Source organism: Priestia endophytica DSM 13796, assembly GCF_900115845.1.
GTDB lineage: Bacteria > Bacillota > Bacilli > Bacillales > Bacillaceae_H > Bacillus_I > Bacillus_I endophytica.
Genome location: NZ_FOXX01000008.1, coordinates 173,014 through 230,684 on the forward strand (window position 1 = coordinate 173,014; position 57,671 = coordinate 230,684).

56 protein-coding genes and 1 pseudogene (2 of these 57 only partly in view) are annotated in these 57,671 nt (G+C 35.9%); 22 read left to right on the plus strand and 35 right to left on the minus strand.

What is annotated here, in order from left to right:
• On the minus strand, positions 1 to 795 hold the 5' portion of the coding sequence (locus BM012_RS15950) for a LysR family transcriptional regulator (protein WP_061805583.1). It extends 78 nt beyond the left edge of the window; 795 of the gene's 873 nt are visible here — the first part of the coding sequence; its start codon is at positions 793 to 795; its stop codon lies off the left edge, out of view.
• A 139-nt stretch (positions 796 to 934) separates the two neighbouring features.
• On the opposite strand from BM012_RS15950, the gene BM012_RS15955 reads away from it, so the two are divergent.
• Positions 935 to 1,510 (plus strand): LysE family transporter, encoded by a 576-nt coding sequence (locus tag BM012_RS15955; RefSeq protein ID WP_061805582.1) that lies wholly within the window; start codon positions 935 to 937, stop codon positions 1,508 to 1,510.
• A gap of 224 nt (positions 1,511 to 1,734) precedes the next feature.
• On the opposite strand, the gene BM012_RS15960 is transcribed toward BM012_RS15955, so the two are convergent.
• On the minus strand, positions 1,735 to 2,172 hold the full coding sequence (locus BM012_RS15960) for a MarR family winged helix-turn-helix transcriptional regulator (RefSeq protein WP_061805581.1): 438 nt from the start codon (positions 2,170 to 2,172) through the stop codon (positions 1,735 to 1,737).
• A 182-nt stretch (positions 2,173 to 2,354) separates the two neighbouring features.
• Between BM012_RS15960 and BM012_RS15965 the strand changes: the two genes are divergently transcribed.
• A complete protein-coding gene (locus BM012_RS15965) occupies positions 2,355 to 2,759 on the plus strand; it encodes a CidA/LrgA family holin-like protein (RefSeq protein ID WP_061805714.1) in 405 nt (134 codons plus the stop codon).
• On the plus strand, positions 2,729 to 3,421 hold the full coding sequence (locus BM012_RS15970; protein WP_061805580.1) for an LrgB family protein: 693 nt from the start codon (positions 2,729 to 2,731) through the stop codon (positions 3,419 to 3,421). Before BM012_RS15965 ends, BM012_RS15970 begins: the two co-directional genes overlap by 31 nt.
• Before the next feature lie 136 nt (positions 3,422 to 3,557).
• Here the strand turns inward: BM012_RS15970 and BM012_RS15975 are convergent, their stop codons facing one another.
• From BM012_RS15975 to BM012_RS16000, 6 genes are all read right to left on the minus strand, one after another.
• The gene (locus tag BM012_RS15975) at positions 3,558 to 4,250 is read right to left on the minus strand and encodes a metal-dependent hydrolase (RefSeq protein WP_061805579.1); all 693 of its coding nucleotides are present in this window, start codon (positions 4,248 to 4,250) and stop codon (positions 3,558 to 3,560) included.
• Between the two features lie 154 nt (positions 4,251 to 4,404).
• Positions 4,405 to 5,361, minus strand: coding sequence for a nucleoside hydrolase (locus tag BM012_RS15980; protein ID WP_061805578.1), 957 nt, complete (start codon positions 5,359 to 5,361; stop codon positions 4,405 to 4,407).
• The gene (locus tag BM012_RS15985; protein ID WP_061805577.1) at positions 5,355 to 6,308 is read right to left on the minus strand and encodes a nucleoside hydrolase; all 954 of its coding nucleotides are present in this window, start codon (positions 6,306 to 6,308) and stop codon (positions 5,355 to 5,357) included. The genes BM012_RS15980 and BM012_RS15985 overlap by 7 nt, the downstream gene beginning before the upstream one ends.
• Before the next feature lie 287 nt (positions 6,309 to 6,595).
• Positions 6,596 to 7,981, minus strand: a complete 1,386-nt coding sequence (locus BM012_RS15990; RefSeq protein WP_061805576.1) for an MFS transporter — start codon at positions 7,979 to 7,981, stop codon at positions 6,596 to 6,598.
• 80 nt (positions 7,982 to 8,061) lie between these two features.
• Positions 8,062 to 9,081 carry a quercetin 2,3-dioxygenase gene (locus BM012_RS15995; protein WP_061805575.1) on the minus strand — a complete coding sequence of 340 codons (1,020 nt, stop codon included), beginning with the start codon at positions 9,079 to 9,081 and terminating at the stop codon, positions 8,062 to 8,064.
• 121 nt (positions 9,082 to 9,202) lie between these two features.
• Positions 9,203 to 9,778: a TetR/AcrR family transcriptional regulator gene (locus BM012_RS16000; RefSeq protein WP_061805574.1), complete on the minus strand. Its 576-nt coding sequence runs from the start codon at positions 9,776 to 9,778 to the stop codon at positions 9,203 to 9,205.
• 729 nt (positions 9,779 to 10,507) lie between these two features.
• Here BM012_RS16000 and BM012_RS16005 point away from each other — a divergent pair.
• Positions 10,508 to 11,692 carry a NupC/NupG family nucleoside CNT transporter gene (locus BM012_RS16005; protein WP_061805713.1) on the plus strand — a complete coding sequence of 395 codons (1,185 nt, stop codon included), beginning with the start codon at positions 10,508 to 10,510 and terminating at the stop codon, positions 11,690 to 11,692.
• A gap of 125 nt (positions 11,693 to 11,817) precedes the next feature.
• On the opposite strand, the gene BM012_RS16010 is transcribed toward BM012_RS16005, so the two are convergent.
• From BM012_RS16010 to BM012_RS16035, 6 genes are all read right to left on the minus strand, one after another.
• On the minus strand, positions 11,818 to 12,837 hold the full coding sequence (locus BM012_RS16010; RefSeq protein ID WP_061805573.1) for a LacI family DNA-binding transcriptional regulator: 1,020 nt from the start codon (positions 12,835 to 12,837) through the stop codon (positions 11,818 to 11,820).
• Between the two features lie 873 nt (positions 12,838 to 13,710).
• Complete coding sequence (locus tag BM012_RS16015; protein WP_061805572.1) at positions 13,711 to 14,061, minus strand: hypothetical protein; 351 nt, start codon at positions 14,059 to 14,061, stop codon at positions 13,711 to 13,713.
• Between the two features lie 226 nt (positions 14,062 to 14,287).
• Positions 14,288 to 15,616 carry a family 14 glycosylhydrolase gene (locus tag BM012_RS16020; RefSeq protein ID WP_061805571.1) on the minus strand — a complete coding sequence of 443 codons (1,329 nt, stop codon included), beginning with the start codon at positions 15,614 to 15,616 and terminating at the stop codon, positions 14,288 to 14,290.
• 118 nt (positions 15,617 to 15,734) lie between these two features.
• Positions 15,735 to 16,520 carry an endonuclease/exonuclease/phosphatase family protein gene (locus BM012_RS16025; protein WP_061805570.1) on the minus strand — a complete coding sequence of 262 codons (786 nt, stop codon included), beginning with the start codon at positions 16,518 to 16,520 and terminating at the stop codon, positions 15,735 to 15,737.
• Positions 16,521 to 16,524: 4 nt separating this feature from the next.
• Positions 16,525 to 18,162, minus strand: a complete 1,638-nt coding sequence (locus BM012_RS16030; RefSeq protein WP_061805569.1) for a PTS transporter subunit IIBC — start codon at positions 18,160 to 18,162, stop codon at positions 16,525 to 16,527.
• An 84-nt stretch (positions 18,163 to 18,246) separates the two neighbouring features.
• Positions 18,247 to 19,914 (minus strand): glycoside hydrolase family 13 protein, encoded by a 1,668-nt coding sequence (locus BM012_RS16035; protein ID WP_061805568.1) that lies wholly within the window; start codon positions 19,912 to 19,914, stop codon positions 18,247 to 18,249.
• 175 nt (positions 19,915 to 20,089) lie between these two features.
• Between BM012_RS16035 and BM012_RS16040 the strand changes: the two genes are divergently transcribed.
• On the plus strand, positions 20,090 to 20,560 hold the full coding sequence (locus BM012_RS16040; protein WP_061805567.1) for a hypothetical protein: 471 nt from the start codon (positions 20,090 to 20,092) through the stop codon (positions 20,558 to 20,560).
• 35 nt (positions 20,561 to 20,595) lie between these two features.
• Here BM012_RS16040 and BM012_RS16045 read toward each other — a convergent pair whose 3' ends face one another.
• From BM012_RS16045 to BM012_RS16055, 3 genes are all read right to left on the minus strand, one after another.
• Entirely contained in the window at positions 20,596 to 22,113 is a 1,518-nt protein-coding gene (locus BM012_RS16045; RefSeq protein ID WP_061805566.1) for an ABC transporter permease/substrate-binding protein, read from the minus strand.
• Positions 22,097 to 23,071 (minus strand): ABC transporter ATP-binding protein, encoded by a 975-nt coding sequence (locus tag BM012_RS16050; RefSeq protein WP_061805565.1) that lies wholly within the window; start codon positions 23,069 to 23,071, stop codon positions 22,097 to 22,099. Before BM012_RS16050 ends, BM012_RS16045 begins: the two co-directional genes overlap by 17 nt.
• 208 nt (positions 23,072 to 23,279) lie before the next feature.
• Complete coding sequence (locus tag BM012_RS16055) at positions 23,280 to 23,870, minus strand: DJ-1/PfpI family protein (protein ID WP_061805564.1); 591 nt, start codon at positions 23,868 to 23,870, stop codon at positions 23,280 to 23,282.
• A 137-nt stretch (positions 23,871 to 24,007) separates the two neighbouring features.
• On the opposite strand from BM012_RS16055, the gene BM012_RS16060 reads away from it, so the two are divergent.
• On the plus strand, positions 24,008 to 24,466 hold the full coding sequence (locus BM012_RS16060) for an Lrp/AsnC family transcriptional regulator (protein ID WP_061805563.1): 459 nt from the start codon (positions 24,008 to 24,010) through the stop codon (positions 24,464 to 24,466).
• A gap of 115 nt (positions 24,467 to 24,581) precedes the next feature.
• On the opposite strand, the gene BM012_RS16065 is transcribed toward BM012_RS16060, so the two are convergent.
• Positions 24,582 to 26,048, minus strand: coding sequence for a protein adenylyltransferase SelO (locus BM012_RS16065; protein WP_061805562.1), 1,467 nt, complete (start codon positions 26,046 to 26,048; stop codon positions 24,582 to 24,584).
• A gap of 276 nt (positions 26,049 to 26,324) precedes the next feature.
• Between BM012_RS16065 and BM012_RS16070 the strand changes: the two genes are divergently transcribed.
• Together BM012_RS16070 and BM012_RS16075 are read left to right on the plus strand one after the other, a co-directional pair.
• A complete protein-coding gene (locus BM012_RS16070; protein WP_061805561.1) occupies positions 26,325 to 26,990 on the plus strand; it encodes a DUF2306 domain-containing protein in 666 nt (221 codons plus the stop codon).
• Positions 26,991 to 27,182: 192 nt separating this feature from the next.
• Positions 27,183 to 28,283, plus strand: a complete 1,101-nt coding sequence (locus tag BM012_RS16075) for an S-layer homology domain-containing protein (RefSeq protein ID WP_061805560.1) — start codon at positions 27,183 to 27,185, stop codon at positions 28,281 to 28,283.
• Positions 28,284 to 28,347: 64 nt separating this feature from the next.
• Here BM012_RS16075 and BM012_RS16080 read toward each other — a convergent pair whose 3' ends face one another.
• The 3 genes from BM012_RS16080 to BM012_RS16090 form a co-directional block, all read right to left on the minus strand.
• The gene (locus BM012_RS16080; protein ID WP_061805559.1) at positions 28,348 to 28,821 is read right to left on the minus strand and encodes a YbaK/EbsC family protein; all 474 of its coding nucleotides are present in this window, start codon (positions 28,819 to 28,821) and stop codon (positions 28,348 to 28,350) included.
• 98 nt (positions 28,822 to 28,919) lie between these two features.
• Entirely contained in the window at positions 28,920 to 29,696 is a 777-nt protein-coding gene (locus BM012_RS16085; RefSeq protein ID WP_061805558.1) for a PhzF family phenazine biosynthesis protein, read from the minus strand.
• 275 nt (positions 29,697 to 29,971) lie between these two features.
• Positions 29,972 to 30,883, minus strand: coding sequence for a DMT family transporter (locus tag BM012_RS16090; protein ID WP_061805557.1), 912 nt, complete (start codon positions 30,881 to 30,883; stop codon positions 29,972 to 29,974).
• A 122-nt stretch (positions 30,884 to 31,005) separates the two neighbouring features.
• Between BM012_RS16090 and BM012_RS16095 the strand changes: the two genes are divergently transcribed.
• Together BM012_RS16095 and BM012_RS26475 are read left to right on the plus strand one after the other, a co-directional pair.
• Positions 31,006 to 31,878, plus strand: coding sequence for a LysR family transcriptional regulator (locus BM012_RS16095; protein WP_061805556.1), 873 nt, complete (start codon positions 31,006 to 31,008; stop codon positions 31,876 to 31,878).
• 40 nt (positions 31,879 to 31,918) lie between these two features.
• Entirely contained in the window at positions 31,919 to 32,080 is a 162-nt protein-coding gene (locus BM012_RS26475) for a hypothetical protein (protein WP_161939326.1), read from the plus strand.
• Between the two features lie 252 nt (positions 32,081 to 32,332).
• Here BM012_RS26475 and BM012_RS16100 read toward each other — a convergent pair whose 3' ends face one another.
• From BM012_RS16100 to BM012_RS16110, 3 genes are all read right to left on the minus strand, one after another.
• The gene (locus BM012_RS16100) at positions 32,333 to 33,235 is read right to left on the minus strand and encodes an AEC family transporter (RefSeq protein WP_061805555.1); all 903 of its coding nucleotides are present in this window, start codon (positions 33,233 to 33,235) and stop codon (positions 32,333 to 32,335) included.
• Positions 33,236 to 33,631: 396 nt separating this feature from the next.
• Positions 33,632 to 34,234 carry an alpha/beta hydrolase gene (locus BM012_RS16105; protein ID WP_061805554.1) on the minus strand — a complete coding sequence of 201 codons (603 nt, stop codon included), beginning with the start codon at positions 34,232 to 34,234 and terminating at the stop codon, positions 33,632 to 33,634.
• Between the two features lie 20 nt (positions 34,235 to 34,254).
• Positions 34,255 to 35,193: a ring-cleaving dioxygenase gene (locus BM012_RS16110; protein WP_061805553.1), complete on the minus strand. Its 939-nt coding sequence runs from the start codon at positions 35,191 to 35,193 to the stop codon at positions 34,255 to 34,257.
• Between the two features lie 613 nt (positions 35,194 to 35,806).
• On the opposite strand from BM012_RS16110, the gene BM012_RS16115 reads away from it, so the two are divergent.
• Complete coding sequence (locus tag BM012_RS16115) at positions 35,807 to 36,652, plus strand: STAS domain-containing protein (protein WP_061805552.1); 846 nt, start codon at positions 35,807 to 35,809, stop codon at positions 36,650 to 36,652.
• A gap of 493 nt (positions 36,653 to 37,145) precedes the next feature.
• Here BM012_RS16115 and BM012_RS16120 read toward each other — a convergent pair whose 3' ends face one another.
• Positions 37,146 to 37,535: a hypothetical protein gene (locus BM012_RS16120; protein WP_061805551.1), complete on the minus strand. Its 390-nt coding sequence runs from the start codon at positions 37,533 to 37,535 to the stop codon at positions 37,146 to 37,148.
• Positions 37,536 to 37,646: 111 nt separating this feature from the next.
• Between BM012_RS16120 and BM012_RS16125 the strand changes: the two genes are divergently transcribed.
• Together BM012_RS16125 and BM012_RS16130 are read left to right on the plus strand one after the other, a co-directional pair.
• The gene (locus tag BM012_RS16125; protein WP_061805550.1) at positions 37,647 to 38,060 is read left to right on the plus strand and encodes a thiol-disulfide oxidoreductase DCC family protein; all 414 of its coding nucleotides are present in this window, start codon (positions 37,647 to 37,649) and stop codon (positions 38,058 to 38,060) included.
• A gap of 24 nt (positions 38,061 to 38,084) precedes the next feature.
• Positions 38,085 to 38,564 (plus strand): hypothetical protein, encoded by a 480-nt coding sequence (locus BM012_RS16130; RefSeq protein WP_061805549.1) that lies wholly within the window; start codon positions 38,085 to 38,087, stop codon positions 38,562 to 38,564.
• Positions 38,565 to 38,740: 176 nt separating this feature from the next.
• Here BM012_RS16130 and BM012_RS27340 read toward each other — a convergent pair.
• The 4 genes and pseudogenes from BM012_RS27340 to norA form a co-directional block, all read right to left on the minus strand.
• Positions 38,741 to 39,280: pseudogene (locus tag BM012_RS27340) on the minus strand (SF0329 family protein).
• Positions 39,281 to 39,551: 271 nt separating this feature from the next.
• Positions 39,552 to 39,818 (minus strand): hypothetical protein, encoded by a 267-nt coding sequence (locus tag BM012_RS16140; RefSeq protein ID WP_372439964.1) that lies wholly within the window; start codon positions 39,816 to 39,818, stop codon positions 39,552 to 39,554.
• A gap of 180 nt (positions 39,819 to 39,998) precedes the next feature.
• Positions 39,999 to 41,177 carry a M20 metallopeptidase family protein gene (locus tag BM012_RS16145; RefSeq protein ID WP_235606188.1) on the minus strand — a complete coding sequence of 393 codons (1,179 nt, stop codon included), beginning with the start codon at positions 41,175 to 41,177 and terminating at the stop codon, positions 39,999 to 40,001.
• A gap of 111 nt (positions 41,178 to 41,288) precedes the next feature.
• Positions 41,289 to 42,479, minus strand: coding sequence for a multidrug efflux MFS transporter NorA (gene norA, locus BM012_RS16150; protein ID WP_061805547.1), 1,191 nt, complete (start codon positions 42,477 to 42,479; stop codon positions 41,289 to 41,291).
• A gap of 586 nt (positions 42,480 to 43,065) precedes the next feature.
• On the opposite strand from norA, the gene BM012_RS16155 reads away from it, so the two are divergent.
• The 4 genes from BM012_RS16155 (at position 43,066) to BM012_RS16170 (ending at position 46,272) form a co-directional block, all read left to right on the plus strand.
• Positions 43,066 to 43,653, plus strand: a complete 588-nt coding sequence (locus BM012_RS16155; RefSeq protein ID WP_061805546.1) for a TetR/AcrR family transcriptional regulator — start codon at positions 43,066 to 43,068, stop codon at positions 43,651 to 43,653.
• Between the two features lie 31 nt (positions 43,654 to 43,684).
• Positions 43,685 to 44,029, plus strand: coding sequence for a DMT family transporter (locus BM012_RS16160; RefSeq protein ID WP_061805545.1), 345 nt, complete (start codon positions 43,685 to 43,687; stop codon positions 44,027 to 44,029).
• A complete protein-coding gene (locus BM012_RS16165) occupies positions 44,029 to 44,343 on the plus strand; it encodes a DMT family transporter (RefSeq protein WP_061805544.1) in 315 nt (104 codons plus the stop codon). Before BM012_RS16160 ends, BM012_RS16165 begins: the two co-directional genes overlap by 1 nt.
• A 720-nt stretch (positions 44,344 to 45,063) precedes the next feature.
• Positions 45,064 to 46,272, plus strand: a complete 1,209-nt coding sequence (locus BM012_RS16170; protein ID WP_061805543.1) for an MFS transporter — start codon at positions 45,064 to 45,066, stop codon at positions 46,270 to 46,272.
• Positions 46,273 to 46,541: 269 nt separating this feature from the next.
• Here BM012_RS16170 and gucD read toward each other — a convergent pair whose 3' ends face one another.
• Complete coding sequence (gucD, locus tag BM012_RS16175; RefSeq protein ID WP_061805542.1) at positions 46,542 to 48,008, minus strand: alpha-ketoglutaric semialdehyde dehydrogenase GucD; 1,467 nt, start codon at positions 48,006 to 48,008, stop codon at positions 46,542 to 46,544.
• 89 nt (positions 48,009 to 48,097) lie between these two features.
• Positions 48,098 to 48,976, minus strand: a complete 879-nt coding sequence (locus tag BM012_RS16180) for a dihydrodipicolinate synthase family protein (protein ID WP_061805541.1) — start codon at positions 48,974 to 48,976, stop codon at positions 48,098 to 48,100.
• A 481-nt stretch (positions 48,977 to 49,457) separates the two neighbouring features.
• Here BM012_RS16180 and BM012_RS16185 point away from each other — a divergent pair, with 481 nt between their 5' ends.
• A complete protein-coding gene (locus tag BM012_RS16185; protein WP_061805540.1) occupies positions 49,458 to 50,003 on the plus strand; it encodes a helix-turn-helix domain-containing protein in 546 nt (181 codons plus the stop codon).
• A 133-nt stretch (positions 50,004 to 50,136) separates the two neighbouring features.
• On the opposite strand, the gene BM012_RS16190 is transcribed toward BM012_RS16185, so the two are convergent.
• From BM012_RS16190 to BM012_RS16205, 4 genes are all read right to left on the minus strand, one after another.
• Entirely contained in the window at positions 50,137 to 51,357 is a 1,221-nt protein-coding gene (locus BM012_RS16190; protein ID WP_061805539.1) for an NAD(P)/FAD-dependent oxidoreductase, read from the minus strand.
• A complete protein-coding gene (locus BM012_RS16195; protein WP_061805538.1) occupies positions 51,345 to 51,686 on the minus strand; it encodes a (2Fe-2S)-binding protein in 342 nt (113 codons plus the stop codon). Before BM012_RS16195 ends, BM012_RS16190 begins: the two co-directional genes overlap by 13 nt.
• Positions 51,683 to 51,955, minus strand: a complete 273-nt coding sequence (locus tag BM012_RS16200; protein ID WP_061805537.1) for a (2Fe-2S)-binding protein — start codon at positions 51,953 to 51,955, stop codon at positions 51,683 to 51,685. The genes BM012_RS16195 and BM012_RS16200 overlap by 4 nt, the downstream gene beginning before the upstream one ends.
• Positions 51,956 to 52,028: 73 nt before the next feature.
• A complete protein-coding gene (locus BM012_RS16205) occupies positions 52,029 to 53,690 on the minus strand; it encodes a sigma-54 interaction domain-containing protein (RefSeq protein ID WP_061805536.1) in 1,662 nt (553 codons plus the stop codon).
• Positions 53,691 to 54,076: 386 nt separating this feature from the next.
• On the opposite strand from BM012_RS16205, the gene BM012_RS16210 reads away from it, so the two are divergent.
• The 4 genes from BM012_RS16210 to BM012_RS16225 all read left to right on the plus strand — a co-directional run.
• A complete protein-coding gene (locus BM012_RS16210) occupies positions 54,077 to 55,252 on the plus strand; it encodes an NAD(P)/FAD-dependent oxidoreductase (protein WP_061805535.1) in 1,176 nt (391 codons plus the stop codon).
• Positions 55,249 to 56,286 (plus strand): proline racemase family protein, encoded by a 1,038-nt coding sequence (locus BM012_RS16215; RefSeq protein ID WP_061805534.1) that lies wholly within the window; start codon positions 55,249 to 55,251, stop codon positions 56,284 to 56,286. Before BM012_RS16210 ends, BM012_RS16215 begins: the two co-directional genes overlap by 4 nt.
• Complete coding sequence (locus BM012_RS16220) at positions 56,283 to 57,236, plus strand: proline racemase family protein (RefSeq protein WP_061805533.1); 954 nt, start codon at positions 56,283 to 56,285, stop codon at positions 57,234 to 57,236. The genes BM012_RS16215 and BM012_RS16220 overlap by 4 nt, the downstream gene beginning before the upstream one ends.
• Before the next feature lie 275 nt (positions 57,237 to 57,511).
• Positions 57,512 to 57,671, plus strand: the 5' end (the start) of a protein-coding gene (locus BM012_RS16225) for an alanine/glycine:cation symporter family protein (protein WP_061805532.1). 1,340 nt of this gene lie beyond the right edge of the window; 160 of the gene's 1,500 nt are visible here — the first part of the coding sequence; it begins with the start codon at positions 57,512 to 57,514; its stop codon lies off the right edge, out of view.

The following is a 57,671-nucleotide window of genomic DNA, read 5'->3' on the forward strand; positions in this document are numbered from 1 at the left end:
TGAGTAAATGGGCTCGAACTTTTCATTGTGCTTCATAACATTTAATAACCCCTGTTCAACCTCATTTTTCACTGTAACATAAGGTAATACAGCAAAACCTAAACCACTTATTACAGATTGCTTAATTGCTTCTAAACTCCACAGTTCCATTGTTTGAAATTTAGGAAGCTTATGATGAGTAAGGTACGTCTCAAACATAGAACGATAGCTGCATCCTTTTTCATTTGTAACAAAGAAATCCGTGGTTTCTTTGTTTTTATAATAATCAAAGTGTTGGTTTTTATCTGGACTGGTTATTAAAACAATTTCTTCTTTGTGTAGTCGATGATGAATACAATCATTTAGTTCTAGCTCTGGCCAAATCATGAAAGCAACGTCAACATAGCCACTCATAAGGTCCTTTTGGTTTTTCCCACAAGTTCCGTTACTCAATATGATCTTAACGTCTGGATATTTACTAGAATATTCTCTAAGAATAGGTCCTAGACGAGAAATGGTTAATGATTCAGGGGCAGCAATCTTTAACTCTCCGCTTATTGTGTTATGATTTTTCATTTGAGCTATCCGGTTATACGTTTGTAACAATTCATCAGCTAAAGGAATTAATTCTTTTCCTAAAGAGGTTAAGTTTAATTCTCGCTTAACATAAGTGAATAATTCCCCACCAATTTCCCTTTCCAGCGCTTGAATATGAGAAGTAATAGTTGACTGAGTGTACCCTAATTTTGCAGCAGCATTTGTATAACTTCCAACATCAACAATCGTTCGAAAAGTGAGAAGTTGTCTTATTTCCATCCTTCATAATCTCCTCTCATATATTCAAAAAAATGATATTAGTTATTTGTAATTTCAATTTCACTAATAGATAAATGCATATTACAATAAATCACATAACTTATTCAACTATTTTTTATTGAGAGGACAGATTAACGAAATGAATTTTACAGCATTCCTTTCCTATATCATTATTACATCAATTACACCTGGCCCAAGTAATCTTTTAATGATGAATGAAGCGAGAAGATTTGGATTTAAAAAATCTCTCCCCTTCAACATTGGCATACTTTCAGGATTTATTATTCTAGGAATTGTAACCTCATTATTAACTACAAGTCTGTACAAATGGATACCAATGATAGAACCTTATTTTAAAGTCGTTGGAGCAGTATACTTACTCTATTTAGCATGGAAGATTGCTTTTTCTAAGGGAGGAAAGGAAGAAGATATTGATAATCAGTCGTCTTTCTTTTCAGGTCTATTCTTTCAAATTCTTAATGTGAAGAGTATATTGTATTTTTTAACAGCCCTGTCAACGTTCGTACTTCCTTATAGTGGTTCAAATATCACGATCTTCTTTTTTATGTGTTTAACGATCGTAATAGGTTGTGTAGCCCTACTATTATGGGCCGTGTTCGGGGCGGCTTTTAAAAAGCTTTTTTCCAAATACAATAAAACCATAAATATAGTAATGTGTTTATTGCTCGTTTATTCCGCTATTACGATTTTCTAAAAAGCAAGCTCGTCCCTTTATAAAGGAACGAGCTTACTTTAACATTTATAATGGAATGTATTGCTAGAATAAGGCCACATAAAAAGATGAATTTCTTCATTTTGATCTTAAAGGGGCATTAAATAACAAAAATCGCTCCCTCCCATGCTTAAGATAGGATAAATTATCTTTATGTTAGGGAGTATTGATATATACGATTAAAGTTCGCTTATTCAAAACGATGTTTAATCAATAAATGCCTCGTTTAGACGTACTAAAAGCTCACCAAACAATTTTTGTTCTTCGCTAGACCAGGTTTTTAACATATCTTGATAGCGCTGTATTCTCATTCTTTTATCCGCTAAAAGCTTTTCTCTCCCCAACTCTGTAATTTGAAATAAACTTCCACGCCTATCTGAAGGATCTGAAAAACGGGAGATTAACCCTTTGGCTTCTACGGCAGAAGCTTGTCTAGATAGTGTTGAAATATCTAATTTAAAAGAATCTGCCAACGTTGTTAACCGGGCTGGTCCAAACTCTTCTAACTGCCTTAGTAATAAATAAACAGCTCGCTCTAAGTCCCCTATTTTATTTTCTGAGTTATCTTTGTAAACCGCTCGTCTTATAAAAGTTGTAAGCTCATATTCAATCTGCTCAATTGCTTTTTTGTTTTCTCTTTCCACAGAATTCCCTCCAAAAGAATAGCTCTGTTGCGGTTCTTTATTGACAAATAAAGATCTACTTGTATAATACAACTATATACTTGTATCATACAAGAAAAAAGTTGGAAAATAAAGCGAAGTTTGATTTTTATCATGTTTTGAAAGGAGGCAAGTTGTTCTTAAGGGAAGAACAACTTTTTCTTATGAAAGGAATACGCATTATCTTACAAATTACCATTTTATATGTTTTTTCAATCGTTGGAGAAGCTCTTCATCACTTTCTTCATATCCCTATTCCTGGTAGTATTATTGGTCTTATTTTGTTAATTATTTGTTTATCATACAAAATCGTTCCTGTTAAAATTGTTGAAGATGGAGCAAGTTTTTTATTGTCCTTTTTACCGTTATTATTTATCCCATCTATGGTCGGTATAATCAACTATCCATCCCTATTTTCTATTAGCGGCGGTATCTTATTTCTAATTGTTGTAATGAGTACGATTATAACGATGATTGCTGCTGGAGTTGCTAGTCAATTTATCGAAACTAAAACAAAAAAACGAAAGAAGAGAAAAGAATGCAACAAACACTTATCGCGATCAGTATAATTCTAGTAACCATTGGCGCTTACTTCGTCATGACAAAACTATACACGCGTTTTTCATACCCTATTTTTCTTCCTGTTATTACAACAACAATAACGATTGTTTTACTTCTCTTAGTTTTTCACATTTCATATGAAAATTATATGGTTGGTGGCAAATGGATTAATTCTTTGCTTGGGCCTGGCGTTGTAGCATTAGCTTATCCACTCTATAATAGCCGCAAAATTTTAATGAATAATATTTTCCCTATTTTTACTGGTGTGTTTATTGGCATGCTGTTTGGAATGGTAAGCGGACTGTTGTTTGCAGAAGCATTTGGAATTAATCGCGACTTAGTTTTATCAATTCTTCCAAAGTCCATTACAACTCCTGTAGCCATCCAAATTACGACAAGTTTAGGTGGGGTTCCTTCTATGACAGCGGTCTTTGTCATGATTGCCGGTATTTCTGGCGTTGTTATTGGGCCAGCCATTTTAAAATGGGTTCGCATCCATAGCTTTCTTGGAAAAGGGATTGCGTTCGGAAGTGCTTCACATGCGCTCGGTACTGCTAAAACATTTGAATATGGTGAATTAGCTGTTTCTATGAGTTCTGTATCTATGACACTAAGCGCTTTGCTTGGATCTATACTTGGCCCAATTGTAGTATGGATTTTCCATATTTGATGAAAAACAAGTAAATAAAAGAACGCAATGAAAACTATTTCCACTCCTTTTCCCCAAATAAAAAACACCTTTTCGTTATCTTCTATTAACGAAAAGGTGTTTTTTATTATATTCTCTAGAGATAGCCTCTATTTGATTAGAGTTCTACACTTTCTCCAATTTCAAGCACTTTCCCTTTCAGGCCACGCTCTTCCAAAGCTTTCACAAAAGCATTTCCATCTTGTACAATGACAGGAAAAGTATTGTAGTGAATAGGAATAATTAATTTAGCTTGATACCATTCAGCAGCTTGTACAGCATCTTCTGGTCCCATTGTATAATGGTCACCAATTGGTACAAACGCAATATCAATATCATGTCTGTCTCCAATCATTTTCATGTCCCCAAAGAGCCCAGTGTCTCCAGCATGAAGAATTGTTTTTCCTTCTGCTTCAACAATAAACCCACTCGGCATGCCGCCATAAAGAATATTTTTATTTTCTTCATCAATAATACCTGAGCTATGGAAAGCATGAGTCATCTTTGCTTTTGCAAACTCAAGATCTAAAGTTCCTCCAATGTTCATTCCAATTGTATTCTCTACGCCTTTCCAAGACATATAGGCAGCCAATTCTGGATTAGAAACAACTGGAGCATTATTGGCTTTAGAAATAGGTGCTGCATCTAAGATATGATCTGCATGAGCATGTGTCAAAAGAACAGCATCTGCTTTAATATCTTCAACACTCACTTTTGCTGCTTCATTTCCGCTAATAAATGGATCAATAATAAGAGCTTTCCCATTCGTTTCGATTATAATAGTTGATTGGCCATGATATGTAATTTTCATTATCCTGCCTCCTTAATTTATCTTTCTACTATATGCTGATCCTTACTTATATTTATAGTAAAATAGTTTGGCCATATTTGCCAAATAATATGTTTGGGATTCTATTCACCACTTACTAGAATTTGAAATGCTGCCCTTATTTACAACAAGAAGGTTAGTCTATTGAACGCAATACTTCAAGTAACATTTCTTTAAATGCACTTCGATCAATAGCTTCACAAACTCTTACATTTTTGGAGCGTTCTAAACGATTATTAATATCTACAAGACTGTACCCTCTTGTGAGTTCACCAACTGTTTCAACATCTACGTGATATAGATTCGACTCTGTCATAATTTCTTCGTTTGCTGCAACAGCAGCTAGTAATGTATCTGGATGAGTTGTTCCATTTAACTTATGCACGCTTTTGTTAAATTTCATAACCACTTTATTCACATCTTTGAAAAATTGCGCACCTTTTGTTGAAAGAGCTTCAATTTCACTATGGTCGTTATCATCCATAATGGAATACTTTGTACACATTTCCCAACCAACCATTGTGATAGGAATACCTGAATGAAGCACAATTTTTGCTGCTTCAGGATCCACAAAAAAATTATATTCTGCGCTTGGTGTAATATTTCCTAATGCATTGTTTGTACCACCCATAATGTACAAATGAGGAATTTTAGGAACGATAGCTGGATCTTTTTTTATTGCCATTGCAATATTTGTTAACGGCGCAATCGCTAATAAATGAATTTCACCTGGATTTTCGTGAATGGTTTCAATAAGAAAATCTACCGCATGTCCTTCCTCAGGAGACTGGATTGCTTTTTCAAAAAATGAATCTCCCATGCCATCTTTTCCATGCACATCTTCAACTGTTCGATGCTGGCTTTCACCAAATCCCATTATTGGGCCTTCATGTCCTTTATAAACAGGGACCTTTCCGCTTTTTCCCCCAACTTGAATGGTGTAAAGTGCGTTTTCAACTTGTTGATGAAATTGAACGTTACCACCCGTTATCATAATTCCTTCAACTTTAAAATAATGAAGAGCCATTAAAATTGAAATTGTATCATCACCGGCTGTATCTGTATCAATAATAACTCGTTTCTTCTCTAGCATGGAACCTCCTCCATCACTTTCTTTGCTAATTCTGTTATGTATTCGAAGAAAGCATCGCGATCAACGTCATATACTACATTTACAGGTCGTCCATCAGAAGTTTCAACTGTCCGCCCTTGGCTTGGTCCATCTCTATGTACAATGCTGTTAATTCGCTCCACTTTCACAAGCTCAGGATTACCAACAAACGCAGTTGTTAACACATCCCACAGATAATAAGTCGAGTTTGTTGAAAAATGAACAAGTGGTGGCACCATTGCGTAGCACTGACCAAGGAAATCAACACCAAGATGTTTACGCTCCGCTGCCCAGCGCTCACGTACATCTAAAGTCAGTGGTACTTGATTTGTACTTTCAAGTGCTACTAAATCAATCTCTATACCGCTGTCCCAAACGCGTCCAGCTGCTTCAGGGTCCCAAAATACGTTCCATTCTGCTGTTCCATCATGTTCAGGCTCATGAACATTGCCCTCTTCACGAAACGTTCCGCCCATCCAAACAAGGCGTTCAATTTTCTCCTCAATTTCAGGTGCTTCGTCTAATGCACGAGCAAGGTCTGTTAGTGGCCCTGTAAATAGCAACGTTGTCTTTTCTTCAGTTGCATAAAGTGTTTCTATTAGATGAAGGTGTGCCGGTTTATCAGCTACTTTTGTTATCACTTTCCCAGATTCGTTTAAGATAGGTAGAGCGTCAACATAAAATGCGTGCATACGCCAGTCTTTTGGAAAAGGATTTTTCCCGCGCGAATTTGACTCAGCTACACTTAGATTACCGTCACCAAAACGGTCAACTATTTTACGACTTGCAAACATCGCAGGTTCTAAATAACAATCTGCTGGAATAACAGAAACACCTGTAAGTTTAACATTCTCCATCTGTAGTAATAAAAATAATGATACTAAATCATCGACACCGCCATCATGATTAAAGTATATTTTCTTTTTCATCTCATCTTCATCCCCTTTTATAAACTCTTTAAATAATCCTAACTTTATAAACGTATAATGTATCATTAAATTATGTCAATATATTTTCAGAAAATATTATAAATAAAAAGCCATGAATTTATTATCCATAGCAAAAAGCTTTTAAGGGATATGCCCTTTAAAAGCTTTTTGTTTTACAATACTCCGACCAAAACGATATTTCTATAATTAATTACTATGATCTCTTCTTTTTCTCGATCGTTAACACTATTGTTGTATAAAAATTTGTTTACTCTTTTGATTCCTGATTACTTTTCATAGCCTTCTGATCTTTGTTTCTTAAAGTTACTATTATAAATAAGCGTAACCATAACAATTAAGACTGTCAGAACAGCATAAATATTACTGTAGTTCAAGCTATTATGTTCTAGTAAAAATGGATTGAGTTGAAGACTTGTATCTTTAATTTCTAGTGCTTTACTAATTAATGTTGTTGCCGTTGCTCCAGCAATAAAGTTCATCATCATGAAAATCCCCATGCCTACTCCTGCTTGTTCTTTTGGAAGGGAACGCGACACAGTGTTCCCTAGTGCAATTTGAATGAATGTTTGGCCAACATAAGCAAGAAGAAGCACCATCATAATTAAATATGGAGATGAGCCTGCAATAATGGATAAAATTCCATAGCCTAAAAAAAAGCATAATAGAGCTGTATATGCAACAAATCCATTTCCTTTCTGATCGGCTAACTTACCTCCTTTTCTCCCTAGTAGAGCAGCCAAAACAGCTCCAGGAAACATAACAAGCCCACTTAATAATGGAGATAAGCCATTGATTCCTTGAAGTAATAAAGGAGTGAGGTATGGAATACCAAAGCCAATTCCTGAACTTAAAGCTGAAACTAGAAGTCCTGCTGAAAAGCTTCTATTCTTAAATAATGAACCTTGGATAAATGGATTTTCCGTTGTACGAATTCGCCAAAGAAATAAAGCAAAAAAAACAATTCCAATAAACGCAAGCAATAAAGATCCTTGTGTAATGGCCAGAAGAAGAAAAGCAAGCGTTCCTGCCAGTAAAAAGGCTCCGATTAGATCTGTCTTACTTTTTATTTTTTCTTCCTCACTGTCTAAGAAGCTTCGAAAGAATGGTAGTGCAATAAGAATAAGAAGCGAAATTATAAAAAGATAATGCCAGCTTATAAAGTTTGTAACAAGCCCTGCGACAATAGGTCCGACAGCTGTTCCAAACGCTGTTGCGGATGATGTAATTCCTAATGCTCTTCCCCTTGTTTCAGGTGTAAAATAGCGAGTTGGGATAATCATTGATGTAGCTGGCATAACAGAAGCACCTATAGCTTGCAAGATACGGCCCGCTAAAACAAACCAAAAACTTGGAGCTAAAAATCCAATTAATGACCCAACGGCAAAAATAAGTAATCCAACGGTTAATAAATTTTTCAGTTCATACTTGTCAGCAAGCTTTCCAAACATAACAGATCCAATCGCATATACAACAATATAACCTGTTACAATCCAGCCTGCTTGTGATGGCTGAAGGTGAAATTCCGCTGTAATCGTTGGAAGGGCAATATTAAACATCGTTGAGTTCATGACTGAAATAACCATTGCAAAGGCTAAAATTAAAATAAGTTTTCTTTTCCGACTTTCATTTTTTTCCAGAATAGTTTCATTCATTAATTTTCCCTCTTTCTAATTTAGAACAAAGTTTAATTAAATAAGGTTAGAGAGAACTTTCTCTCTAACCTTTATCAGTTTTATTTGTTCTCTTGATTCGCCATCTTCAAATCAAGATTATGGATATTTGCAACTACCCGATCAAAACGAAGTGGTTGAGGTTCAGCCGGGAAAATATGAGCTTCGTACTTATCACCTAAAGTACGGAAGAATGGTTCAAACAGGCCTGATACAAGCACTCCTACCATTTTTGTATATGGAGAATCTAAACGATATGAATGAACAGTATGAGCTGGAACGTGTAAGAAGTCTCCAGGATTCAACTGAATTTCCTCTCCATTTGCCCACATTGTCATTTGACCTTCTAAACAATAAAATGTTTCTGTATGATGTTCATGATAATGATCAACAATACGATCGCCTTTTGGTCCTTCAGATGAAACAACGATAAATTGTCCATCTGTATTCGTTTGTGCCGCAACGATACGATGAAGCTGGTCACCTGTTAGAAGACGATCACCTTCCCCAGATTCAAGGACATATGGAACAACTTCATCAGGTCGTGTTACATTTGTAATAAGTTTTGCTTCCCCCTCTATGCTCTGTTCGTTTGATACAAACTCAATATCTGAAGTAGCTGCACTTTGCAAGAAACGCTCATATGCTAATTCTTCTCCATATGGAGGATGTTCCACATGCTCATAAGGTGTACCAATTTCAGCATAGAAGTTCGCCACATTTCCTTTCATTGTATATGAAACAAGACGAGTGCGATGACTTTGCATTATATAGCTGTGAGTTGTGCCTGCTGGAATTTGAGCATAATCTCCTGATATAAGAAGATGTTTTTCTCCATTAAGGATAAGTTCTACTTTTCCATCTAACACAAGAATGCCTTCATGTGTTTCTTTATGAAGATGAGGAGGAAAAGCATCTCCTTTGCCACCTGCAAGTAAGACAATTTCAAACATATCGCCTGTGCTTTTTCCATTTGCCATGATTGTAGCTACTTGACGTCCAAAGAGATAGCGTGGCCCCTCTCCATTTCGTAATAAATAAGGTACTTTTTCTTTCGGTAATTTACTTGTTAATGTTGCCATTATATTTCCCCCTCTGTATTAGACCGATCTATATAATTATATCTAAGATAGACCAATCTATATAATTTTGTGTACCGACCGGTCTACAATTTTTGATTATAAAACAAAGAGTAACAATATGCTACCCTTTTTTTCGTAAAATATATGGGATTTGATTTGAAATACGAAGAAGCGGTTCTTTATCTTTGTGTGCTAGCGAAAACATAATGCCGCCTTCAATCATCGAGTTGATCGTCATTCCAAGCTCTTCTGCTTCTTCCTTTTCATATCCATATTGCATTAATTTATCAGCAAAAATATCAGCCCAATTTTTAAAAACTTCCACACATGTACATCGCAAAGGTTCACTAATTAGAGCTGTTTCACTTGCTAATAGTCCAACAGGAATTCCTTCAATATGTTCCGGATCGTTAAATTGGTTAGCTGTTACACTTATAAAATGTTGAATAGCTTTAACAGGATCTAAGCTTTTTGCCATGCTCTCTTTTATTTGTTTTTCAATATATTCACCTGTATATTTTACAGCTTCAATTGCTAGCTCCTCTTTTCCATTAGGAAAGTGATAATAAACAGAGCCTCGAGGTGATCCACTTTCTTTTATAATTTGATTCAACCCTGTTGCATGATATCCTTGCAGTTGAAAAAGATATGCTGCTGTTTGAATAATTCGTTCTCTTGCTTCACCTTTCACTTTCATCAAACTTCCTCCTACCCATTATGAAGACCAATCGGTTTAAGTATAGAAAACGAACGTTCAAAAGTCAAAAACTACTCGTAATCGTTAAATGTTATATTTTCCTACATATTTTAAACACCAGTTTTATCCTTTATCTCCCCTCGCTTTCAAAAAAGGCTTTTTCCTCTTCTGTCAAAATAAGCTACTCTTTTAAAAGGTGATTTCCCTTAATTGTTTCTCTTATCCAATTTTCTTTGTATATTATACCTCTTTTATAAATATTTTGAGCACACTTTTCCTCTACCCTCAAAAAATGCTATCTCCATATTAACTCAAGTAAGAAGAAAGGAACTTTTCCTCTCTTACACATTTGCCTCTCAAACAGAGGAATTTATAAAATTCTCTCTTATAAATTATTGTAGAATCATTTTCATTAATATACAATATGATAGATAAAACGCAAAGAGCTTCCATATATCTCTTATAGACTCAAATATGAGATACTTCGATATCCTTTTTCAACTGACTTTCCTTCCCGTTAAAAAAGGAGTTCTCTTTATTTTCTACTTGATTGGCTTTTCCGAAATAAAAGTTGAAACTTACGAAGCTTTATCTCTTCTATTCAGCATAAAGAAAGTTTTTTACTATATTGGAGAATGTATTTAGTGAACTTAAAAAGAAGATGTTGATTTGTCCTATTTGCTCTACAAAGTGAATGGTTCTCTTTTTGCAAAACTTACGGAGGGATATATGAAATATTTAGTAGGGACTTTAGGTCTCCTTATTGTATTCGGACTAGCTTTTTTAATAAGTAAAGACCGGAAAGAAATTAAATATAAGCCACTTTTTGTCATGGTCATTTTACAACTTTTGTTGGCGATTGTGCTTCTTAATACAAAGTTTGGATTTGTTGTTATTGATGCGATTGCCACAACATTTTCAACGCTATTAGATTACGCCAGCGCAGGGATTGCTTTTGTTTTCGGTGGCATTGCAAATGACGGAGAAGCTCCCTTTTTCTTAACTGTTCTTCTTCCCATTGTGTTCATTTCAGCTTTAATCGGAATCCTGCAGCATATTAAAGTTCTTCCGTTCGTCATGAAATGGATTGGACTTGGACTTAGTAAAATTAATGGCATGGGAAAACTTGAATCTTACAATGCCGTTGCTTCAGCAATTGTTGGGCAATCAGAAGTATTTATTACAGTTAAAAAGCAGCTTGATAAATTACCTCCACATCGACTTTACACACTTTGCACGTCCGCAATGTCGACAGTTTCAATGTCAATCGTTGGAGCATATATGACAATGATTGAACCTAAATATGTTGTAACAGCCATTGTCTTGAACTTGTTTGGTGGTTTTATGATTGCTTCAATTATTAACCCATATAAAGTATCACCTGAAACAGACCTTTTAGAAGCGGATCAAGACGAAGAAAAGCAAACGTTTTTTGAGATGCTAGGTGAGTATATTTTAGATGGATTTAAAGTAGCGGTTATTGTGGGCGCTATGCTTATTGGATTTGTCGCCCTAATGGAAGGAATTGACAGCTTCTTTAAAATGATTTTTGGCGTTACATTCCAACATTTGCTTGGCTATGTTTTTGCTCCATTTGCCTTTATAATGGGGATTCCTGCATCTGAGGTGGTTTCAGCTGGAGGGATTATGGCAACAAAGATGGTAACAAATGAATTTGTTGCCATGATGAACTTATCTGAAATGGCGTCTGAGTTTAGTCCAAGAACGCTAGGCATTGTCTCTGTGTTTTTAGTTTCATTTGCTAACTTTTCTTCAATCGGAATTTTATCCGGAGCTGTTAAAGGACTAAGTGAAAAACAAGGAAACGTTGTAGCTCGTTTTGGGCTTCGCTTACTATACGGAGCTGTTCTTGTTAGTTTCTTATCAGCCATTATTGTCAGCTTCATTTTATAGCCTATAAAAAAGAACTTCATATGAAGTTCTTTTTTAGTTCAGTACTTTTTATCATGTAATCTCTAAGTTTTCTTTTCCTATTTTATAAATTGTATATTTTAATTCTTGTTGGCTTTAAAATAATGCTAATGAACATCAGTAGAATGCCGCTTAATAATCTGATGTTCAACAGTAATCTTCTTACGTTCTTTTGAAGATGTTGCAAGCTGTTTTAACAAACAATCTGCAGCTTCATATCCTAATTTGTAGATGTTGATATCAACAGATGTTAAAGAAGGTGTTGAAACTTCCGCAAGCAAGAGATTGTTGAAACTTATCACAGAAACGTCTTTTGGAACAGAAATCTCTAGTTCAGCTAAAATATAAAGTACTTTAAGCGCTACAAAATCATCTGCAACAACTAGAGCTGTTGGACAGGCTTCTAAACTCATAAGATATACAATCGCTTTTTTCATTTCTTCTTCTGTTAGCTCTTCATGAACAATATAATGACTACTTAATGAAATTCCTTTCTGTTGGAGAGCTTTTTTATAGCCTAGTAAGCGATCGTTTGTAAACATAAAGCTTATATCTCCGCCAATAAAGCCAATACGCTCATGACCGAGTTCAAGCAAGTAATTTGTAGCTTCTTTGCCTGCTTTGTAATTATCATTATCAATATATGTAATTTCTTCTTCATTTTGAAACGGCTTGCCAATTACCGTAAACGGAAATTTAACATCTAAAAGATAATCAATAATCTGATCGTCCTCTCGTGAATAAAGCATCACAATCCCATCAACCCGTCTTCCTTGTACCATACCAACAACAGCTTCATAAATTTCTTTTTCTGTTACTCCTGTTGAAATGAGTAGTGCATACTTTTCCTCATGTGCTTTCGTACTAATGCCCCGCAACACTTCAGGAAAAAAAGGATTTTGAAACGCCTTTTCAGCAGAACTTGGCATCACAAGACCAAGCGTTTTGGTTGAGCTATTCGCAAGACTTCTTGCGTTCAGATTAGGATGATAACCTAATTCCTCCATTGCTTCCCTTACCCGTCTTTTTGTTTTTTCACTTATTCTTGTATTGTTTGCAATAACTCTTGAAACCGTTGATGGTGCTACATTGGCTAGTTTTGCTACATCCTTAATCGTGACTGCCATAATCCTTCCTCCTGATCTCTCTTCTACATATTATTGTAAACGAAATGCTCTTGCTTTTTGTAGTTATTTTTGATTCTTTTCCTATGAATGCTTGAGAATTTTTCAAAAAGAACGTTTTAGTTTTTCCCCATCATTTATGAGTGAATGGAGAAAGTGTGCCTTTTTTAGGCAGACCCTTTCCATAAATAAAGAATGTAACGCTTATCTACAGTTTTTTCGTGAAACCCTCTTCATTCATTGTATTCAGAGCATATTTCCTTAATATCGCTGATGGTCATCAACTTTTTCAATAGTATTTGCTAAGCTTCCTTGGAACTTTGTATTACTCGGTCGTCACTCATCTCATGGAATAAATTGCAAGGATAGTATATATGCAGTATTCTGCCTAATTTGATGTTTCTAAACCGTTCACTTCTTCCTTTTCCAATTGCATGCTATAACTTATAGACACTACAAAAAAGCCTTATATTTAGACATGAAGCTTTTCATAATACTTACACTGTTACATTGAGAAAGCTCCGTTCATTTATCTATTCAAAATTTTAATAGGTCCTATTTAATACACAAAATATAAAACATACAACTAGCACAGTCACACAGGCAGCTTAAAAAAAGTCTAATATATATATAGTAAATCTTTAAGAGAGAAGTATATTCTTTGTCCTCAAATTATAAAAGAAGACGTTATTGCTGTCCTTATTGTTGTTCAAATCCTTGTTGTTAACCAATTCCATGTTTTAAAGCACCTAACACTTACGAAACTAATTTACGTAAAATATCTTATAATACGCAAAAGCCGCTGGACACAAAGATTCCCACGGCCTTCTACATAATGATATACCCTATTAGCACCTTGAAAACTTAGCTTACCTTTTAATAATATCTATCTTTCTTAACGCCATGATGTTTTCTTTCAAAATAATATTTATCTTCGTGTTTATCTTCCTTACAACATCTGTCTTTCTTATCATCATGATGTTTTTTTTCAAAATAATATTTATCTTCTTGATAATATCTATCTTTCTTATTACATTTACCAAACATAAATTCATCCCAGTTCATATCATGTTTTCTTTCAAAATAATATTTATCTTCGTGTTTATCTTCTTTACAACATCTGTCTTTCTTATCATCATGATGTTTTCTTTTAACATAATATTTATCTTCTTGATAATATCTATCTTTCTTATTACACTTACCAAACATAAATTCATCCCAGTTCATAAGTTATCACTCCTAAAGTGAAAAATGATTTTCAATGTATTATACGTTTTTTAAAAAAATATGCTTGTACGAATAACTATTTTTAAGCATTGCCCTCTTCAGAGATAATTTAGAGATAAGCTCATATCAATGAACCCTTCTATCCTACTTCTTCATGTAGGATAGAAGGGTTCTTCCATTATTCATATCTTTAAAATCATCTTTCTCTTGATTTAAGGGAAGAAAATCATGGTGAAGTTAAGTAATGAATCATCATATTAAATTCATTTGTACGAGTTCCTTCGCTATCAAACAAATAATCCATTCTTAACAATGTAAACCCATCAAACCTATTAGTGGAAATTTTTTCCGCCGCATTTTTAAACCCCCACTCATTTCCTGTTAAAGCGAGAGCATTTTCTCCATTTAACGAAATTCCTCGTTCCTTTGCTAGATTAGCAATTTGAACAACTAATGTTTCAGGAGCACTATAGTAAGGAGATTCGTATGCTTGATTATCCTTCATCTCTAGGCATGTAAAAGTAAGGGCTAAGCGCGATGCTTTAAATTGATCAAGCAATTTAGCATAGTTATAGTATCCTGCACTATATTCAGCAGAGTGTGGCATAACAGGATCGTTCATCTTCCAATGAACACCTGAAATTTTAGCTCCAATTGGAACGTTAAAAAGAGGATCAAATCGCTTATGAGCAGTTTTCGCTATTTTTGATAAGTGTTGTTCAAGAACTCCTTGATACCACATCATAAAATCTTTTCCATATTGGGAATGATAGACTTCACCAGTTGTGAAAAAAGCATCCCTATTATTTGGTGGCTCTATATCTTCCCAACTTCTTAGTTTCTTTCCCCAAGCATCGTTCACATTTTTTATCGTAGCATACTTTTTACGCATTGCTTGTTGAAAATCTCGTCCCGCTCCTTCTGAATAGGCTTGAAGCTTCCCTCGTTCAGGATATTCCCAGCTGTCCCCACCTTGATATGAAGGATATCTTATTTCACCTGCAGGTCCTCCGCTTAGATAGATTTTTACGATAAGCTCTCTTTTATCTGCAAAATGACGTGCGAATGATTTATACAATTCATCATATTGCTTTTCCGTTCCTTTCCACCATGGTGCAAGAGCTTCTTGATTGATATAGCCGCTTTCACTTTTAAAAGCCATGTTTTCTAGTTTGTCTTTATTCCACAACCACGTTGGAATAGGATAATCACATTGATCTCCAACATTTCCCCCACATTGATGAGTAGATAAAATAGGAACCCATTTTAATCCAGAAGCTTCAACAACTTCAGCATACTTTCTATAATAACTCCAATCAAACTGATTATCTCCTTCTCCTTCAACAAGCCCCCACCATATATCTGTTGTTAAAGCATATACGCCATTTGCCTTTAATTGATCTAACTTTTTCTTAAAGTCTTCCCAATCTGTAATCTTTTTTAAAGGAGCCATAACATATAGCTTATAATTTTCGTTAGTTCCAGCTTGTGCTGGAGAAAGAAAAGCGGTAAAAACGAGTGAAAGAGCTAAGAAAACACACCATAATTTTTTCATTGATCAAACTCTCCTTTTTTAGTGTAGTGGAAAACTAGATTATGAATCCAATAAGAAAAAACACAAGCCATCCCCTTTAACAGGAACCTTCACTTGTGTTTTCTCTGTGCTGAACCGTTTACATTTTTACTTCCACTCCAAAATGATCAGATACAATAGGTTGCTCTGTTCCGTTAAAAACCGTTTTTGAACAGCGCGGTTGAATTGAAACGTTCGAAAGAATAAGATCAAGACGGAGGTTTTGTGTATTTTGACTCCACCCATCTATTTTTCCCTCTACTGTTATTCCATGATCCTTTTCTTCTGCCTGATTGTACAGGTCGTAAAGTCCCTGACTTAGTAAGTAATCATAGCCTTCTCCTTTTATACTCGCATCATTGTTGAAGTCTCCCATTAAATAAAAAACTTTCTCTCTTTTAACATTTGCAAGAAGGGTATCAACTTGAGACTGAAATGGCTCTTCTTCATCATCCCACCAACCGAGATGACAGGAATAAAACGCTACGTTTTCGCCGTTATAAGAGATGCGAGCTCCAACCACTTTTCTTGTTTTCCAGAAATTCTGGTCTTCACTTTTAGAAATGAAAAAGGAAAACCATTCCTTAACAGGATGTCTTGTAAGAAGAACTACGCCTTCCTCAAATACGCTGTAACCAATATGAGAAAGATCCCATATAAATTCGTAGTGTTTCTTTCCTATTCTTTCAAGCTCTTTTTTCAATAAAAAAGCATAGTTGTCTTCTCTTACATTTTCATAGATGAATGCTGAGTCTTTATGCTGACTGACTTCTTGGAGAGCAATCACATCATACTCTTCATTGCTAATTTTTTTAGCGAGTAGGGCTAGTTTATCTAACTGATTGTCTTCTTGCCATGAATGACAATTTAATGTAAGCAGCTTCATCCTGTTATGCTCCTAACACATCTTGAATGTCTGATTTCAATACATCTGCTTTTGGTCCATAAATAGCTTGAACACCTTTATCTTTTAGAATAAGACCAAGTGCCCCGTTCTTCTTCCATTCTTGTTCATCTGCTACAAGGTTTGTATCTTTTACTGTTACTCGTAAACGCGTCATACAAGCATCAACTTCTTCAATATTCCCTTGCCCTCCTAAAAGGCCAATAATAACAGGTGCAAGTGAATCGTTTTTGACAGAAGTGCTTTCCTTTCCTTCCTGTTCTTCTTCAATATAGTTTCCGTTGCGTCCTGGTGTTGGGAAGTTAAATCGTTTAATCATAAAGTTTGCAACAGCAAAGTTTAATCCAAAGAAAACAAGGCAGGCTAGAACAAAGTTGAGTAAATCGAGCCATAATCCTGCTTTCACAATCATTGGTGTTCGCGTAATAAGTTCGATAACCCCAAATGCATGAACACGGACATCAATGATGTCAACCACTGCAAATGCAAGTCCTGTCATAATAGCATAGATAATATAAAGAATTGGTGCTGCAAACATAAACATAAATTCAATTGGTTCTGTTACTCCTGTTAAAAATACAGCTAATCCAGCAGATAAAAACATTGATTTATATTTTGAGCGTTTCTCACGATCAACATTTCGGTACATTGCAAGTGCAATTCCGATTAATGCTGCGCACGATAAAATCATCTGTCCAACTTTAAAGCGGGCAGGCGTTACATCATTTAATAATGCTTTATAGCTTTCTGTATCTCCTGCTGAAAGGAAGTTATTTAAGTCTCCAACCCACGCAAGCCATAATGGATCTTGCCCTGCAACAATTGAATCTGCTCCAGGACCCGTTAAAATTTTATATGTTCCTCCAAGTTCTGTATAGTTCACTGGAACTGTTAACATATGGTGAAGTCCAAATGGAAGTAGGAGTCGTTCTAATGCCCCAAAAACAAACGGAGCTAGAATTGGCGCACTATCACGAGAAGTTGCAATCCATTGTCCAAAGCTGTTTAATGACCCTTGAATAAATGGCCATATAATAGAGAGAATAAGAGCGGTTATAACAGAACCTGCAATAACAACAAATGGTACGAATCGTTTTCCATTAAAGAATGAGAGCGAATTTGGAAGTTTATCATAGTTATAATATTTATTAAAAAGATTAGCACCTAAAAATCCAGCAATAATTCCAACGAAAACTCCCATGTTTAGCGCTGGTGCGCCTAAAATAGATGTGAAGTAATCTTTTACAATAAGCTCTTGCCCAAACAAGGATTGAACAGTTGCATTAGGATCTGTAAGCATCTCACTTTTCACACCAAAGATTGCCCCTGTGATTCGGTTCATTAAAATGAATGCGATTAAAGCAGCAAACGCTCCTCCCGCACGTTCCTTTGCCCATGATCCCCCAATTGCAACAGCAAATAAAACATGAAGGTTATTAATAATCCCCCAACCGATATCCTCCATAACAAGGGCAATCGTTTGCACCAAAGAGATCTCTGCGCCCATCATTCCTACAAGCTTTCCAAGTGATATCATAATACCCGCTGCAGGCATGACCGCTACAACAACTAATAATGCCTTTCCAAACTTTTGCCAAAAGTCAAATGAAAGAAACTTCTTCATCTTCATTTCTCCTCCCTTTTGAAAAATCTAACCCCTATGTTTGCGCTTACATTTATTAGACATCAGAAGCTCATTTTTTCTCTTTCAATCTAGTTTATACACTCTTGCTTCATACGGTTGTAGTTCAATATAATTAACATTTTGTTCTTCCTTTATATCATAGTTGCTTAATAACAACTGATATGCGCTCCCTTGATATTCTGAAGGTAAATGGAAATAAGCACATTCTTTAAATAAATTTACTATAACAAGTACTTTTTCTTCTTCCAGTGTTCGTATATAAGCATAAATTTTGTCGTCTTCTTCAAGAATAAGATGGTAGTTTCCATACACAAGAACCTCTTTTTCTTTTCTAAGATTAATAAGCTTCTTATAATAATGATAAAGAGAATGAGGATCATCCAAAGCTTTTTCTACATTGATATTTTTATAGTTTTCATTGACCTTTATCCATGGTGTTCCTTCCGAAAATCCTGCATTTTCTGTTCTATCCCACTGCATCGGAGTTCTTGAATTGTCACGCCCATTTTTCCAAATAATTGGCATGATTTCTTCATGAGACTTTCCTTTTTCTCTTTCTTCGTTATATAAGTTTTTAATTGCTACATCATTATAATCTTCAATTGAAGAAAATTGAACATTTGTCATCCCAATCTCTTGTCCTTGATAAATAAACGGCGTTCCTTGCATAAGAAAATACATTGTTGCTAAAGCTTTTGAGGATTCTAACCAATAATCACCGTCGTCTCCCCATGTAGAAACAGAACGTGGCTGATCATGATTTTCTAGAAAAAGCGCATTCCATCCGATATTGTGCAATCCTTTTTGCCACTTTGTGAGTACTTCTTTTAATGTACAAATGTCAATCTTTCCGTCTATCCCTTTTCCCCAAAGATCTAAATGTTCAAATTGGAAAACCATATTAAACTTTCCTTCTTCTTCTCCAACCCAAAGGGAGCCATCCTCAACACTTACACCATTTGCTTCTCCAACCGTCATAATATCATACTTGCTAAATGTTTCTCGTTTTAACTCCTCTAGCAAAGTTTGGATTCCTTCTTTGTTCATGTGCCCGTCAAAAGAGGAAACATAGCGTTTACCATCGGGATTAGGTAAATCTGGTAATCCTTTAACTTTTTTAATATGAGAAATAGCGTCAACCCTAAAGCCATCAATTCCTTTATCTAGCCACCAGTTTACCATCTCGTACAAATTCTCTCTTACAGTAGGATTTTCCCAGTTTAAATCAGGCTGTTTTTTTGAGAAAACATGCAAATAATAGTCGTCTGTCTCTTCATTGTATTCCCAAGCAGAACCTCCGAAAATAGACTCCCAGTTGTTGGGCTCTCTTCCCCCTTTTCCATCTCTCCAAATATAGTAGTCTCGATATTTATTATCTTTTGAAGAACGAGATTCGATAAACCAAGGATGTTCGTCTGACGTATGATTAATCACAAGATCCATAATGAGTTTCATTCCTCGTTTATGTATCGCTTCTAACAGTTCATCAAAATTGTCTAATGTACCATATTCTTCAGCAATTGCCTTGTAATCACTAATATCGTAACCGTTATCATCATTAGGCGATTTGTAAACCGGACTAATCCAAATCACATCAATGCCTAGCTCTTTCAAATAATCTAACTTTGATAAGATTCCCTTAATATCCCCAATTCCATCACCATTAGAATCCATAAAGCTTCGAGGATAAATTTGATATGCAATCGCTTCCTTCCACCATTGTTTTTTCATATGAACCTCCCTTTCTATATTTTTAAAATACCACAATCAAGATAATTTGCGCAACCGTTTGCACAAATTTATTTTTGAAAAGTTTTACAAAGTTAGAAAGACAGACAAATAGTGTCCAAACACTTTTATCTATGGTGAATATTGTAAAAAGAAAACCTTTATAAGGAGTGGTAGTATGGCTACAATTTCAAATTTCCCGGAGCACTTCATCCGTGAGCATGAAACATGGCACCATGAGCATATGAACATGGGGAATCTTCGGGCGGGAGATGGCATTGAATTTCTATCCTTTCACCGTGAGTTTATGGAAAGATGTCTCGAGTGGTATAACAGTCAAGGATTAAATTTAGACTGGGTTGAACCATGGCGTGCTGTTCCTAATCAAATTAAAAGACATCAGGGATGGACGAGAGAACTTGAAGAAGCTGAAAATCGTATTCGAAACAACCCTTCTTCTTTCCGCTCTGGTGACGAACTTGGACGCTTTTTACAAGAAACGTCTTTGCACGATGCTGTCCACGTATTAGGAAGCGAAGTATTTGATGATCCTGATTTTGGTCGCATTTCTCTCTCTCCAAGAAGCACGCTTTTTTATAACTGGCATCGTCTTATTGATAATTGGTGGAGAAGCGTTGAAAGAGGATAAGGAAGAAGGGAACTTGGTATCCAAGTTCCCTTTATTCATTGGAGAAGTCCTTCTTTTTTTAAATATTCTTTTGCGACTATTGAAGCTTTTTCTCCTTCCACGTTCACTTTATAATTCATTTCACGCATTTCATTGTCGTTAATTTTGCCCCCAAGTTTGTTTAACGTATCGCGAAGTTCAGGATGCTCTTTTAACATTTCTTCTCGCAATAACGGAGCTCCTTGATATGGCGGGAAAAGATGTTGATCATCTTCTAGCACAACAAGGTTATATTCTCGTAATTCACTATCTGTTGAATAAGCATCTACAACCGTAATGACTCCTTTTTTCACCGCATTATAGCGCAGTTTTGGAGCCATCGTCACAACGCTTCCAAGCTCAAGGTTATATTTCTTTTGAATGCCTTTATAGCCATCTTCTCGGTCTGTAAATTCACCTGTAAATCCAGCTTTCATACTGTTTTCAACAGCTTTCAAATCTGAAATTGTTTTTAAGTTATATTGTTGTGCAAGCTTTTTCGGAACAGCAAGCGCATAGGTATTGTTATAGTTCATCGGTTTTAATAAAGCTAAATCAAACTTTTCTTTCATTCCTTCTTTAGCTTGATTATACACTTCTTTTCGATCCGTACTTATAGGAGGCTCTTTCAAAAACTCATTAATGGCTGTTCCCGTAAATTCAGGATAAAGGTCAATGCTTCCTGATTTTAGAGCGCTATAGACAAAGGATGTTTCCCCAAATCCAGGCTTAATTTCTACTGTTAAATCTGTATCTTGCTCAATCAAAAGCTTGTACATATTAATTAAAATTTCAGGTTCTGCTCCTATCTTTCCTGCAATTATAAACTTCTCTTTCCCACCGTTTGCTGCAAAAGGGATGATAATAACAAGTGCAATAACCACAATAAAGGTCGTTAAAACAGCAATGGACTTCTTAAATGAAAGCTTCTCTAAACGACGCAATATCACATCAAAAAGAATAGCTAAAATAGCGGCAGGTACGGCTCCAATAATAATGAGGTTTGTATCATTTCGATCAATTCCAAGCATGATAAGTTCCCCAAGACCGCCCGCTCCAATGAAAGCCGCAAGCGTAGCTGTTCCGATAATTAATACGGTCGCTGTTCGAATTCCTGCCATAATAACGGGCATTGCAAGCGGAAGTTCTATTTTCAGTAATCGTTTCCGACCGTTCATTCCCATGCCTTTGGCAGCTTCAATGAGCGAGGAATCCACTTCTTTTATGCCTGTATATGTATTCCTTAAAATAGGAAGTAGTGCATAAACGATAAGCGCAATAACCGCCGGAACTTTTCCAATCCCCATTAAAGGAATAAGTAACCCAAGAAGGGCGAGTGAAGGAATGGTTTGCAAAACCGCGGTAATACCAATTATCACCTCTGCTATTTTCGGCTTTCTTGTAATGTAAATGCCGAGTGGAATAGAAATCACGACGGCAAAAAGTAAGACGATAAAAGAAATTTGAATATGTTCTAGTAGGGCGCTTAAAAGATCCCCTTTTCTTTCTCCTACTGCATCAATAAACTGATTCATGTTTGTCATCCTTTTCATCTTCTGTTTCTGCTAAATATTGAATAACCGTCTTTCGATCGATTTTCCCTATCACCAGACCTTCTTTTTCAACAGCTACTTCCTCTTCAAATTTTAAAGAAGCTAACACCTCTTTTAGAGAAGAAGTAGCAGAGATTTTAGGTAAGGACTGAAGGGTATCGCATTCTAGAAGTGATGAGCTTAAAAGCTGCTCTGCCTTTATTTCTTTTTCTAACGAAGTTTTTTGAAGCCCAACAAACTTTTTTACAAAATCGCTCTTAGGATGATGTACAATCTCTTCTGGTGTTCCAATTTGTTCTATTTCTCCATCTTTCATAATGCAAATACGCGTACCGAGCTTTAACGCCTCTGCCATGTCATGCGTAACAAAAATAATGGTTTTGCGAATCTTTTGCTGAAGACGAATGATATCATCCTGTAGCTTTTCGCGACTTAGCGGATCAAGCGCACTAAAAGGCTCGTCCATTAGAAGAATATCAGGATTTGCTGCAAGAGCACGAACAACGCCAACGCGTTGCTGCTGTCCTCCTGAAAGCTCATCTGGTTTGCGATGTCGATACTGATTTGGATCTAATCCAACCATTGTTAATAACTCATCAACGCGTGTTTCAATCTTCTCTCGACTCCATTTTTTGAGTTCAGGCACAATCGCAATGTTTTCAGAAACCGTCATATGTGGGAAAAGAGCAATTTGTTGCAGCACATAGCCAATATTATAGCGAAGTTCATGAACATCATAATCTTCAATACTTTTGTCATGAATATAGATGGTTCCATCTGATAAATCGACTAAACGATTAATCATTTTTAGTGTTGTTGTCTTTCCACATCCGCTTGGTCCCACTAAGATAAAAAATTCGCCTTCTTTTATTTCTAAGTTTATAGAGTGAAGGACTTCCTTACTATCGTACCTTTTAGATACATTGGAAAATTTGATCATCTTGTTACTCCTTATAGTGTTGTTAATTAAAATATAATGAAGGTTTAGTTTTCAGAAACGAGACTTTATGAATTTCTCTTTATTATGATAAAGCAAGAATCCTCCTTTCTTCCAGTTTTAATAGGTAAGAAGTTTACATAGATTGAGAGTTCTTCTAGTCTATAAAAATAAAAAAGGCTGAAAAACTTCAGCCTTTTCCTCTCCTTCTTTATAGTTTACGAAAGCCCATTAATTCCTTTACATGATCGGTATTGCTTACAGAAGTTAATTTTTCTAATAATAAAAAGGCAACATCAAATCCTGTACTAGGATTTGACGACGTAATGATATTTTCATCTACCACAATGTACTCGTCTTGCACAACTGCTCCCATTTCCGCTAACTGCTTTCTTCGAACACTTGTCGGATGATTATATGTAGTCGCCTTTCTGTTTTTTAAAACCCCGCTCTTCCCGAGGCTTAGGGCTGCAACACAGATGCTTGCAATCGGTTTTTCTAGTTCGTAAAACTTTCTAATAACGTCTAAAAACCTTTCATCAAAAGCATCTTGATAAAAACCTGCTTCTTCAAATCCTCCAGGTATTGCAAGAGCATCAAATTCCTCTATTTGAAGATGAGAGACTAATCTTTCTGGTTTTACGGTGAAATTCCACGTGCACGTAAGCTCAGGATGTAGCCCAGCTGTAATTAATTCTGTTCCACCATCTCCTTCAAATTTGTTCCATCCAAATACATCTGTAAAAACACTTGCTTCGACAGCTTCAAAGCCGTTTGCGAGAAGTAATAATACTTTTTTCATTTACTCAGCTCCTTTCTCATTATTTTATTCCACTCATGTTCCATATCACAGGGGAGTAATAAAGTTCTTCCTTCATATAGCTTTACTAAGTAAGGAAAATCTTTCATAATAGTTAATTAAAAAAGGTTGAGAAGAAAATGGATGTTATTGATCAAAAAATTTTATATGAACTTCAATTAAATGCTAGATTGTCTATGAAAGAATTAGCTAAAAAAGTTTACTTATCTTCTCCTGCTACTACAGAGCGGGTAAGAAAATTAGAAGAACAAGGTATTATAAAAGGATATAAAACAGTTGTTGATGTTGAAAAATTAGAGAAAAACATTACGGCTTTCGTCTTATTTCAGACAACAAAGTGCAAAGAACTATCGAAATTTTGCGAGGAACATCAAGACGTAATGGAATGTTATCGTGTTACAGGACAAATTAGCTATATTGCAAAAGTATGTACAGCATCTGTACATACTCTAGAAGATTTCATTGATGAAGCAATGAAATTTGGGACTCCATCTACAAATATTGTCCTGTCATCAAATGACACAATGGACACTAAGCTATTTCAACAAGAATTCTCTTCCCCTATTCTCAAGGAGTAATACATTTTCGTACCCTTTACACTCTTTTTAAATAATACTGTTCTTAGAAAAACTGCACGAGAAAAAACCTTGCTGTATGATGTGCATACAGTAAGGCTTTTTTCATTTCCCTTCATTACGTTCCACAATAAGTCTGATATGGACGGCTAGACGGTACTGGCAGTGAACAATATTTTTCTTTTTCCAAAGAATAATTAAAAGGATCCGAAAGGACGGCTAACAGCTCATCCATCACTGTATAATCTTCCTTTTCAACAGCTGCTTCTAATGCTTCTTCAACAAGATGATTTCGTGGAATAACAAACGGATTATGTTGGCGCATCAAGTTTAAGGCAGCTTCTTTTCCTTCTTCTTGATTTTCTAACCGCGTTTTCCATCTCTTATACCATTCTGTAAATTCTTCATTTCCATAAAGAACCGTTTCCTCAGCTTTATCTATTGTTAACAAACGGAATGTATTTGTGTAATCTGCTTTATATTTGTGCATCATCACAAGCAAATTCTCCACAAGAGATTCATCGTCTTTTTCTTGTCGGAATAAACCAAGTTTCCCTCTCATGCCAGAAAGCCAGTTTTGATGATAAAGCTCAGGGTATTTTTCCATCGCCCCTTGAGCTAACTCGAGCGCTTTTTCCTCTTCTTCATGGAGGAGTGGAAGGAGGGCTTCGGCAAAGCGGGCAAGATTCCATCCTCCGATTCCAGGCTGATTTCCATATGAATAGCGTCCTTGAGTATCAATCGAGCTGAATACAGTTTCAGGGTCATATTCGTTCATAAAAGCACAAGGCCCATAATCGATGGTTTCCCCACTAATTGTCATATTATCTGTATTCATCACACCATGAATAAACCCAACAAGCTGCCATTTGGCGATGAGAGAAGCATGACGTTTAATCACTTCTTCTAGAAGAGTAAGATATGGATTCTCACCTTTTTCAACATGAGAATAATGGCGGTTTAAAGCATAATCAGCAAGTTCTTTAAGGTCTTCTACTTTTCCCCAATTTGCTCCATATTGGAATGTGCCGAAGCGAAGATGACTTGCTGCAACACGAGTTAAAATCGCGCCTGGAAGCTCTGTTTCACGAAAAACACTCTCTCCTGTTGATATCACCGCTAAACTTCTCGTTGTTGGAATGCCTAACGCATGCATTGCTTCACTTATAATATACTCCCGAAGCATTGGGCCAAGTGCTGCTCTCCCGTCACCTCCGCGAGAATACGGAGTGCGTCCTGAACCTTTAAGCTGAAGATCAAATCGTTCTCCAGCTGGAGTTAGTTGTTCACCAATTAAAAGAGCGCGCCCATCACCAAGCATTGTGAATCCGCCAAATTGATGACCTGCATAGGCTTGAGCAAGCGAAGCACCACCCTCTGGAGTTTCATTCCCAGCAAGTACCTCGATTCCTTCCTCCCCTTGCAGCTCTTCTACATTTAATCCTAGTGATGTTGCTAACGTTTTATTCAGCTTAACAATTTGCGGTGATGAAACAGGGTTCGGGCTAATAATGGAATAATAAATAGCCGGAAGCTTTGTATAACTGTTATCTAAGTTCCAATTTTGTTCTTTTTCGTTTGTCATTTGATTTCCTTTCTGTTGCATTTTTTATAGTATAAGATGAAAAGTTCACATTTATTTAATAAATACCAGAAGAAGCAAGAAAGCTTTCCTATTGTCTACCTCTACTAGCATATTATACCCTTTTTACCTACTATAAAGTTCTTAAATGCTTAGAATGAGAAAAACACGCTTTTTCTCACCATATGTATTATATTCTCGGGTCTAAAGACTCTTAAAAATGAATTAAATGGTATAATTGGTTTTTAAATGAAATTCACTAGAGGTAGGTGACATAAAATGAAGAAAAGCGGATGGGTGATCTTCAATACGTTTATTTTTGCTGTAGCCTGCTATATTATTGTTCAATATTTTATTATGGACGGAACTCAAGCTGGTTTAGTGCAGATGAAGCTACTATTTCTCGATAAACTAAGTCCATTATGGTACATGATGTTATTTATCCATATTAAAACTAGCCTTGTTTCTTTAATCATTGGTCCTTTTACATTGTCAAAAACATTTCGAGAAAAAAATCTGAAACGTCATCGACAATTTGGAAAAGTATATATGGTTGGGATATTATTTGGCGGCCTTTCAGGTTTGTATCTAGCTTTTTACGCAACAGGAGGTCTTATAGCAAAGCTAGGTTTTGGCTTCCTAGCTTTGCTATGGTTACAGTCTGCATACAAAGCGTTAAGAATGATTCGGCAAAGAAACATTTCTGCACATCAATATTGGATGATTAGAAACTACTCCTTAACTTTTGCAGCGGTCACGTTAAGACTTTGGTTGCCCTTGTTTATGGTGTTATTTGGACTAGAGAACTTTGAAGTTAGTTACGCTATTATCGCTTGGCTTGCTTGGGTGCCTAATCTCATTGTTGGAGAACTTATTATAAAATACACAAAGCATCAGGAAACGAACATTGAGGCAAATCTTTATCCTCGAAGTTTGAAAAACTAAAAAATAATAAAAAGAGAACTTTAAAGTCCTCTTTTTACTGTGTTTATCCTTCTCTATGATAAAGGAAAGAAATCTCCTTTATCTTTTAACCTCTTCTTATATTCTGAATATTTATAATTGACCGATAAATAATATTGTAATATATTAGTAACGTAAATGTAACATTACAAGAATATACCAGGAGGGATAGTAGTGAAAAAGTGCGTTCGTCTATTTCTAGTTTTAAGTCTTCTTATTACAGCAGCCTTGCCTTTTCAGCGTGCAGAAGCTAGCACTACCTTTAAAGATGTGACTCTTTATAAGAAAGAGATTCTTTTCCTTGCTAATAAAAATATTATTAAAGGATATGAAGATGGAACATTCAAGCCTGAAGCATCAATCAAGAGACTTCAAGCCGTACAAATGCTTCTTCGAGCAAAAGGAATAAAAGATTTCAATGCCAAGGATCCAGGTTTTGCAGATGTAAAAAAAGGCGACTATGGGTATGAAGAAATTGCAAAGGCTGTAGAACTTGGCATTATCTCTGGAAAAACAGATCCTCATACTGGAAAGAAATATTTTAATCCGTGGAATACGCTCACAAGGGGTCAAATGGCAAAAATACTAAGTCTGTCGTACAATGTTAAAGGTTCAACACTTAGCGAGTTTTCCGATGTTCCCAATTCAAACGACTTTTATACGTATGTTAATGCTCTAGCATACAATAACATTACAACTGGTTATGCTGATAATACATTTAAACCTTATCAATCTCTTTCACGTCAGCATTTTTCGGTCTTTTTAGCTCGTACACTCCAACCTTCTTTTAAAGACAATGGTGCTAACCGGTTTGTAACAGCTGGATTGAAATTAAATCCTCATAAAACATTTGTCTATAAATATCCAAGTGACAATTATACAGAAACTTGGAAATATGGGGGAAAAGATGAATTTGGAGAGAAATGGACAGCAAGCGGAAGTGAAGGAAAAGAGTATTATTCATATCGTGAAAATAACAAAGGATTAGATTTTGGAATTCAAAATTCTGAGATTCTCCTTACTATCCCATATCCATTAAAGCAAAATACAAAATGGACATATCAACTTTACGAGGGTGACCCTGTTACAAACTATGTTGTAACTTCTATGAACAAAACAATCACAACACCTGCTGGTACATTTAAAAATACAATTGAAATTAAAGACTATGATGGCATTTACTATTACTATGTTCAAGGACTTGGTCTTGTCTTAGTTGTAAATGCTTCAAATCAACCGTCTGAACGAATTTTCGAACTACAAAAAGTATATTGATGATAAGAGCCTTATCCAAATGGATAAGGCTCTTTATATATGTACCATAATATAGCTTTTCTCTTTAATTCTCCCATCCTTTACAAACATCTATCCATTTTATATATTTTGAATGCTCTTCTAATTGTTCTATCATTAGCTCAATTGCACTGTTTCTGCTCCCGCACGCAGGAAATACAGTTTGAAAACGTTGAAGTGACTGATCTAAATAGATGGAAACCCCCTCATTTACAGCAAATGGACATACTCCGCCGATCATATGCCCTGTAAGAGGTTCAACTTCATTTGCGCTCAACATTTTTGCTTTTGTTCCAAACTCTTCGCGGTATTTTCGGTTGTCGATTTTAGCATCTCCAGCGGCTACAATTAATACGACTTCTTCTTCAGCTCGGAAAGAAAGAGTTTTAGCAATTCTCTCTGGCTCACATCCGAGTGCTTGTGCTGCTAGTTCTACTGTTGCACTTGATTCTTTGAGCTGAATTATTTTGTTCTCCATACCGTAGTTCGCAAAATAAGACTTTACTTTTTCAATTGACATATATTTTTCCCTTCCTATCTTTTTGATTGTACCCAATATTTTTTATTATCAATCTATTTATTATATCATTCTCTAAAATGTTCGTTAGCCACATTTATTTAAATATGAAGCGTCGCTTCTGAATATAAAACAGCCGAACCGCTAATACATACTCTATCTCCTTCAAGTTTACAGTATAATGTACCCCCCCGTTTTGAAAGCTGCCTTGCTTTCATTTCAGTCTTATGAAGACGTTTTGCCCAGTATGGAATGAAGTTACAATGTGCTGAACCACATACAGGATCTTCATCTACCTTTAATTTAGGAAAGAAAGTTCTTGAGACAAAATCATAACGTTGACTTTGAGCTGTAAGCAACACTCCTACTCCTTCCTTTAATTCTTTTAGCTTTGCAAAATCTGGGGTTGCACGTTGGATGTCTTCTTCGCTTTCTAGTACAAACATCAAATCTCGATCTAAGAAAGCATAGAGAGGTCTCATGCCGAGCGCTTCTATCATTTCTTCTGTTAATTCAACCGGTTTTGGCATACGACTTGGAAAATCCATTTCATAGTGCTCTCCTTTTCTGAGAACCGTTAATTCTCCACTCATTGTATGGAAGGTAACCTTCGTTACGTCTTGTTCATAAAAATTTGTAATCACATATGCTGTTGCTAATGTTGCATGTCCACAAAGATCAATTTCTCCTCCTGGTGTAAACCATCTTAGTTTATATCCTTTTTCTTCTTTTACAGCAAACGATGTTTCAGAAAGATTATTTTCGCTCGCAATATTTTGCATACGCTCATCAGAAATCCACTTTTCCATAATACAAACTCCAGCAGGATTTCCTTCAAATACTTTTTCAGCGAATGCGTCTACAACGTAGTATTTCATTATTTTCTCCTCCTTTATAAATATTAAATCAGAAAATTTAAAAATCCGAAAGTATATTCTAGAAGCTGTGAGTTTTGTTTATCTCTCCTTTTTAAATAAAAACGTATGGCACATTACAGCGAGTTAGCCACTGATAAATCCTTGTCATGTTTCATTCAAAAAAGCTCTACCCAATAAAGGATAAGAGCTTTTTTATTCCATCATAATAGGAGTGAGTCCTAAGCCAAATGTCTTTAACCCATTAATCGCGGTCTTCTGCTGAAATTCTTTGTACTCTATAGACTAGATTCTCGCTTGCGCAATCTTCTTCTATAAACCCCACCCTTTTTATTAAAAGAAAGACTGTTCATTTGAGCAATTAAAATGCCGCATATGATAATAAATGCGCCTGCAGCATCTCTTAGTGTGAATACTTCCTTTAAGAAAAGAACAGCGAACAACGCTGCAAAAATAGGCTCAGTCGCAAAAATCAAACTCGTATGCGTTGGCGTTGTATAACGCTGTGCTACTGCTTGACAAATAAATCCTACTGCACTACAAAATATCCCCAGTCCTAAAATAGCGATCCAGCTCTCTCCTGTTGAAGGAAGTGAAGGATCTTCAAAAATTAGACTGAACAGAAGAGCGATTCCTCCTGCAAATCCGAGCTGAAGCACACCAAGTGTTATGGAATCTTCTCCTTTTGTTAATTTTCCTGTTAAGAGAATATGAACAGCATAGCATAGTGCTGTGCCTATACATAAAGCATCCCCTGTATTAATGCTTAATGAGCCTTTTAACGTTAAAATGCCAATCCCTGTTAAAGAAAATAAAACGCCGAGAGAATTGGGCAGAGACGGCAGTTTTCTAATTATTAGACAGTGAAGAATAGGAACAAATATAACCGTAAGGCTGACGAGAAAACCTGCGCTAGATGCCGAGGTCATTCCTACTCCAAATGTAACGGAAGAAAAAACGAGAAATAGCATCATGCCAAGTAAAAACGAAAACAACACCGTGCTTAGTTTCGCTTTTAATAGTCTTCGATAAAAAAAGCCTCCTGCAATCACAAATGCGAGTAAGCATCGAAGCGCAATAATGTTAAACGATTCAAGAGAATCTAGCCCCATTTTCATCAAAACATAGGAAAGTCCCCAAAATACGTTAACTCCAACCATCATTAGATTGGCTCTCATTCTATAGCTCATTACCCTCTCCCTCTTTTCCTTTCAATGAATGTGTAACAATAGTATACAAGAGTGTTTGATATTAATAAAATGAATCTTTATAATTTATAACATGAACAAAATTCATGAAGGAGGAGAACCATATGAGTCTAGTTAAATTTGAGATTTTCAGCAAAATTGCAGAAGTTGGAAGTTTCACTAAAGCAGCTGATTCACTACAATTGACACAGTCTGCGGTTAGTCACGCCATCACAAGTCTAGAAAAAGAGTTTGAACTTACTCTTATCAACCGTAATAAAACGGGCGTTACGCTAACAAATGCAGGTGAGCACCTTCTCTTCACTATTCGAAAAGTATTGCACTACAATGAAAAAGTATATCAAGAAGCCGCTAGTCTTAATGGACTTTCAAAAGGAACCATTAAAATTGGGATATTTACAAGTGTATCCATGAAATGGCTTCCTGATATTCTTAAGATCATGGAAGCAAAGTATCCTGCTATTCATATTGAGTTGAGAGAAGGAGATTATTTCGAAATTGAGCAGTGGCTATTAAGCGGAGAAATTGACTGTGGATTTGTCAATATTACTCAATCAAATCAGTTTGACATTATTCCGTTAAAAAATGACCCTTTACTATGTATTGTTTCTAATCAAAGTGAGCTATACAATAAACCTGTTGTAACATTTGAAGACCTTGAAAAAGTCGACTTTATCATGCCCTCATATGGTGGCTCTCATGATGTAAAACGACTGTTTGAAGCATATAATGTTCAACCAAATATTCGATTCGAACTTATGGAAGAAACCGCTATTATGTCTATGATTAGTCATCATTTGGGGATAAGCATTCTTCCCGAATTGGTACTTGATTCCATCCCAAAACAGCTGCGTGCAATTCCCCTTGAAGTAAATAGCTATCGTTCCATTGGCCTTGCAACTCGCTACAATCTATCACCAGCAGGCCAAAAATTTGCAGAAGTTACAAAAGATTGGCTAAGTGGTAAAGAACAATGAAAAGAAAGATATCCTATCTTTACTCTTGGAGGAAGGAAAAATGCAAAAAAGAAACCGTGCACCTCTCTCTCCTATTCTCGTTCTCTTTATTACTTTTATCGGCTTTCTCTTTAACGTTTTTGGCGAAAATGAATCACTTAATGCCTTCGTTAATCTTCTTAGTATAGTTGCCATTCTCTTATTATTTTTAATCAGAAGATAGCCCCTTACAAATTGGAGGATGTTATGTTTAAAGAAGGCTCAAACATTGAGGGAGTTGAACTCTTTTCGTCCAAAGAAAAAGGTAAAGAATACGTAGAACCGCTCATAAACTTTCTTCCCTATATAAAAAAGATGCTTCATCAGAGAAGCATCTTTTTTATGTATTCTTTACGTATGTTTCAGGAGCTTTAAGACGCTTCTTATAGGAGAGGCCCATTCACTTCATGCACAGTGCAAACAAACAACTAGGAATTTAGAGAACAATAGCAAAAATAAGCGGAAGAGTAACTAAACTTAACAGCGTACTTATAAGCGTTGCGCTTGAAACAAAATCAGGATCTGTATTAAACTGTACAGCATACATTGTCGTGTTAGCAGCTGTTGGCATTGCTGCCATGATGATGATAATTTGTTTCATCATCTCATCAATGGGTAAGAAAAGGGTAAATATATAGGAGATACATGGAGAAACACAAAGTTTAATAAGAATAGAAAGAGTAACTTTGCTTTTTTGGATGCTCCGAAGCGAGATTTTAGCGAGCTGCATACCTAAAATGATCATAACAGTAGGAATGGTTGCATCAGCAACTAAATCAACCGTTTTTGTAAGAGCGTCACCTATTGGAATATGACAAATTTGAAAAAGCACTCCTGTAATTGCTCCATACACAGTTGGCATGCGTCTTACCGAGCGAATTGCGAACTTTATTCCATCTCCCTCTTCTCCGCCCTTTGCAGCATAATATACCCCAACTGTACACATCACAAGCTGCTGAATGACCATTAAAATAATAGCAAAGTCAAAACCAGCCGTTCCAAAAAGTAGAAGCGCTACTGGAGTTCCGTAATTTCCGTTATTCATAAAAGAAGACGCTAATATCATTCCACATGTTCCGGCCCTTGAATATTTTTGAACAAAAGCCACTATATACACGATGAGGATTAGTACAAAACAAAGAGCAAACGTGTATACCGTCAAATATAAATAGTCTAAGTTAAACTCTATGGTATAAAAAGTTCTAAAAACTAATACTGGAGACATTAAATATAGTGTCATTGTTGAAATCGTTCTCGTATCAAAGCCAATCTTTTTCTCTCCGATAAATCCAATAAGAAATATGCTAAACACCGGTAATACAACTGTGAAAAATGTCATTTTATTCACCTTTAATATCATTATTTAAAACAATGTAACAAGCTTTCCTGCCACTTTAAAAGCAATCTATATTATTTATAGATTGCTTTGTGAATAAAATACGTTCTTTCTGTTCCAACCTATTTATTCTTTTCGAAAACATCAATGAGTTTGCTAACATATGGAGCATCTGAGTGGGCTCCCCCATTTCCCCCTTATTCAACAACTTAATAAACAGAATATTAAATAAACTTTATTTAATATTATATTTCTCTACGTATAAACAATCAACAGTTATCGTTTTTATTTTTATAAAATGTATGAAAAGTGTTTCATTTTGAAACAAATTCCCCAAACTCCATTTTCACATCAAAAAAACACCCTCAAACTGAAGGTGTTTTCTCATAGGTAAAACCATTAACTTTCTTCATACCACTTTGCAGCTTCTCTCACTTCTTGAAGAGTGAGCTGATGTCCTTGCTGTGACCAAGAAATGTGAACATTAGCACCCGCTTTTTCTAACAGATCATAAAGTTCTTTTGATTCTTCAGCTGTACACATTGGGTCATTTTCTCCTGCTCCAATGAAGACACGTGTGTGTGTTAGGTTCGGTAGCTTTATTCCTCTTCGTGGCACCATTGGATGATGCAAAATCGCGCCTTTTAAAGCATCCTCATAATGAAAAAGCAAACTCGCCGCAATGTTGGCTCCGTTTGAGTAGCCAATCGCAATTACGTTATCTCGGTCAAATCCGTGCTCTTTGGCTGCTTCATCAAGAAATTCATAAAGTTCTTTTGTTCGAAAAATAAGATCTTCTTCATCAAATACGCCTTCTCTTAAACGTCTAAAAAACCTGGGCATTCCGTTTTCAAGAACGTTTCCACGCACGCTTAACATTGACGCGTCTTTATCAATTTCTTCTGCTAGTGCAAGAAGAGAAGTTTCATTTCCTCCTGTTCCGTGAAGTAACAGTAAAGTTGGCTTTGAAGCATCTTTTCCTTTGTGAAAAATATATTTCATACGTATCCTCCTCTCACTTTTCAGTCTAGTTTTCTTACTTGGAATGGAAGCAAAACATTTTCTATTTTATCGCGGTGAATTTCATACTGCTCTGGCAGCATAAGAGCACTCCCCATTGTTTCATATGATTCGTCATGAGCAAACCCCGGAGGATCTGTAGCCATTTCGAATAAAATTCCCCCATGTTCTCTAAAGTAGACGGCATTAAAGTAGTTTCGGTCTTGAACAGGTGTCACTTGATACCCGTTTTTTGCCACATATTTTTGCCACTGAAGCTGATCCTCCTCATCTTTAGCACGCCATGCAATATGATGAACAGTGCCAACTCCCATTTGTCCCCGTCCAACAGACGTTAACTTCACATCAATAACATTACCAATCTCTCCAGAAGATTTAAGGCGAACAAAGTCTCCTTCTTCTCCTACTCTTATAAGACCCATTACATTTTTTAATAAGTTTACTGTCTCTTTTGGACGAGCTGATAAAAGTGTTGCTCCTCCAAATCCTTTGATTGCCACATCCTTGTGAACTTCTCCAAACTCCCACGTATTTTTCTCGCCTTCTTCTCTTTCCACAATCTCCAGGTGCAAGCCATGTGGGTCATCAAACTGTAAAGACTGTTCTCCAAAACGCTCTATTTTGGTAACTGGAATATTAAACTTTGCTAGCCGCTCTTCCCAAAAAGATAGCGCTCCTTTTGGCACAACATATGAAGTTACCCCAACTTGACCATCTCCAACCGTTCCTTGACGTGCCCCTGTCCATGGAAAGAAGGTAATAATACTTCCAGGTTTCCCACCTTCATCTCCAAAGTAAAGATGATATGTTCCTGGATCATCAAAATTTACCGTTTGTTTAACTAAACGTAATCCTAGTACACCTGCATAGAAATCTACATTTTCTTGAGGATGACCAACAATTGCTGTAATATGATGAATCCCTTCTGTTGCTTTCGTCATAGCATTTCTCTCCTTTATAAGTTATTTACGTATTTATATCCTTTTTATCTCGAATTCAAGATTTAAATCCTTAAAAAGTTTATTGATATAGTCTGTATAGCTTTCTTCCCATTCGAATTTTTATTCATCTGTATAATATCTTTAATTCGAGGTAATTATAAAACAATTTCTTCTCGTATGTCAATCCCTTCGTTGATCTGCTAGAAGGTACTATTTTTGCTTAGAACCTTCCAATGTTTTTTGTATTTTTTTACATACGTAAGCCCTTGTGGAATGTGTAGAGAGCTTATTTATGATTACGCCTCAGACTGCTACGTCATTTTAGAGGCCCATCAGGAAATGGTAAAAACAAAGATAAGTGAGCTTCTTCCTTTAAAGTATGTAAGAGATTAAGAGAGTCCCTTACTCTTATATAGTGGAGGATAATCCTTCTTTCTACATCGTTTACGAAATTTTCCACTTTTATTTCTGGAGAGTTAAAGCTTATTTCCTTGTTGTGAGGTTTACTAAAACTATATATAATAATTTATAGTTTTACTGAATTCCTTTAATAAACATAACTATCCGATATAGCTATTAAAAGACATATTTTACTTACGAGGAGATAAAGTTCATGCATAGAAACAACAAATTATATCATTTTCTATTGGAACGCACTCGACTATTAACTGAACAATGGTATGAGTCGATTGATAAATCAGAAGCAGGTGGTGTATATGTTTCAGACGATCCAGAAGTAATTGAAACCGTTAAAAAGCAAAATTACGAATTTCATTTACGTTTTTGTAAAATGTTTGATGAATCATCAACACATTCGGAATTTCTAGCTTCATTTAATGAATGGATTTGTGCTGTTTCAAGAGATGAAGAGCATTTGAATACGCCAATTCATCATATTCTTCGCGAGTTTTTTAATACAGAAGAACAGTACTTAGACCTTATTGAAGAGTTTGTAGAATCGAGCGAAGAAACATACTCATTAAAAACCATTAATCGCTGGAATCGAACAATTATCGAAAACTTCAACTATGTTGTAACTGCTTTTACAAATCAAAGCTACATTCATGCGGAGAAACGTTTAACTGCTCAAAAAGAAATGATTTATGAATTAAGTTCCCCTATCATCTCCCTTAGCGAAGATTTAGCGTTGCTTCCTCTTGTTGGAGATATTGATACAGAACGTGCAAAAAGGGTCCTAGAAAATACGCTGCAGGAGTGCTCTTCCCAAGGTGTCAAACATCTTCTTATTGATCTATCTGGCGTACTTATCATTGATACAATGGTGGCTCACCAAATCTTCCAGCTTATTAAAGCGCTAAATTTAGTTGGTGTTAAATGTACGCTTTCAGGCATCAGACCAGAAATCGCCCAGACCGCTGTTCAAATTGGAATTAATTTCAACGATATGTCTGTTGTTTCTAGCATTCAGAAAGCGTTAGCTTCATATAAATTAGGATAATGTAAGATAAAAAGCTTCTGTTTTATAAACAGAAGCTTTTTATGGCTAATAGCAGTCGTACTTACCTCTCCTATTGTTCTTATGCTTTAATTTTACTGCTCTTCTAAACTAAAAAAGCGGGCCTCCTCGCAAATATTAACATGTACCAAAATCCCACTTTGTTTTCCTCATTTCTTATCCTAAAATCCTCTACACCTTTCTATAACGTTCACAGTAGAAACTTTCGTTTACTTGCTGTTCTCCTTGTGATTCGTAAAATGAAAGGAAACTACAATAATCCCAATAAATGCAGAAATAAACGGACACATCACATAATCTAGTTGAAAAAAGCTCGAAGCATTGATGCAGAAACTATCCGTTGCTTTTCCTATTCCAGATAGTACACTTATTATAAAAAACATAAATAAACTAAGAGCAATAAAAATTGCGCCTATAATAAAAACTATATATACCAATACCTTCCAAATATGTTAACTTTCATTGTAACATATTCTTACTTACCCTTTTCTTCTCTTTCTATCTCCCATTCTCTTAAACGTGTGCGAATATTGTACGCCGTTTCTGTAGGATCTTCCATTTGAAAGATCACATATCTGTATTTTTTATGGCCTATGAGCTCAATCATAACAAGCGGTTCTCTTCTTTCGTACGATAAGAAGTACCACTCATCTCGATATTTAAAGCTTCCCTCGCGAATACTCGTTCCAGGAACAGATGTACCAGGCATTCTTAGCATGATTTGAGGTGGTTCATAATAGTCAACTAAAACGCTGTTAATCATGTGATAAGGCATTCGTACTTTTCTTTTTAAACAAAAATAGCTTGTTAATCCTGTTAGCTCTAAAATAAGTTCATTTTGTTCAAACCGGATTTTTCTTCCCACACTATTCCCCTCCCTTTGTATTTTTCTTACAAAATTGTAAGATGTATTGTTATTATCTATATTTTATAATCAAAATAGTGAAATTTTCAGTAGATTAATGAGGTGATAGAAATGAAGGATAACCACGATATCATTGTTCTTTTTGATGGAGTATGCAATATGTGCAATAGCTTTGTACAGTTTGTGATTAAAAGAGATCCAAAAGGTGTATTTAAATTTGCTTCTCTTCAATCTAATACTGGATCTTCTATATTGAATCACCATGAATATAGGAAAGATTTGCATTCTATTGTTCTTATTGATGGAGATACGTTATATACCGAATCAACAGCTATTTTGCACATTGTTTCACATCTTAGTGGGCCTGTGAGAATTCTCTCTTTATTTAAGATGGTTCCAAAACCGCTTAGAGATAGATTGTATCAATTTGGTGCTAAATATCGCTATCTGTTATTTGGAAAACAAACTTCTTGTATGATTCCCACAAAAGAAATCAAGAGTCGATTCATTGATCTTAACGAATAAACAATCGAGAAAGAAGGAAAATGAGTGAATAAAACCGTTTTTTTATACAAGTTAAAAATGAGCACGATTACTACATTTCGTTACGTTTTAGCATTAGCTTTTTTTATTTACGGAGGAGCTAAGATTTATCCTGGCCAATTCTCGACAGGTGACTTTGTTTTTGATTCCACAAAGGATTCCGCTATGCAACTCGCTTGGCATTTTTTCGGCTACTCTGACATTTATAATTTATTTATTGCAGGTGGAGAAATTACAGCAGCCTTATTATTGCTCATTCCAAGAACTGCAACTTTAGGAAATATTATTTACTTACCTATTACAGTGAATATTACCATTCTAGATTACTGTTTTAATATCCCAGCCCTTTTCATTAGCTCTCTTCTTACCTTTATGAGCGTTTCTCTTCTTCTTTTTGAATATCGAAAGCTTAAAATGATTTTCTTCAATTATCCACCTATCGTTAAAAAAGAGATGTCACATCATAAGAAGGTGAATATTTTATGATTATTTTTGTTGCTTTATTTATTATCTTTTCTCTTTCTCTGTTCTATTATTTTGTGATTCAAAAAGATGTGTAGTAGATTAAAAGCACAAAAAAGTCCTCTATTTTTTGTGCTTTTGATAGCTCTTTTACTATTGAATCCCCTATTTACTTATATATATCCATCCCTTTTTTCTCATCAGACCTTTAACTTACTCTGAATTCCTTCCGCTTCACATCTTAATTGGTAAAAATACTTGATTATACTATGTTCTTCTAATATAGATTCCTCAATTCTTAATAATGTTCTCTTTCCTAAACGCCGATCCATCATACATAAAATCTTCACAATAGAATTAGAGGAGACGAGAGCTATTTCTATAGTCAAACTAAAATACTCTTCAAGAGCGGAAAAGAAGTCATATTAAGCATAAATAGCATCTTTTTCAAGCGTTTTATATACTTTCTTCCAAATGCACTCTGTTTCCTCTTCATTCTCAAAATCATATTGCTGTTCTTTTTTTCTGTGTTCCCACTCTCTAAGATAAAGCTGACTTTCTGTCTTGATTGTACACATACTAAAAACCTCTTTATGATCAACCGTAATGACCACTCTTCCTAATCCATCATGTGCTTTTCGGTAGTTGATAATATGAAAATCCACTCTCTTACAAAGAGAATCGCAAAGAAAACTTAATAAATGTTTTTTAGCTTTGCTCCATTTGGGGCTATATAACACAGATGTATTTCTCTCCCTTTACATGTTCTATGCGTTGATATATCCATATATTAACACAAAGTTATTTTTCCCTTCTATGTTCCCTACAAGAAAGGCATTTTAACTATACACCCAAACAAAAAAGAGCTTCTACACCTGTTAGAATGCTCTTTTACGTAAACGATTTAAAAAAATTCTTAGCTCTCAAATAATGAGTCCAAGATTCACTACTCTTGATATAACACGGTTTTTTCTCATTATCTTTAATGGAAAAGTAAGATATTTCTTCCTACTAATCTAATTCTTCAATATTTTTCAACTCTTTTTTAAAACTTTCATAATGCCAGTTAAAATGATCAAGTTCTGTTTCTAACTCAATTAGAAGGTCTATCATTTTTTCTTTCGTTATGTTATTACTCACTATCTGAAGAATTAAATCCTGTATTTTAGGAGCACTTTCTAAAATATCATATAAGTCTGTTGCTACTATCTCTGTTTCTTTCTCTGATGATAGCAAAGACATACAGTGCGTTAGTCGATTGAAGTCTATCTCACCCACATTTGTTCCTCTTTTCCTGTTTATTATGTAACTAAATTTCTCCTTTTTTCATACTTTTCTCCATTATATATAAAGAAGAAATAAAAATCAAACATACGTTCGCTATCTATTTTTCTTTTAATAAAAAAAGATAGTAGAGATAATCAACTCTTACTATCTTTCTATTTACTATTCTATTTTTCATTCCAAGTAGTTTAAAGCGTACTGAGCAAGCAATGCTCCTCCATACGGAAGAGATTCTTCATCAATATCAAACAATGGATGATGAAGGGGGGACACAATTCCTTTGTTCTCATTTCGCACACCTAATCTAAAAAATAAGCCAGGTACTTCTCTCGTATAAAAAGCAAAGTCTTCTCCACCCATTGAAGGATTAACAATTGAAAAGGAATGTTCGCCAAGTATCATCTTAACCGTTTCTTCTAAGGTAGGAATTAAAGATGTATCGTTAGTTAAAACAGGAGTTTCGTAGTGATAGTGAAACTTGTACTCTCCACCTAATGATGAAGTAACACCTGATATGACATTTTCCATCTTTTCTTTCATTGACTTTCTTACATCTTCATCTAATGTTCTAACAGTTCCACCAAGACTCACAGAGGAAGCAATAGCGTTGTCTGCATATCCTCCATGAATTTGACCAATCGTTAAAACAGTAGAAGTGAGCGGATCCGTTTGTCTGCTCACAATTTGTTGAAGAGATGAAATAACGTTAGCTGCCATCGGGATGGGATCTTTAGAGAGGTGGGGGTGTGCAGCATGTCCACCTCTACCTTTTATTTCAATATTAAAAAAGTCGGATGCTGCACATACTTCTTTTTTAGAACATGTTACATGTCCTGTTTCTATCATTGGATTAACGTGCAATCCAACAATAGCATCAACTTTTGGATTTTGAAGAACGCCATATTCAATAAGCCTTTTTGCTCCTTTTCCGGTTTCTTCAGCAGGCTGAAACAAGAGCTTAACATTTCCTTTTTTCACTTTATTTTCACTTAACAGCTTTGCTGCACAAAGGAGCATTGTTGTATGAGCGTCATGACCACAAAGATGCCCTTTTCCTTGAATTTTAGACGCATAAGAAGTTTCTTTTTCATCCTTAATAGGAAGAGCATCTATATCTGCTCTTAATGCTAGCGTTGGTCCATCACTTTCCCCTTTAATTAAAGCTACAATTCCTGTCTTAGCAACGATGTTAAAAGGAATATTCATTTCTTTTAATCTTTCTTGGATAAACTGCGATGTTTTCTCTTCTTCAAATCCAAGCTCTGGGTGTTGGTGAATATATCTTCTCCATTGAATCAAACTTTCTTTTAGTTCTTCAGCTTTCTTTCTTAGCTCATTCATATTCTCACTCATCCCCCCTTATAAAAAAAAGAAAATGAAAACCTGAATTCCCTATCAGTGTTTCATTTTCTTCTTGTAATCTCAATTATAAATACGCTTAGAAAGCATATACTATGTTTTTCTTTACGTCTGTGAAGAAAGCTCTTTTTCTTCACGCTGATGAGGATGCTTCCAAGCAAAAGTAATGGCTACCCCGACCGCTGAGAAGAGAGCAGCAAAGTAAAATGGATAATTTAGATTAATATCAAACAAAATACCTCCAACAATAGGACCGAATACATTGCCAAGACTTGTGAACATGGAGTTCATTCCTCCAACAAATCCTTGCTCATTCCCTGCAATACGCGAAAGATACGTTGTTAAAGCAGGTCGGATTAAATCAAATCCAACAAACGTTACCATCGTGACAAGCAGAACCATATAGTAAGAATTCACAATTGTAAGCAAGAAAACAATGATCGTTGAAAAAATGAGGCTGTAGCGCACAACGCCAATTTCACCAAACCATTTTGTTAAACGCTCAAACAATGCCACTTGCACAATAACACCAAGAATAGCTCCACCTGTAATCATAATTGCGATATCTTTTGGTGTAAAAGCAAATTTATGGTCTGCGAAAAGAGAGAAAAATGATTCAAACGCAGATAGTCCAAATGAAGAAATGAAAAGAATTAAAAATGCGATAAAATACATAGGCACAAAAATGCGTTTTAAGCGACCTTGCCCTTTTACGATTTTTACTTCTTCATTTTCAGGGTTCCGCTGGGGTTCACGTAAAGCAACAAGAGAAAAGACAGTAGCAACTAATGCAAGGCCTGCGGCGAAAAAGAATGGCAACCGCGTACCAATTTCAGCTAAAAATCCCCCAACTCCTGGACCAACAATAAATCCTGTCGAAATAGAAGCTGACATATAGCCAAGCGCTTTAGCTCGAGTATTTAAAGTTGTAATATCCGCAATGAAAGCTGTAACTCCGGGCATAATAAAAGCAGCGCTTACTCCACCGAGCATGCGGGAAACAAATAATACTTCAACATGCTGCCCTATTCCAAATAAAAATTCTGAAAGACTAAAAATAATCAACCCAATAATAATCATTTTTTTACGTCCGAACTTATCAACCCAGCGACCTGAAATTGGTGACACAACGAGCTGTGTAAGTGCAAAGGCAGCTACCATATACCCCACAATTGTTCCAGATAAATGAAGTTCATTCATGATAGTAGGTGTTACAGGAATTACAAGTCCAATGCCTAAAAAAGCTATAAATAGATTTGCTAATAGGATAAATAATGTTACGTTCTGTTTTTCCATGGTGTTTCTCCTTTATTTTAATAAAGCTATAAACATTTAAAAGATAAGATGATTTTCACTTTCTATTCCAAATATTAGTCAAGATTAACGAGCTTTTCTTATCATAAAATCATTTAGCAAGTAAAAAACTAATCTAGACTCATCGTTTCCTACAATAAAGAACCCTATTCTTTCATAAAAGCGAATCTCTCTATATCTTCTCTCAAACCTTCCTTTTATATTATTTTAAGCAAACCATAGCCTTCTTTAAGAAGTGCGGAGATAAACTTCTCGTATGAATCGGCTCTTCACTATCCATAAGAAACGCAGAAAGAAGATTTGTCGTAGACTTCTCTTTTCGATTTTAACTTATATTTCTCTCTATACTCATATCATTGTTATTGTTGTTTCTCCAGTTTTCATTATTTTTCATTCATCATACCCCTTTCTTATCTCTGCTTTGTAAAAGCTGCTAGTGACACATTTTAAAAATCTTAAATTGACAGCTTCTTTTCCCTTTGAGATAATAACTAACGATCGTTAGTTTTTAAACAATACGAATGTATTATACTAGAAATTTCCTTATAAAGAAAGGAGTTTAGCTTCTTTGAGTTCTAAAAATTTAATTCTTACTTCTGCTCTTCATCATTTTTCAAAATACGGATTTGAAGGTGCATCTTTAGGAATGATTGCTGAAGATGCTAACATTAAAAAACCTTCCATTTATGCGCATTTCAAAAGTAAAGAAGATTTGTTCATGAATGTCTTTTCCCTCGCTGAATGCGAAGTGAAAAAAAGAACATTTCAATATTTTATCGAACGGTACAATCGGTTAAATATACGAGAAACATTAGAGGCTTTTCCTTTGTTTCTCATTCGAAACTACCAAGACGAACCAAGCTTTGGATTTCTGCTTCGCCATTCTTTCTTTCCCCCGGAAGCTTTAATGAAAGAAGTGATGGATCGAACAAATCCACTGCTTGATTCGTTTCAAGAATTATTGAGAAAACGTTTTGAACGAATTCCGCAAGAAGAAATTATTGCATCCCCACAAGATGCTTCCATTGCGTATCTTACGCTTGTAGACGGTATTTTAATTGAAATGCTTTTCGCATGGGAAGAAAAAGCAATGCTTCGGATGAATGCTGCATGGCCCATTTTTTGCAGGGGCGTTTTTGCAGATGAAAAGAAATAAAAGCAATAAGATAAAAGGAGTTTTATGAAATATGAATAGGGATTGGATATACGTCATTGGAGCAGGAATTGTAGAAGTTGGTTGGGTAACCGGTCTTAAGCACTCTTCAAACATTTGGGAGTGGCTATTAACGGCTCTAGCGATCATAGTGAGCTTCACGCTTATTCTAAAAGCAACGAACAATCTGCCGGTTGGCACGGTTTATGCTGTTTTCACAGGATTAGGAACAGCTGGAACAGTAGCATCTGATATGCTATTGTTTGGAGAACCTTTTCAGATTGCAAAAATATTATTAATTGCTCTGTTACTAGCGGGCGTGATTGGCTTGAAGTTAATTACAGATAAAGAAGATAAACAGGAAGGAGAGCATGCATAATGGCTTGGGGATTTTTAATTGTCGCTGGTCTTTGTGAAGTACTCGGCGTGTTTGGACTTAAACGCGTTACCATTAGAAAAGATGTATTATCTCTTCTCATGCTTATCGCTTCTTTTGCATTAAGCTTCACAATGCTTTCATTAGCGATGCGTGACCTGCCAATGGGAACCGCTTATGCGATTTGGACAGGAATCGGCACTGTTGGCGCAACCCTTGTTGGAATGTTCGTCTACAAAGAACCAAAAGAATGGCGACGCATTTTATTTATTTCAATGATTTTATGTTCTGCAATTGGATTAAAACTGTTAGGATGAACAACAAGGCCAGCTTTTTAGCTGGCCTTGTTTATTTATGTATAAAGGGTAGATATATACCGACACAAGAAACTCATTATTTATTACTATAATTAATGAGTATCCACTATTATTTAAGATTTGAACGTATATTAAAAGCATTTCTGAAGGAGACAGACACCGCTTCGGACGGTTTATGTTTAGAAGAAATGCATTTATTTTGAAATTCTTTAAATTTAAAATAAGTTACATTTTTCCATAAAGATACATTGGAAATATCCGTTATACCAAAGGAACTTCGTCTGATCTTCTAGCTTTCCTTCTTTCTAAATATTTTTATCACCACCATAATATTTAGAAAGATTGGAGGATAAATCAACTAGACAGAATACTATTTAATAATAGTTACTCAAAACTTTATATTGAAACTTGTTTTTTAACATGCTAGTATAAATATCAATATGATATTTCCTTTAATACGGTCCAGTGAGGCCGAAAAGGATGGATTGATAATCTAGTAATATTTGTTTATTAACATATCCATGCCCTTTTGTCCTCTTTTGACAGAAGGGCATTTATTTTTGTTTCCATTTAATACAAAATTTTCAAAACCTCTTTTAAACGAAGTTCTGTGAGACTTCAAAAGAGAATGGATAAGATGCTGTAATCGGTTTTCTAATCCATTCCTTCAAAACAAAAAGAGTTTTTACTTCAAAGAATATTACTGGAGGGTGGATTAATTTGAATTATCGTAACAAAACAGTTGTGGCATCTGTAGCAGGTTTAACATTAGAAGGCATGGACATCATGTTTATCTCTTTTGCCATGTCAATGATTGTAGCGGATTTTAACATTGATTTAGCAACAGGAGGATTTATTTCTTCAATCACAAATATTGGCATGCTTATTGGTGGAATTATTTTTGGAATTTTGGCAGATAGATTTGGCAGGGTGCGAATTTTCACCTATACGATTATCTTATTTGCAATAGGAACAGCCTTAACGGGATTAGCAGCAAATATTGAACAAGTTTATTTATTTAGATTTATTGCCGGACTTGGAGCTGGAGGAGAATATGGAATTGGTATGGCTCTCGTTGCAGAGGCTTGGCCTAAGAATAAACAAGGGAGAGCTTCCTCTTATGTAAGTGTAGGTGCTCAATTTGGTGTTATTCTTGCAGCCTTACTTAGTGCAATCATTCTTCCTACCTTAGGGTGGAGAGCCTTGTTTATCGTTGGAGTGCTTCCTGTTATTTTTGCCTTTATTGTGCGAAAGAATTTAAGCGAATCTCCAGAATGGATGGCAGCAATGAAGAAAGAAAAAGTTGTCGGAAATCCAAAAAAAGTCAATTTACTTCAGTTATTTGACACTCCTAGAACAGCCATAACAACGATTACTTTAGTTGTTATGGCAACAGTTCAAATTGCAGGTTATAACGGATTGATGATTTGGCTACCATCTATGCTTCAACAATCCCAAGGTTTATCTGTTTCAGGCTCAGCGCTCTGGACTATTAGTACAGCTGTTGGAATGATTATAGGAATGCTGACCTTTGGACGATTCATGGATCGATTTGGTGCAAAACGTGCTTTTGGAGTTTTTCTTTTAGCTTCAGCCTCGGCTGTATTCTTATATTCGTACGCTGAAGGTGGTGCAGGAGTGTTAATTGGCGGGGCAATCGTAGGTTTCTTTTCAAATGGAATGTTCGCTGGGTACGGAGCATTAATAAGCAGTTATTATCCAGTTCATATTCGTAGTACGGCCACGAACACAATTTTTAATTTTGGTAGAGCAATCGGAGGATTATCACCAATTCTCGTTGGATATATTTTGCAAAGCTACGATATGACAGTAGCTATGACCTACTTAGCAGCACTATATTGTCTATCTTTAGCCTTTATGCTTACTCTTAAGAAAAGAGAGTTTAATAGTAATAATGAAGTCGTCTAATATCTAGTCACCTCCCGGCATATAATCGAAAGTTCGATATAAGACGGGAAGACATTTAACAAGTATCACAAAAGGATCTTCGTTTGAAGATCCTTTTATAGTACCACCCTACTTTCGGGCTCAACGCAAGGACTTATTTCGCCTTTACCTAAAATCAAAAAGAATTCGGTGATACACTGTTTTGTATCATACCCCAATCTATAATTTGGTGGTAAATTCATGTTCTTATTTTTTATAAATTATCTTTGGACCAGAACTAACAGCTATATTTATCCTTTAATAAATACAGTCTTAATAGCAGTATAGAATTCTTTCGCTGCTTCTCCTTGTTCCCGCGATCCAGTACTAGATGCTTTCATTCCCCCAAATGGTGCTTGAAGTTCTACCCCTGCGCTTTCCGCATTGATTCGAACTAGACCAGCGTCAATATCATCAATGAATTTAAGTAAAGAACTAATATTAGATGTGAAAATGGAAGCACTTAATCCATACCTTGTATTGTTGGCAATTTCAATGGCCTCTTCTAAATTAGTTGCTCGAAGAAGGGCAATAACGGGTCCAAAAATTTCTTCTTGAGCAATTTTCATTGTTTGTTGTACATTCCCGAAAATAGCAGGTGTTATATAAAAACCTTTGTCAAATTCTTCACCAGTCAATGTCTCCCCACCAGTGATGAGAGTGGCACCTTCCTCTTTTCCCAGTTCGATATATTTTTTCACGGTATTAAATTGGCTTTCACTAGCGCATGGTCCCATCCAAATTCCTTCTTTAAGGCCGTCTCCTACAGTGATTTTCTTTGTTTCCTGAACGAGTTTTTCTACAAATGAATCGTAAACCTGATTTTCTACAATAACACGACTTGAGGCTGTACATTTTTGACCAGTTGAACGAAAACCGCCACTGATTACTGCTTCAACTGCTGCATCAAAATCGGCATCTTTTGTCACGATGACTGGGTTTTTCCCTCCCATCTCTAGCTGGAATTTAACACCACGTGATGATGCAGATTTTGCAACTCTCTTACCAACATTTTCAGAACCTGTAAATGTGATAGCGTCTAAAAGTGGATGGTCAATCAACTGCTGACCTATTACAGATCCAGAACCTGTAACAAAGTTCACTACCCCCTTTGGAAGCCCTGCTCTATCAAAACATTCTACTACTTTCGCAGCCGTCACCGCTGCTTCGGTTGCTGGCTTAAATACGACTGTATTTCCATACACGAGAGCAGGGGCAATCTTCCAAATTGGAATAGCAACCGGGAAGTTCCAAGGGGTAATAATGCCAACAACACCAAGTGGAGTCCGTCTTGTAAACATAAGAGCATCCTTATCAGAAGAAGGGATAACGTCTCCATCTTTCCTCATACCTTCACCAGCATAGTACCGAAGGATCGCAACTCCTCTAGCTGTTTCTCCCTTTGCTTCGGGAAGCGTTTTCCCCATTTCCTTTGTCATCGTTTCAGCAATCTCATTCAAGTTTTCCTCAAGAATGTTTGCTACTTTAAATAAAAATTGACCTCTTTCTGCCTGCCCCATTTTCCTCCAAGACTTTTTAGCTCCATGAGCTGCTTTAGTGGCGTTTTCTAAATCCTCTTTTATTGATTTTTGAATATAACCTACAATTTCGTTTTTATTAGCAGGATTGATGCTTGCTTCTACTTGTTCATTTAAGCTACTTACCCATTCACCATTTATATGATTTAAATATGTTTTTACTGTTGTACTTACAGTCATCCTAACACCCTTTCTTGAAAAATAGAGAATGGGTACAAACTATTAAAGACGACTGTACCCATTCAGATAGATTTTATGTTTTTAAAAAATCAAACAGTTAATTGCTTAGAATAATGGAAAGCCTCTTCTATTTTTTGGTATTGTTCTTTGCTTAATGGTAAACGTGGTGGACGTGTAGGTCCCACTGGTTTACCAGCTAGTTCCATCATGTATTTAATAGATTGAACTAGTTGAGGACTAGCATCATAACGAAAAAGAGGTAAAAGGTGCTTATACAGCTTAAGTGCTTCCTTTACTTTCCCTTCTCTTCCTAGATGAAATAATTCCACACCTTCTTTTGGTAAGGCATTTGGAACACCGGAAATCCAGCCCGTAGCTCCAACTAAAGCTCCTTCAAGAGCAAGATCATCTACTCCAACCATTACTTCAAGATCAGTTTTTTCTAAGATTTCTTGCATACGACGTACATCACCTGAAAATTCTTTGACACCAACTACATTTTCGAACTTCGAAATTTCAGCTAGTAAGTCAGGAGTTAAATCCGTAGGATAATCTTTTGGATTGTTATATGCAACGATTGGAAGCCCAACTTCGGATAATGCTTTGTAGTGTTCAATAATTTCATTCTCTAGAGGTTTATAGTTAATTGGAGGTAAAGCCATAATACCTGCTGCACCATGTTCTTTCGCATGTTGTACCCATTTTACAGACTGAGCAGTTGACGGCGCTCCTGAACCAACTAAAACAGGCACTCGACCATTAGCCGCTTTGATGACAGTTTCTACTAATTTTGCTCTCTCTTCAGCTGTAAGAGTAGCATATTCTCCTAAAGATCCCCCTGGAACGAGCCCGTCTACTCCTTGTTCAATTAACCAATTACATAACTCTGTTAATCTAACATAATCTACCTGATAATCTTTCGTAAAAGGGGTAACAAGTGCCACATAAACTCCATTGAATTTTGCCATCATAAATTCCTCCTAATTGATCTGATTTCTTAAAGACTTACCTTTTTTAAAAAAGGTTGGTATCTAATTTTTTGATTTCACCTTCCAGAGATTGGACATTAGAGGTCTTTTTTAGTTCATAATTCAAGAATAAAATGCACTTCTTTCTTGAAACCGAAAGATTTATATTCTAAATAATCCCTCCTCAGCTTATTTTTAAAGTGATAGTTAATAAAATAACCAAAATTGAAGTGTTACTTTATTTATTATTGACCTTACCATATAGTTCATCTCTTGTAAACTAAATTTTCTGAATATTTTTAAACTAATCTACATAGCTTTTTATTTTGTTTAATATTCTTAGGAAACCTTTTCAATTGTTTGATTTTGAATAAAATAAGACTATAATAAAATTAAAGTCACACTTTAATTTCTAACCAAAAGAGAGGTATATTATTGTAAACTACAATTTTTTATCATATATGTTAGAGAGGTATACAGAATGGATGATTCAATCGGATCTAAAATAAAAGCGTTGCGAAAAGAGCGAAAACTAACACTAAAACAAATATCAGATAAAACCAATCTTTCTATTAGTTTTTTATCACAAGTGGAACGTTTAAAATCATCTATTACACTTGAATCATTAAAAAAGATTTCTGACGCACTTAATGTCAATCCAGGCTACTTTTTTTCAGATTCAGAGAAAAAGACTAAATCGACCATTATACGAAACTCTTTAAGCGATTTAAATAGTAGACCGAGTAGCTTTATTTATAAAGACCTATCCGAAAATATAGAAAATCCCCTTTTTGCCCCTTTGTTAGTTATGCTCAAACCGGGTGAAAATAGAGGAAGTTCGTATTCACATCAAGGTCAAGAGTTTCTTTATGTTTTGGAAGGTACTCTTACTATCCTTATTGACGATGAAGAACATGATTTACATCCTCTTGACTGTATATATTTAGACTCAGCTACCCCACATAATTGGATTAACCACACTGATTCCAATGTGAAGTTTTTATGCATTTCATCTAATCCTATCTGATATTCAAAAATTTCTACTTGAAGTAAAAGTGACATACTAAGTGGCGTTAAGGTGAGTTAAATACTTAAATTAGCAGGTTCACCATTAGGGTGAACTCTGCTTAAATTCGTAAAAAGTTTATTTATAAATCAAACTATCTTTGCGTTGAAAAATAACGACTCCCCCATAGCTCCCTCATTTTATTTCTCCCACTGTCGATCTTAGGATTGAATTGGATTGTAGCTTTCCTCCGAACCGTGCGGACATTTTGTATTGCTTGTTGTAGTTGCTGATCAATTGTCTCTGCTTTTTTCCCAGCATATTTGGCAATTGACAATCCTGCAGTTGTTCCTTGAGCCATAGCAATTTTACCACTTTCAATACCGGTGATATTACCGGCTACAAATAACCCATCAAGAGGGGTTTCCATCGTCTCTGAATGATGGGGAACATGGCCGCCAAGTTCTGGAATGTATTGAAATGGACAACCGGCCACGGCAGCAAGCTCTGCCAACGGATATAAGCCTCCTGCTATACAGACAAAATCTGCTTCGTAAATCATCTCAGACCCAGCAATAATATTACCATTAGCATCAATATCAGCGGTACGAACTCCTTCCACCCTATCCTTGCCAATGATTTCAAGTGCCGCTTTGCGGAGCTGAAGAGGAGTTCCGTTCACTTTCATGCCGTTTTTGGGATAAAAGTTCAAACCGATTTTTCTCATTCGATCATTTTTCATGAAATGACTCCCAATGCGTAATAATAGCGATGGGGCCAGATGGGCTGCGTTTAAAAGTGATTTCATGACCTCCTCTGGTTCACCTGCTTTTTGGCTAATGGGACTTTTTTCCGGAAGTATAACCCGATCAACCTTAATACCAGCTAGTTGTAATTCATTTAAGATCGCAAATGCTAAAATATTTGCTCCGATAATGATTCCTTTTTTGCCGACTTGGACGCGGTGGACATTCGTCATTACTTGAGCCGCACCGATCGACATTACACCGGGAAGAGTCCAACCTGGTAGCGGAATAGGGTATTCGGCGGCTCCAGTGGCTACTAATACAAATGGTGCTTCCAGCGTACCTGAACTTGTATGCACATTCCATAGGTGTTCTTCTTTTTCTAAATTATAAACGGATACACCACAACAGATATCAACTGATAACCTTTTCGCTTCTTGATGGAGGCGTTCTGATTCTTTAATTCCATTCCACCATTCACCAGAAGGTTCTTGATGAAGTTGTCCAAGCAAACGGCCTCCTGGCTTTATAAACTCATCAATAACTTTCACGTTGAGACCAGAACCCGCACAGGCAATAGCTCCTGCTAATCCCGCTGGCCCTCCTCCAATTACAATCACATCAACCATTGCTTTTCCACCATCCCTGTCACAATATTTGGATGCTGTTTCCCACTTTCAACAATCATGTCTTTTTCTACAGTGGTTAAGCAAGCTCTGACATTTTTTTGATTATTAACTGTTACACGACACTCCAAGCAATGACCGATGTTGCAATAAATACCTCTAGGTGTTCCACTATCTTCGTGAACGCGGAGTTTTCTAATTCCATTCGCCAAAAGAGCAGCAGCAATTGTTTCATTTTTGTAGGCTTCATATGTAACTCCATCAAACCGAAAAGAAATACGTTCTCTATTATCTAAACTGCCTAGAATAGGATGATCCAATATTCTACTCATTGATTTTCACCTACTGTTCCAAACGTCACGGGTCGAATTGGCGGCTGGTATTTTAGCGGAATTTTACTAGATGACACATTAGGAATGACGCTTTCAATAATCCTATCTAATGTTAGCCTGCATGTACGTCCACTACAAAAACCCATACCTGCCCTTGTTCTTAATTTTAATTCTCTCGCTGTGCATTTATGTTCATTTGCTGTTGATAGAAGTTGCCCATAAGTAACTTCCTCACAGCGACAAATAACAATGCTCTCTTTGTTAGGCATTCGTATTCCTCCTCTAATCTCTTTATATAAAAATATTATGCAAGAAATGTGCCAACTTAGAGGTAGAAAAGGATTAATTTATACCAAGCCGTTTCAATCGATTGTATAAAGTAGCTCTTGTGATACCGAGCTGCTTAGCGCATTCCAATTTGTTTCCATTTAGAATTTGTAATGCTCTTTCAATTATTTTTTTCTCATGTTGATTCATTTCTTCTTGAAGCGGTAGTATTGGAGAGTCATTTTCTTTAATTACAGTAGATGCATTCTTTGGAGTACCTTCAAAGCTGATATTACTTGTATTAAAGGGCAAATATTCTCTTTTTATTACGCCATCTGTCGCAAATACGATAAGCCGTTCAACGATATTGCGAAGTTCGCGAATATTGCCAGGCCAATCATAACGAAGCATTTCCTGTATTACTTCTGGAGGAAATTCATGAATAGGTCGTTGATAGCTTAATGAAAAATCATTTAAAAAATAGTGAGTCAACTCAATAATATCTTCTTTCCGCTCTCTTAAAGGAGGTATGTGTAGACTGACTACATTTAAGCGGTAATATAAATCTTCCCGAAACTTCCCTTCTTTCATTAGTTCTTGTAAATCACGATTTGTAGCCGCAATGAGACGAAAGTTGATATCAATTTCTTTCTCTCCCCCAACGCGATAATATCTCCTCTCTTGGAATACTCGTAGAAGCTTTACCTGCATTTCAAGCGGCATTTCACCTATTTCATCAAGAAATAATGTGCCTCCTTTTGCTAATTCTATTTTTCCTTTTTTTCCTTTACTGTTAGCCCCTGAGAAAGCGCCGCGTTCATACCCGAACAATTCACTTTCAAATAAAGATGCTGGTATTGCACCGCAATTAATTGAAATAAAAGGTGCGTTTGGCTCTTCGCTCGCTTCATGAATAGCCTTAGCGAACACTTCTTTCCCGACACCACTCTCTCCTAGTATTAAAACTGTAGATTTAACAGAACACACCTTTCTAGCCAAATTCACTGTTCTTTGTAAGGCAGAGCTCTTTCCTTTAATGGAATGAAAGGGGTCAGATGAATCCTTGTACTTCGCTACTTCTTGTTCTAAACGATGTACTTCGTTGGACATGTTAAATAACTTTTCATTAAGTGCTACTTGATTCGTGACATCTGTTTCTGAGACAACTGCACCGATAATCTTTCCCTCAAAATAAACAGGATTAGAGTTAATTAAGACAAATAAATCAGATCGAGGCTGATGGTAATGACCTATAATACTTTTTCCTTTATACAGTGATTGCAAAATTTCTAATTTTTTGTAGTCAAAAAAGTCAGTAATAGGCTGTCCCATTATATCTTGACGGGTAACCGAGAATATTTTTTCCGCTCCTTCTGTCCATGTACAGACGTTCTCGTTAGCATCAATAACCGTAACTGAGGCATCTGAAGTTTGAATAATAGTTTTATAAAATGCTTTCAATTGATTGTAGTAGTTATAAAGAAAGTGAATCATTCGTGAGGCTGTTATACAGCCTCTAGGTTTTTTGTTTGGATCCAGAATAACAACTGCAGAATGATGGCTAAATGCTTCTATCAATGTAGAGAATGACTCGTTCTCATCTACGGTCTTACATAGAAGTTCAGATGTTTTGGCTGTTGAACGATAATAAAATTCGCCGTTTTTTCGTTCGATGTGACTCCTATCAAACGATACATTCATTATTAGTTCTTTTACTGACGGTAATGAAAATACCATAGTGTCCCCCTCCTAAACTGTAAAAAACAATCAACACTGTATAAAAAATTATACATTTGTTCATAAAATGTTCAAAATATTTTTACATTTAATTTTGTTATTAGTTAAGAGGCTATCAAAATTATATTCTTTAAAAATGGAGAGAACTAGACTGGATCAATATTTAATAAATATCTAGTTATATAAATAAAACGTCACACTTTCTAAAAAAACGGTGTTTTCCCTTGCTTTTGCTTCGTACATCTTCATGTTCTTTGGTCTGCGTCAATTAGATCTAACATTAGAAGATAGAAAAATATTCTCTATATGCAGAGGTTTGAACTAAGTTGGCACATTAATTGCAATATTTAACGATGAAACAATTTCACCGAGGGGAGAAAAAATATGTGAGACACTGTGACGTTTTAGTAATTGGCGGAGGAATTATTGGCTGTTCGATAGCCTATTATGCTTCTAAATATGGTAGAGATGTAACAATAATTGAAAAAGGAGAATTTGTCAGTGGCACGTCTTCACGATGTGACGGCAATATTTTGGCGATTGATAAAGACCCGGGTTTTGATAGTCAAATGTCGTTATTTAGCCAGGAGTTAGTGGATACATTAAGCAGAGAATTAGAGCATCCTTTTGAATACCGAGCTCCGGGAAGCATTCTTGTTTGTGAGTCAGACGAAGAGATGGAAGCAGCCCAGAAATGGGTCGACCGTCAAAAAGCCGCTGGTTTACCATTCCGAATGCTTGACCGACAGGATATTAAGCAGGAGTCCTCCTTTTTTGCAGATGACTTATTAGGCGGCTTGGAATGTGCTACTGATTCCACGGTTAACCCTTATCTCCTAGCCTTTTCTCTTCTCAAGGAAACAAAAAAATTAGGGACCAAAGCTTTCAAACATACTGAAGTTAAGCAGATAAAAAAACAAAATAACAGTTCATTTACTGTAGAAACGACTAACGGAGTGTTTACTGCAGATCATGTCGTCAATGCAGCTGGGGTATGGGCTCCTCGAATAGGAAAAATGCTCGATCTTTCGATACCGATTGAACCGAGAAAAGGACATATTATCGTTGCCTCAAGGCAAGAACATGTGGGAGCTCGGAAAGTAATGGAGTTTGGTTACCTAATTTCTAAGTTTGGTGGACAGCGTCATGTTGATCCACTAACTGAAAAATACGGGGTAGCACTTGTCTTTGAACCAACGGAAAGTCAGAATTTTTTAATTGGGAGCAGCAGAGAATTCGTTGGTTTTAATACAAAAGTAAACAATGAGGTCATCAAATGTATTGCTAACAGAGCAATTCGCTTTTATCCGAAAATGGCAGATATGATGGTGATTCGTTCGTATACAGGGCTGAGACCATGGACGGAAGACCATTTGCCAATCGTTTCGCGGGTGGACAAGATTCCAAACTATTATATCGCATCGGGTCATGAAGGTGATGGAATCAGCTTAGCAGCAGTAACAGGAAAAATAGTTGAAGAATTAATTAATAAAAAAGAAACGTCTATTCCTATTGAACCGCTTAGCTTTAATCGTTTTAAAGAAAGGGTGTTGGATCGATGAGAGCACAAAAAGTCTTTACAACAATTGATACACATACAGGTGGCAATCCAACGAGGACGCTGATTAGTGGTCTTCCGGAACTAGTAGGAAAAACCATGGCGGAAAAAATGCTCTATATGCAAAAGAAGTATGACTGGATCCGTAAGCTTTTAATGAATGAACCACGGGGTCATGATATCATGTCTGGTGCTTTGTTAACTAATCCATGCCATCCGGAAGCAGATATTGGTGTAATTTACATAGAAACAGGTGGATATCTGCCAATGTGTGGTCATGATACGATTGGTGTATGTACTGCTTTAATTGAATCGGGATTAATCCCTGTTCGCGAACCAGTTACCTCATTAAAATTGGATACGCCTGCCGGACTCATTGAGGTGGATATTTCTGTGGAAAATGGTAAAGCAAGAGAAGTATCCTTTTGCAATATTCCAGCGTTTCTTTTAAAGAAAGTTTCCGTTGACATCGAAGGAATTGGGCATATAGATGCTGACATTGCATATGGTGGGAATTTTTATGCAATTATTGACGCTAAAACTATTGGAGTGGATTTAGTTCCAGAAAATGCTTCCACCATAATCGAAAAAGCCATCACGATCCGAAACACCATTAATGAAAAAACAGAAATTATTCACCCACAATATTCATTTATTAGAGGGTTAACTCATGTTGAATTTTTCACTGAACCAACTCATGAGGAAGCAGATGTAAAAAACACAGTTATTGTCCCCCCAGGAGGAATTGATCGTTCTCCATGTGGAACAGGTACCTCTGCTAAATTAGCCGTGCTATATAGTAATCAAGAAATTGCAATTGGCGAAGATTTTGTTCATGAAAGTATTGTTGGTTCCTTATTTAAAGGACGTATATTGGAAACAACAGATGTGAAAGGCAGTGAAGCTGTAGTGACTAGAATCACAGGATCTGCTTGGTTAATGGGATTGCATCAATTCTTCTACAACGAAGAAGATCCACTTAAAGAAGGGTTCTTGCTTATTCCCCCTATGCAACATGAAACGGAGGACGTAACATGAAGATTCAAAAAATGTACTCAACAATAGATGTACACGTAGCCGGTGAGGCTTTTCGTATTATCAAAGACGTACCTTTCATTCATTACCAAAACTTGAAACAGTTAAATAAACAGCTTTCGCATGTTTTTCTAGAAGAAATCAAGCTTCTATTAAATGAACCACGAGGGTTCGCAGGCATAAATGGCTGTCTTATTATTCCGCCGGTTAATCAGGAAGCAGATGCTGCAGTCATATTTTTAAATCATGAAGGAACAGTTCCCCTTCATTACGGTGGCATTGTTGCTGTGATTACAGCTTTACTAGAATGCGGCTATTTACAATCAAGGACGTCAAATAAATACAAAATTGAAACAGTCAGTGGTATGATCCCAGTTACTGCTACTATAGAGAATGATGAAGTCATTTCGGTTTTGATAGAAAGTGAACCATGTCAAGTAACCCACGTAAATATTCCATTGCCTTATGAGCATTTAAATTCCCGCTTCTCTCTCGTACAAGCCGATCAATTATATGCTGTGTTTGAAAAATGTGATACTTTTGCAAAGATTCGTATTGAAGAACTTTCTAAATTGAAGAAATGGGGGAAAACAGTCCTTCAGTCTCTCAAATCAAAAACACCTGTAAAAAGCATCATTTTAATGGATGCTTCCCATCTAGAAGAGAAGCGAATTAAAACGATCACTTTTCGTAATGATGAGTATATAGTTCGTTCTCCTGGCTTCGGATCAACAATGGCATGTTATACAAGCTTGCTTTCTAATAGTAGATTATACATGGAATCATCATTTATAAATGAAAGTATTTTTGACAGCTCTTTGACCGTACAATTTGCCAAACAAACAGAAAGTGGATATAAGTTTACGTTGGCAAGCCGCGGCTTTATTACAGGAATGCAAAAATTTATATTAGATCCGACAGATCCTTTACCAACTGGATTCTTATTAAAATAATTCGCATAAAAAAAGCAACTAATAACTCCATTTGGCCTGGCTGCAGGTGTGTGACCAAAAAAGTCCTGAATTCTAAAAAGCATGGAATTATAAATTAATGATTACAATATAATCCCCGCAGCCCCATTTAGTAGCTATGAACATTCAGACATCCAACATAAATTGTCTCTTATACACTTGAAAATCGTTACTAACAGCACTTAATTTTTCTGAATATTCAAATAATTAGAACCTTTTTTCTTGAAAATACAAACATTATATCGAGGAGGAATTAGATGGAAAAAATAGTGGAATGGTTAGTTGGACAAGTATGGAGCCTCGGATTAGTTGTCTTTGCCCTTGGAGCAGGATTGTTTTTCTCGATTACTACCCGCTTTCTGCAGATACGATATTTTAAAGAAATGATTAAATTGCTGTTCGAAGGCAAAAGTTCTG

Bases quoted from the DNA above. Each gene is read 5' to 3' on its own strand.
- BM012_RS15955 (WP_061805582.1), top strand. From the start codon at position 935: ATGAATTTTACAGCATTCCTTTCCTATATCATTATTACATCAATTACA.
- BM012_RS15965 (WP_061805714.1), top strand. From the start codon at position 2,355: ATGAAAGGAATACGCATTATCTTACAAATTACCATTTTATATGTTTTT.
- BM012_RS15970 (WP_061805580.1), top strand. From the start codon at position 2,729: ATGCAACAAACACTTATCGCGATCAGTATAATTCTAGTAACCATTGGC.
- BM012_RS15975 (WP_061805579.1), bottom strand. From the start codon at position 4,250: ATGAAAATTACATATCATGGCCAATCAACTATTATAATCGAAACGAAT.
- BM012_RS15980 (WP_061805578.1), bottom strand. From the start codon at position 5,361: ATGCTAGAGAAGAAACGAGTTATTATTGATACAGATACAGCCGGTGAT.
- BM012_RS15985 (WP_061805577.1), bottom strand. From the start codon at position 6,308: ATGAAAAAGAAAATATACTTTAATCATGATGGCGGTGTCGATGATTTA.
- BM012_RS15990 (WP_061805576.1), bottom strand. From the start codon at position 7,981: ATGAATGAAACTATTCTGGAAAAAAATGAAAGTCGGAAAAGAAAACTT.
- BM012_RS15995 (WP_061805575.1), bottom strand. From the start codon at position 9,081: ATGGCAACATTAACAAGTAAATTACCGAAAGAAAAAGTACCTTATTTA.
- BM012_RS16000 (WP_061805574.1), bottom strand. From the start codon at position 9,778: ATGAAAGTGAAAGGTGAAGCAAGAGAACGAATTATTCAAACAGCAGCA.
- BM012_RS16005 (WP_061805713.1), top strand. From the start codon at position 10,508: ATGAAATATTTAGTAGGGACTTTAGGTCTCCTTATTGTATTCGGACTA.
- BM012_RS16010 (WP_061805573.1), bottom strand. From the start codon at position 12,837: ATGGCAGTCACGATTAAGGATGTAGCAAAACTAGCCAATGTAGCACCA.
- BM012_RS16015 (WP_061805572.1), bottom strand. From the start codon at position 14,061: ATGAACTGGGATGAATTTATGTTTGGTAAGTGTAATAAGAAAGATAGA.
- BM012_RS16020 (WP_061805571.1), bottom strand. From the start codon at position 15,616: ATGAAAAAATTATGGTGTGTTTTCTTAGCTCTTTCACTCGTTTTTACC.
- BM012_RS16025 (WP_061805570.1), bottom strand. From the start codon at position 16,520: ATGAAGCTGCTTACATTAAATTGTCATTCATGGCAAGAAGACAATCAG.
- BM012_RS16030 (WP_061805569.1), bottom strand. From the start codon at position 18,162: ATGAAGAAGTTTCTTTCATTTGACTTTTGGCAAAAGTTTGGAAAGGCA.
- BM012_RS16035 (WP_061805568.1), bottom strand. From the start codon at position 19,914: ATGAAAAAACAATGGTGGAAGGAAGCGATTGCATATCAAATTTATCCT.
- BM012_RS16040 (WP_061805567.1), top strand. From the start codon at position 20,090: ATGGCTACAATTTCAAATTTCCCGGAGCACTTCATCCGTGAGCATGAA.
- BM012_RS16045 (WP_061805566.1), bottom strand. From the start codon at position 22,113: ATGAATCAGTTTATTGATGCAGTAGGAGAAAGAAAAGGGGATCTTTTA.
- BM012_RS16050 (WP_061805565.1), bottom strand. From the start codon at position 23,071: ATGATCAAATTTTCCAATGTATCTAAAAGGTACGATAGTAAGGAAGTC.
- BM012_RS16055 (WP_061805564.1), bottom strand. From the start codon at position 23,870: ATGAAAAAAGTATTATTACTTCTCGCAAACGGCTTTGAAGCTGTCGAA.
- BM012_RS16060 (WP_061805563.1), top strand. From the start codon at position 24,008: ATGGATGTTATTGATCAAAAAATTTTATATGAACTTCAATTAAATGCT.
- BM012_RS16065 (WP_061805562.1), bottom strand. From the start codon at position 26,048: ATGACAAACGAAAAAGAACAAAATTGGAACTTAGATAACAGTTATACA.
- BM012_RS16070 (WP_061805561.1), top strand. From the start codon at position 26,325: ATGAAGAAAAGCGGATGGGTGATCTTCAATACGTTTATTTTTGCTGTA.
- BM012_RS16080 (WP_061805559.1), bottom strand. From the start codon at position 28,821: ATGTCAATTGAAAAAGTAAAGTCTTATTTTGCGAACTACGGTATGGAG.
- BM012_RS16085 (WP_061805558.1), bottom strand. From the start codon at position 29,696: ATGAAATACTACGTTGTAGACGCATTCGCTGAAAAAGTATTTGAAGGA.
- BM012_RS16090 (WP_061805557.1), bottom strand. From the start codon at position 30,883: ATGAGCTATAGAATGAGAGCCAATCTAATGATGGTTGGAGTTAACGTA.
- BM012_RS16095 (WP_061805556.1), top strand. From the start codon at position 31,006: ATGAGTCTAGTTAAATTTGAGATTTTCAGCAAAATTGCAGAAGTTGGA.
- BM012_RS26475 (WP_161939326.1), top strand. From the start codon at position 31,919: ATGCAAAAAAGAAACCGTGCACCTCTCTCTCCTATTCTCGTTCTCTTT.
- BM012_RS16100 (WP_061805555.1), bottom strand. From the start codon at position 33,235: ATGACATTTTTCACAGTTGTATTACCGGTGTTTAGCATATTTCTTATT.
- BM012_RS16105 (WP_061805554.1), bottom strand. From the start codon at position 34,234: ATGAAATATATTTTTCACAAAGGAAAAGATGCTTCAAAGCCAACTTTA.
- BM012_RS16110 (WP_061805553.1), bottom strand. From the start codon at position 35,193: ATGACGAAAGCAACAGAAGGGATTCATCATATTACAGCAATTGTTGGT.
- BM012_RS16115 (WP_061805552.1), top strand. From the start codon at position 35,807: ATGCATAGAAACAACAAATTATATCATTTTCTATTGGAACGCACTCGA.
- BM012_RS16125 (WP_061805550.1), top strand. From the start codon at position 37,647: ATGAAGGATAACCACGATATCATTGTTCTTTTTGATGGAGTATGCAAT.
- BM012_RS16145 (WP_235606188.1), bottom strand. From the start codon at position 41,177: ATGAGTGAGAATATGAATGAGCTAAGAAAGAAAGCTGAAGAACTAAAA.
- norA (WP_061805547.1), bottom strand. From the start codon at position 42,479: ATGGAAAAACAGAACGTAACATTATTTATCCTATTAGCAAATCTATTT.
- BM012_RS16160 (WP_061805545.1), top strand. From the start codon at position 43,685: ATGAATAGGGATTGGATATACGTCATTGGAGCAGGAATTGTAGAAGTT.
- BM012_RS16165 (WP_061805544.1), top strand. From the start codon at position 44,029: ATGGCTTGGGGATTTTTAATTGTCGCTGGTCTTTGTGAAGTACTCGGC.
- gucD (WP_061805542.1), bottom strand. From the start codon at position 48,008: ATGACTGTAAGTACAACAGTAAAAACATATTTAAATCATATAAATGGT.
- BM012_RS16180 (WP_061805541.1), bottom strand. From the start codon at position 48,976: ATGGCAAAATTCAATGGAGTTTATGTGGCACTTGTTACCCCTTTTACG.
- BM012_RS16185 (WP_061805540.1), top strand. From the start codon at position 49,458: ATGGATGATTCAATCGGATCTAAAATAAAAGCGTTGCGAAAAGAGCGA.
- BM012_RS16190 (WP_061805539.1), bottom strand. From the start codon at position 51,357: ATGGTTGATGTGATTGTAATTGGAGGAGGGCCAGCGGGATTAGCAGGA.
- BM012_RS16195 (WP_061805538.1), bottom strand. From the start codon at position 51,686: ATGAGTAGAATATTGGATCATCCTATTCTAGGCAGTTTAGATAATAGA.
- BM012_RS16200 (WP_061805537.1), bottom strand. From the start codon at position 51,955: ATGCCTAACAAAGAGAGCATTGTTATTTGTCGCTGTGAGGAAGTTACT.
- BM012_RS16205 (WP_061805536.1), bottom strand. From the start codon at position 53,690: ATGGTATTTTCATTACCGTCAGTAAAAGAACTAATAATGAATGTATCG.
- BM012_RS16215 (WP_061805534.1), top strand. From the start codon at position 55,249: ATGAGAGCACAAAAAGTCTTTACAACAATTGATACACATACAGGTGGC.
- BM012_RS16220 (WP_061805533.1), top strand. From the start codon at position 56,283: ATGAAGATTCAAAAAATGTACTCAACAATAGATGTACACGTAGCCGGT.